The sequence below is a fragment of the Bradyrhizobium sp. UFLA05-108 genome, from assembly GCF_059803455.1.
Genome location: NZ_JBANAZ010000040.1, coordinates 1 through 57,671, shown reverse-complemented (window position 1 = coordinate 57,671; position 57,671 = coordinate 1). Strand labels below are relative to the sequence as shown.

44 protein-coding genes and 6 pseudogenes (1 of these 50 running past the window's edge) are annotated in these 57,671 nt (G+C 57.6%); 20 read left to right on the top strand and 30 right to left on the bottom strand.

What is annotated here, in order from left to right; all coding sequences use genetic code 11:
* Window positions 1-504, top strand: the 3' end of a protein-coding gene (gmd, locus tag SO140_RS26895) for a GDP-mannose 4,6-dehydratase (RefSeq protein ID WP_498543428.1). It extends 504 nt beyond the left edge of the window; 504 of the gene's 1,008 nt are visible here — the last part of the coding sequence; its start codon lies off the left edge, out of view; the stop codon is at window positions 502-504.
* Window positions 485-1,433: pseudogene (gene fcl, locus SO140_RS26890) on the top strand (GDP-L-fucose synthase). Before gmd ends, fcl begins: the two are co-directional and overlap by 20 nt.
* 33 nt (window positions 1,434-1,466) lie before the next feature.
* On the opposite strand, the gene SO140_RS26885 reads toward fcl, so the two are convergent.
* The 4 genes from SO140_RS26885 to SO140_RS26870 all read right to left on the bottom strand — a co-directional run bounded on the left by SO140_RS26885 (window position 1,467) and on the right by SO140_RS26870 (window position 5,699).
* Entirely contained in the window at window positions 1,467-2,855 is a 1,389-nt protein-coding gene (locus tag SO140_RS26885) for a methyl-accepting chemotaxis protein (protein ID WP_498543427.1), read from the bottom strand.
* A gap of 500 nt (window positions 2,856-3,355) precedes the next feature.
* The gene (locus SO140_RS26880; RefSeq protein WP_498541348.1) at window positions 3,356-4,003 is read right to left on the bottom strand and encodes a hypothetical protein; all 648 of its coding nucleotides are present in this window, start codon (window positions 4,001-4,003) and stop codon (window positions 3,356-3,358) included.
* Window positions 3,975-4,889 carry a DNA-processing protein DprA gene (locus tag SO140_RS26875; protein ID WP_498541349.1) on the bottom strand — a complete coding sequence of 305 codons (915 nt, stop codon included), beginning with the start codon at window positions 4,887-4,889 and terminating at the stop codon, window positions 3,975-3,977. The genes SO140_RS26880 and SO140_RS26875 overlap by 29 nt, the downstream gene beginning before the upstream one ends.
* A 432-nt stretch (window positions 4,890-5,321) precedes the next feature.
* Window positions 5,322-5,699 carry a hypothetical protein gene (locus tag SO140_RS26870; RefSeq protein WP_498541350.1) on the bottom strand — a complete coding sequence of 126 codons (378 nt, stop codon included), beginning with the start codon at window positions 5,697-5,699 and terminating at the stop codon, window positions 5,322-5,324.
* Between the two features lie 25 nt (window positions 5,700-5,724).
* Here SO140_RS26870 and SO140_RS26865 point away from each other — a divergent pair, with 25 nt between their 5' ends.
* Window positions 5,725-5,919 (top strand): hypothetical protein, encoded by a 195-nt coding sequence (locus tag SO140_RS26865; RefSeq protein ID WP_498543435.1) that lies wholly within the window; start codon window positions 5,725-5,727, stop codon window positions 5,917-5,919.
* Here the strand turns inward: SO140_RS26865 and SO140_RS26860 are convergent.
* From SO140_RS26860 to SO140_RS26850, 3 genes are all read right to left on the bottom strand, one after another.
* A complete protein-coding gene (locus SO140_RS26860) occupies window positions 5,852-6,409 on the bottom strand; it encodes a 4'-phosphopantetheinyl transferase family protein (RefSeq protein ID WP_498543434.1) in 558 nt (185 codons plus the stop codon). The genes SO140_RS26865 and SO140_RS26860 overlap by 68 nt on opposite strands.
* A gap of 456 nt (window positions 6,410-6,865) precedes the next feature.
* A complete protein-coding gene (locus SO140_RS26855; protein WP_498543426.1) occupies window positions 6,866-8,293 on the bottom strand; it encodes an MATE family efflux transporter in 1,428 nt (475 codons plus the stop codon).
* Window positions 8,286-14,747 carry an amino acid adenylation domain-containing protein gene (locus tag SO140_RS26850; RefSeq protein WP_498543425.1) on the bottom strand — a complete coding sequence of 2,154 codons (6,462 nt, stop codon included), beginning with the start codon at window positions 14,745-14,747 and terminating at the stop codon, window positions 8,286-8,288. The genes SO140_RS26855 and SO140_RS26850 overlap by 8 nt, the downstream gene beginning before the upstream one ends.
* A 1,257-nt stretch (window positions 14,748-16,004) precedes the next feature.
* Between SO140_RS26850 and SO140_RS26845 the strand changes: the two genes are divergently transcribed.
* The 5 genes from SO140_RS26845 (at window position 16,005) to SO140_RS26825 (ending at window position 19,632) form a co-directional block, all read left to right on the top strand.
* Window positions 16,005-16,859 (top strand): hypothetical protein, encoded by an 855-nt coding sequence (locus tag SO140_RS26845; protein WP_498543424.1) that lies wholly within the window; start codon window positions 16,005-16,007, stop codon window positions 16,857-16,859.
* Between the two features lie 213 nt (window positions 16,860-17,072).
* Window positions 17,073-17,465: an adenosylmethionine decarboxylase gene (gene speD, locus SO140_RS26840; RefSeq protein ID WP_498543423.1), complete on the top strand. Its 393-nt coding sequence runs from the start codon at window positions 17,073-17,075 to the stop codon at window positions 17,463-17,465.
* Between the two features lie 719 nt (window positions 17,466-18,184).
* The gene (locus tag SO140_RS26835; protein WP_449380742.1) at window positions 18,185-18,667 is read left to right on the top strand and encodes a MarR family winged helix-turn-helix transcriptional regulator; all 483 of its coding nucleotides are present in this window, start codon (window positions 18,185-18,187) and stop codon (window positions 18,665-18,667) included.
* A gap of 217 nt (window positions 18,668-18,884) precedes the next feature.
* On the top strand, window positions 18,885-19,184 hold the full coding sequence (locus SO140_RS26830; protein ID WP_498543422.1) for a hypothetical protein: 300 nt from the start codon (window positions 18,885-18,887) through the stop codon (window positions 19,182-19,184).
* A gap of 307 nt (window positions 19,185-19,491) precedes the next feature.
* Window positions 19,492-19,632, top strand: a complete 141-nt coding sequence (locus SO140_RS26825) for a hypothetical protein (protein ID WP_498541358.1) — start codon at window positions 19,492-19,494, stop codon at window positions 19,630-19,632.
* Window positions 19,633-19,870: 238 nt separating this feature from the next.
* Here the strand turns inward: SO140_RS26825 and SO140_RS26820 are convergent, their stop codons facing one another.
* Window positions 19,871-20,923, bottom strand: a complete 1,053-nt coding sequence (locus tag SO140_RS26820; protein WP_498543421.1) for an alpha/beta hydrolase family protein — start codon at window positions 20,921-20,923, stop codon at window positions 19,871-19,873.
* A gap of 500 nt (window positions 20,924-21,423) precedes the next feature.
* Here SO140_RS26820 and SO140_RS26815 point away from each other — a divergent pair.
* Window positions 21,424-21,588 (top strand): annotated as a pseudogene (locus tag SO140_RS26815) (hypothetical protein); the annotation flags it as partial.
* Between the two features lie 44 nt (window positions 21,589-21,632).
* Window positions 21,633-21,827 carry a hypothetical protein gene (locus tag SO140_RS26810; protein ID WP_449380774.1) on the top strand — a complete coding sequence of 65 codons (195 nt, stop codon included), beginning with the start codon at window positions 21,633-21,635 and terminating at the stop codon, window positions 21,825-21,827.
* Window positions 21,828-21,913: 86 nt separating this feature from the next.
* Here SO140_RS26810 and SO140_RS26805 read toward each other — a convergent pair whose 3' ends face one another.
* The 4 genes and pseudogenes from SO140_RS26805 to SO140_RS26790 all read right to left on the bottom strand — a co-directional run bounded on the left by SO140_RS26805 (window position 21,914) and on the right by SO140_RS26790 (window position 24,849).
* Window positions 21,914-22,240, bottom strand: coding sequence for a helix-turn-helix domain-containing protein (locus tag SO140_RS26805; protein WP_498543420.1), 327 nt, complete (start codon window positions 22,238-22,240; stop codon window positions 21,914-21,916).
* Window positions 22,241-22,245: 5 nt separating this feature from the next.
* Window positions 22,246-23,088: a HipA domain-containing protein gene (locus SO140_RS26800; protein ID WP_498543419.1), complete on the bottom strand. Its 843-nt coding sequence runs from the start codon at window positions 23,086-23,088 to the stop codon at window positions 22,246-22,248.
* A 401-nt stretch (window positions 23,089-23,489) separates the two neighbouring features.
* Window positions 23,490-23,942, bottom strand: a complete 453-nt coding sequence (locus tag SO140_RS26795) for a hypothetical protein (RefSeq protein WP_498543418.1) — start codon at window positions 23,940-23,942, stop codon at window positions 23,490-23,492.
* A 702-nt stretch (window positions 23,943-24,644) separates the two neighbouring features.
* Window positions 24,645-24,849 (bottom strand): annotated as a pseudogene (locus tag SO140_RS26790) (cold-shock protein).
* Window positions 24,850-25,841: 992 nt separating this feature from the next.
* Between SO140_RS26790 and SO140_RS26785 the strand changes: the two are divergent.
* Window positions 25,842-27,074 carry a diaminopropionate ammonia-lyase gene (locus SO140_RS26785; RefSeq protein ID WP_498543417.1) on the top strand — a complete coding sequence of 411 codons (1,233 nt, stop codon included), beginning with the start codon at window positions 25,842-25,844 and terminating at the stop codon, window positions 27,072-27,074.
* 268 nt (window positions 27,075-27,342) lie between these two features.
* Here the strand turns inward: SO140_RS26785 and SO140_RS26780 are convergent, their stop codons facing one another.
* The 8 genes and pseudogenes from SO140_RS26780 to sfnG form a co-directional block, all read right to left on the bottom strand.
* Window positions 27,343-28,584, bottom strand: a complete 1,242-nt coding sequence (locus tag SO140_RS26780) for an SfnB family sulfur acquisition oxidoreductase (protein WP_498543416.1) — start codon at window positions 28,582-28,584, stop codon at window positions 27,343-27,345.
* A gap of 123 nt (window positions 28,585-28,707) precedes the next feature.
* On the bottom strand, window positions 28,708-29,904 hold the full coding sequence (locus tag SO140_RS26775; RefSeq protein ID WP_449380734.1) for an acyl-CoA dehydrogenase family protein: 1,197 nt from the start codon (window positions 29,902-29,904) through the stop codon (window positions 28,708-28,710).
* Between the two features lie 28 nt (window positions 29,905-29,932).
* Entirely contained in the window at window positions 29,933-30,721 is a 789-nt protein-coding gene (locus SO140_RS26770) for an ABC transporter ATP-binding protein (RefSeq protein ID WP_498543415.1), read from the bottom strand.
* A gap of 75 nt (window positions 30,722-30,796) precedes the next feature.
* Window positions 30,797-32,103: pseudogene (locus SO140_RS26765) on the bottom strand (ABC transporter substrate-binding protein).
* Window positions 32,104-32,154: 51 nt separating this feature from the next.
* Window positions 32,155-33,156, bottom strand: coding sequence for a branched-chain amino acid ABC transporter permease (locus tag SO140_RS26760; protein WP_498543433.1), 1,002 nt, complete (start codon window positions 33,154-33,156; stop codon window positions 32,155-32,157).
* Window positions 33,157-33,201: 45 nt separating this feature from the next.
* The gene (locus SO140_RS26755) at window positions 33,202-34,092 is read right to left on the bottom strand and encodes a branched-chain amino acid ABC transporter permease (protein WP_449380732.1); all 891 of its coding nucleotides are present in this window, start codon (window positions 34,090-34,092) and stop codon (window positions 33,202-33,204) included.
* Entirely contained in the window at window positions 34,092-34,910 is an 819-nt protein-coding gene (locus SO140_RS26750) for an ABC transporter ATP-binding protein (RefSeq protein WP_498543414.1), read from the bottom strand. The genes SO140_RS26755 and SO140_RS26750 overlap by 1 nt, the downstream gene beginning before the upstream one ends.
* A gap of 125 nt (window positions 34,911-35,035) precedes the next feature.
* Window positions 35,036-36,142, bottom strand: coding sequence for a dimethylsulfone monooxygenase SfnG (gene sfnG, locus SO140_RS26745; protein ID WP_498543413.1), 1,107 nt, complete (start codon window positions 36,140-36,142; stop codon window positions 35,036-35,038).
* Between the two features lie 1,736 nt (window positions 36,143-37,878).
* On the opposite strand from sfnG, the gene SO140_RS26740 reads away from it, so the two are divergent.
* From SO140_RS26740 to SO140_RS26710, 7 genes are all read left to right on the top strand, one after another.
* Window positions 37,879-39,162 carry a type II toxin-antitoxin system HipA family toxin gene (locus tag SO140_RS26740; protein ID WP_498543412.1) on the top strand — a complete coding sequence of 428 codons (1,284 nt, stop codon included), beginning with the start codon at window positions 37,879-37,881 and terminating at the stop codon, window positions 39,160-39,162.
* Between the two features lie 2,060 nt (window positions 39,163-41,222).
* Window positions 41,223-41,897: a MerR family transcriptional regulator gene (locus SO140_RS26735; RefSeq protein ID WP_498543411.1), complete on the top strand. Its 675-nt coding sequence runs from the start codon at window positions 41,223-41,225 to the stop codon at window positions 41,895-41,897.
* 87 nt (window positions 41,898-41,984) lie between these two features.
* Window positions 41,985-42,497, top strand: coding sequence for a hypothetical protein (locus SO140_RS26730; protein ID WP_498543410.1), 513 nt, complete (start codon window positions 41,985-41,987; stop codon window positions 42,495-42,497).
* A 484-nt stretch (window positions 42,498-42,981) separates the two neighbouring features.
* Window positions 42,982-43,644, top strand: coding sequence for a hypothetical protein (locus SO140_RS26725; RefSeq protein ID WP_498543409.1), 663 nt, complete (start codon window positions 42,982-42,984; stop codon window positions 43,642-43,644).
* A complete protein-coding gene (locus SO140_RS26720) occupies window positions 43,578-44,405 on the top strand; it encodes a hypothetical protein (RefSeq protein WP_498543408.1) in 828 nt (275 codons plus the stop codon). The genes SO140_RS26725 and SO140_RS26720 overlap by 67 nt, the downstream gene beginning before the upstream one ends.
* Window positions 44,406-44,422: 17 nt before the next feature.
* Window positions 44,423-44,572, top strand: a complete 150-nt coding sequence (rpmD, locus tag SO140_RS26715; RefSeq protein WP_498543407.1) for a 50S ribosomal protein L30 — start codon at window positions 44,423-44,425, stop codon at window positions 44,570-44,572.
* Window positions 44,551-44,871: a hypothetical protein gene (locus SO140_RS26710; protein WP_498543406.1), complete on the top strand. Its 321-nt coding sequence runs from the start codon at window positions 44,551-44,553 to the stop codon at window positions 44,869-44,871. Before rpmD ends, SO140_RS26710 begins: the two co-directional genes overlap by 22 nt.
* Window positions 44,872-44,903: 32 nt before the next feature.
* On the opposite strand, the gene SO140_RS26705 is transcribed toward SO140_RS26710, so the two are convergent.
* Window positions 44,904-46,115, bottom strand: a complete 1,212-nt coding sequence (locus tag SO140_RS26705) for an IS256 family transposase (RefSeq protein WP_498543405.1) — start codon at window positions 46,113-46,115, stop codon at window positions 44,904-44,906.
* On the opposite strand from SO140_RS26705, the gene SO140_RS26700 reads away from it, so the two are divergent.
* Entirely contained in the window at window positions 46,114-46,710 is a 597-nt protein-coding gene (locus SO140_RS26700; protein WP_498543404.1) for a hypothetical protein, read from the top strand. The genes SO140_RS26705 and SO140_RS26700 overlap by 2 nt on opposite strands.
* Before the next feature lie 208 nt (window positions 46,711-46,918).
* Here SO140_RS26700 and SO140_RS26695 read toward each other — a convergent pair whose 3' ends face one another.
* The 7 genes and pseudogenes from SO140_RS26695 to SO140_RS26665 all read right to left on the bottom strand — a co-directional run bounded on the left by SO140_RS26695 (window position 46,919) and on the right by SO140_RS26665 (window position 55,465).
* Window positions 46,919-47,503, bottom strand: a complete 585-nt coding sequence (locus SO140_RS26695; RefSeq protein ID WP_498543403.1) for a hypothetical protein — start codon at window positions 47,501-47,503, stop codon at window positions 46,919-46,921.
* A 555-nt stretch (window positions 47,504-48,058) separates the two neighbouring features.
* Window positions 48,059-50,734, bottom strand: coding sequence for a CHAT domain-containing protein (locus SO140_RS26690; protein ID WP_498543402.1), 2,676 nt, complete (start codon window positions 50,732-50,734; stop codon window positions 48,059-48,061).
* 25 nt (window positions 50,735-50,759) lie between these two features.
* Window positions 50,760-51,989, bottom strand: coding sequence for a tetratricopeptide repeat protein (locus SO140_RS26685; protein ID WP_498543401.1), 1,230 nt, complete (start codon window positions 51,987-51,989; stop codon window positions 50,760-50,762).
* Between the two features lie 846 nt (window positions 51,990-52,835).
* Window positions 52,836-53,930, bottom strand: coding sequence for an alpha/beta hydrolase (locus tag SO140_RS26680; protein WP_498543400.1), 1,095 nt, complete (start codon window positions 53,928-53,930; stop codon window positions 52,836-52,838).
* The gene (locus SO140_RS26675; RefSeq protein ID WP_498543432.1) at window positions 53,903-54,433 is read right to left on the bottom strand and encodes a hypothetical protein; all 531 of its coding nucleotides are present in this window, start codon (window positions 54,431-54,433) and stop codon (window positions 53,903-53,905) included. The genes SO140_RS26680 and SO140_RS26675 overlap by 28 nt, the downstream gene beginning before the upstream one ends.
* An 18-nt stretch (window positions 54,434-54,451) precedes the next feature.
* Window positions 54,452-54,997 (bottom strand): annotated as a pseudogene (locus tag SO140_RS26670) (FAD-dependent monooxygenase); the annotation flags it as partial.
* A gap of 81 nt (window positions 54,998-55,078) precedes the next feature.
* Complete coding sequence (locus SO140_RS26665) at window positions 55,079-55,465, bottom strand: FAD-dependent monooxygenase (RefSeq protein WP_498543399.1); 387 nt, start codon at window positions 55,463-55,465, stop codon at window positions 55,079-55,081.
* Between the two features lie 98 nt (window positions 55,466-55,563).
* Here SO140_RS26665 and SO140_RS26660 point away from each other — a divergent pair, with 98 nt between their 5' ends.
* Window positions 55,564-56,472: a LysR family transcriptional regulator gene (locus SO140_RS26660; protein ID WP_498543398.1), complete on the top strand. Its 909-nt coding sequence runs from the start codon at window positions 55,564-55,566 to the stop codon at window positions 56,470-56,472.
* 327 nt (window positions 56,473-56,799) lie between these two features.
* On the opposite strand, the gene SO140_RS26655 is transcribed toward SO140_RS26660, so the two are convergent.
* Window positions 56,800-57,144 carry a hypothetical protein gene (locus tag SO140_RS26655; RefSeq protein WP_498543397.1) on the bottom strand — a complete coding sequence of 115 codons (345 nt, stop codon included), beginning with the start codon at window positions 57,142-57,144 and terminating at the stop codon, window positions 56,800-56,802.
* 41 nt (window positions 57,145-57,185) lie between these two features.
* Window positions 57,186-57,416 (bottom strand): annotated as a pseudogene (locus SO140_RS26650) (HipA domain-containing protein); the annotation flags it as partial.
* Window positions 57,417-57,671: the final 255 nt, after the last annotated feature.

Genomic DNA, 57,671 nt, shown 5'->3' with positions numbered 1-57,671 from the left:
AGCCCAATTCGCGGCGAGACTTTTGTCACCCGTAAGATCACCCGCGCCGTCGCCCGCATTGAGGTCGGTCTCGAGGAGACACTTTATCTCGGCAATCTCGAAGCCAAGCGCGACTGGGGGCATGCCCGCGACTACGTCGAAGGCATGCAGATGATCCTGCAGGCGGACAAGCCCGATGATTTCGTCCTCGCCACCGGCGAGACGCGGTCGGTGCGCGAGATGGTCGAGTTCGCATTCGCCGAGGTTGGGCGCAAGATCGCGTGGCACGGCAATGGTGTCGATGAGGTTGGCCTTGATGTAGCGAGTGGCAAGACGGTGGTCAGGATCGACCCGACCTATTTCCGCCCGACCGAGGTTGATCTTCTCATTGGCGATGCCACCAAGGCGCGCGAACAGCTCGGCTGGAAGCCGAAGCGCAGCTTTGCGCAGCTCGTGCAGGAGATGATGGCAACCGACCTAAACGACGCCAAGCGGGAGGCCGCCGGTGGCCGCCACACCGTTTGAGCCGAAGGGCAAGACGGTCTATGTCGCCGGCCATCGCGGCATGGTCGGGGCCGCGCTGATGCGCCGGCTTGCGCAGGAAGACGTGCGGCTCGTCACTTCGGAACGAAGCGAGGTCGATCTGCGCGACCAGGCCCAGGTGTTCGGCTGGTTCGCCAAGACGCGGCCCCAAGTTGTGTTCTTGGTTGCCGCCAAGGTCGGCGGCATCGTCGCAAATGATACACTGCGCGCCGAATTCATTTACGACAACATTGCCATTGCCGCGAATGTGATCCACGCGGCTCATCTCAATGAGGTCGAGAAGCTGATGTTCCTGGGGTCCTCCTGCATCTATCCAAAACTTGCTCCCCAGCCATTGCGCGAAGACATGGTGCTGTCCGGTCCGCTGGAGCCGACCAATGAGCCCTATGCGATCGCCAAGATCGCCGGCATCAAGATGGTGGAAGCCTATCGCAGTCAGTACGGAAGCGACTTCATCAGCGTGATGCCGAGCAACCTATACGGCGCCGGCGACAACTACCATCCCGAATATAGCCATGTTGTAGCAGCCCTGATCCGCCGCTTTCACGAGGCGAAGCTCTCAGGTGCAGCGAGCGTTGCCGTCTGGGGCACCGGCACGCCGCGGCGCGAGTTCCTCTATGTCGACGACATGGCGGATGCCTGCGTTCACCTCATGAAGACCTATTCGGCCGTAGAGCTGATCAATATCGGCACGGGCGAGGACGTCACCATCGCCGAGTTCGCCCGCGTCGTCGCCGACATCGTCGGGTATAGCGGCGCCATCACCTTCGACACTTCTCGCCCCGACGGTACGCCGCGCAAGTTGCTCGACGTCAGCAGGCTCGCAAAGCTGGGCTGGCGCGCGAAAAACGTCCCTGAGAGATGGCATCCAGCAGGCTTACCGCGCCTTCCTGACATCAGGCGAGGACTGACGAAGATACCAGGATTGAACTGAGCGCGCCCTACTACGCTCTTATTTTGATCAAGAAGTCACTGACCTGCCCCTGTAACGATGCGATATTTTTGCTCAGATCGGTTATCTTCCCAACCGCCTGGCCCGCCGATGAGCCAGAGGTGCGCGATGCATCATTCAGTTGGTCAATGTCTCGGGACGCATCGCGCATATCAGAACTGATGCTGGTGATACTTCTTGAGATGTCGTTCGTCACAATGGACTGCTCTTCTATGGCCGCCGATATGCTGCTCGAGATCTCCTGCACCTTGTCGACTATGTCAGCGATGTCCCCCATCGCCGCAGTTGCCAGTTCTGTCTTTTGTTGGATGGCGAGGATTTGAGTATCAACCTCGCTCGTCGCTTTTGCTGCCTGTGCGGCGAGATTCTTAACTTCCCCCGCCACGACTGCAAAACCTCGCCCCGCTTCGCCAGCGCGTGCTGCCTCGATGGTGGCGTTGAGGGCCAGCAAATTGGTTTGCGAGGCTATGCTCTCGATCATTTGGACGACGCTGCTGATCTTCGTCACCGACGCAACGAGCTCACTTAATGTAGCTTCAGCGCGCACGGTCTTATCGCGCGCAGTTTGCGAAATGCTCGCCGCGGTCGACACTTGTCGGCTGATTTCGGTAATCGAGGCCGAGAATTCCTGAGCAGCCGAAGACACGGCAGTGGAGTTTTCCTCCGTCTTTTTCACCATTCCTGTCATAGCTTCAGTGCGATGGTATACATCGTCCGTTGAAGCAGTAATTTCCGATGCAACCGCTTGCATGTCCTGCATTGAGCTCGCCACAACGTCGACGACCCGCGACACATCGCTATCAAATCTCCTTGCAAGACTCAGCCTCTCTTCGCGCATACGGACCAGGTCGGTTATGTCCTGCCAAACACACACGACTATCGGACGGCCGCTGAATTTCGATACGACAAGACTAATCCTGACCGGAACGGAGGTTTGATCTTTACGCCGAAGCCACCACTCGATTGCGACGTGGCCCGACCTCATCACAACCTCATTGGTCTCCTCGAACATCTGGGCAACCGTCTTGCCGTTCGGTTGAGGATCCAGAGAAAGCGTAGCGATATCCAATCCTCTCAGTTCTTCTGCATTGGAAAGCCCGAGCATGTGAGCTGCAGCATCATTGCCGAGCACGCAGCGGTCGGCGTCATAAATTGTAATACCATCTTTGATCGACTCGAACGCTTTGATCGCCATCGCTTCGTCCAAGGTCGCTGCTGCCGCCTCCCGTCTCGTCGACGTCATGAAGGAAAGGAGCAACATCAATCCGCCGAGAAGGAGTCCGGCCCAGAAGTGAAGTGAGAGCGCATCTGCATTAGCCGCAATTGTTGCTGCTGGGACGGATAATGCCAGGGCGAGATTTGATATCCGATTGTGCCACATAATTCCAACCGCCACTTGAATCCAACATAAGTGGGCGTATCGAATCTCAATTAAGATTTCCCTTGCGCACCATCCTATCGGTGGCGCACCTATACCTGCGTATAGCCGAGTATACCGGCGTATATGTGCAGTTGCTCGCGAGGAAAGCTTGGCGCGCAGTCCAAGATCTCGGCGACAGCATGCGAGCGCGATCTGGACCAGGCCGCTGTTGAGTGGTGATCAGTATCCAGTGCATGAAGAAATCCGCTGATCTGGACAATCTTCGATGGAGACCGGGGCACCAAGTCGAAGTCAGCCCCGGGACCGTACCTAAGTCTATGGCTTGACGCGCACCATGGGACGAAGCGAAGGGCCTGCAGCGGCCGCTTTCCGATGACGCCCTAAAGATTGTCGCACGCGGCGTTTCCAAGGAAAATCGGGCCGTGGCATGAAACATGTCCAGGCACGCCCCTACGCCGGCGGAGCCGGCTCTATCGCAGCGGCCTGTGGGTGACAATCGTTCACCTCAGTAGGTCTTCGATCGGCACTTCGTTAAATGGATCTGCGAGCGCGCGTCTGGCAACGAATAGTCCAATTACGCGCGTCTGCGGAGCGCGCTCAAGAATCATCTCCTTGACGGCTTTGAAATGGGAGCCTGTCGTGAGGACGTCGTCGACGATACCCACGATACCGCGCAGGTTCTGCAGTTGGTTTTCCGCGATCCTGTAGTTCTGCTTGAGCTCGGTCGGCGACATCCGGTTGCCGCCCTTGAAAGTGTTCGTCGAGGCGATCTGCTCGACTAACTCTCTGACGTCGGGAGGCGCCGGGGCGCGGACTCCTCGGCAGACCTGCACCATACGATCATCGTAGGCGGGATCGGCTTTCATCTTCGATGGCGGAACCGGAACAATCGTGGCTTGGGCCAACCATTCGGCGTTTAAAACCGCTGACAGATCGTTCGCGCATCTAGCGATTGCCGCGGCCTTATATTGGTACCCACCGTCGCCTCGCTTCTTCTGAAGATTGTGAACGAGCTGATTGGTCTCGCCGCCGCGCCAACCCAAACGGGCCGTATATTCGTAGAGGTAGTGACAATCGTCACCCTCGTCGAGGTACCAGTGGTCTCTACGGTTGGTCTCGTCAATTTGCTGGAGAAGGCGTGCAATCACCTAACGCGCCCCAGATATCGGCGAGATCGTGGACACGGATCGCGCCCCTCTTCTCGAAGTTCGCCGGCCAAGTGATGTCATCTCGCTTGAAGCAGGAATCGAGAATGAACAGCTTTCGGCCTTGCTGTAAGGCCGCGCGAGCCTGCGTGAGCGTCCCGCTTGTGTCGCTGGCCTCGACGATGATCGTCCCCTTGGTAAGAGCGCTCATCGTGACGTTGCGCTCAGGGAAAAACAGCTTGTTCTGCGGTACGTGCTGACTAGCGTACCGGAGCACTGGCACCTGAGAAATGAGTAGATGTTCCTCCGCGATCCTGCGCTGGAGCGCCTGATTCTCCTTCGGGTAATAGGTCCCGATCGGCGTGCCGATCACAGCGATTGTGTGGCCCTTCGCCTCGATCGCGGCTGTATGAGCTGCAGTGTCGATGCCGGTTGCCAGGCCCGACACAACCGTAAAGCCGCGCTCGACCAACGCGCGTGAGAGCCTCGCCGCACGCGATTTTCCATCTTCGCTAGGATTGCGGCTCCCCACGACGGCAACGCAACGCGTCTCGACGAACTCCCAAGCACCTTGGAAATAAAGCATTTCCACCGGATGTCTTGCATCCCGGAGCTTCGGAGGATAGTTGCCAGTGAGATTCAGCCGAGTTCCGAACCTAGATACGCCTGCCTTCTTGAGCGCAGCCAGAACTTCCGATGCGCGAACATCCGCCACAGCACCTGAAACGAAGTCGGAAGGGACAGCAGTCGGGTCCGATGCGAATTTCTCGGCGATCGTTTTGAAGGTAGCCCCCTTCTCAAGCCACAGCGCTTCGTAGGCACCCAACTCCCTACGCGGCGAGATTGACCGTACGGCCGGCCCGTCATTCATTCGTGCGAGAAGGTTCATCGTCCAACCCTAGCTACCCCCTGCGGCGGCGTCGAATCAAACAGAGTCGAAGTCCACCATTTTGAAAGCCGACGCTTTTCGGGGACAAAAGCGTCTGGAGGTGTAGCAACCCACAAAGAACAAATCAAGAACAATACAATATCTCCATACAGATCATTGGGTTAAATGGTTAACATTTCCTTGATTTGCCGGTGCTCTGTCCTCGGACAAGGCCGAGCACGTATCGGCCGCTTCGGGCGTCAACCCGACAGCGATGTAGCGAATTGCCACCCCCAAGACGCGCCGATCAGTCGGCCGCCGCCAAAATCGGGGAGACCTTTCCACCGAAAAGGAAGAGGTGTTGAAAAGTCGGCACTGTTCGCCCGTAACGCCCCGGCTCCACAACTGAAGCCAGCCATAATGTCTGCCAGGCAGTGGTCCGCGCGGCTCTGCCTATGGTCGCGGCCGAACAAGTCGGATGCCGCGAATGCAGAACCGATTTGTGAGGCCGGCACCCGGCTCACAATGCGGTTCGTACCGGTTATCTCTGTCGAACGACACGCCACCGGCACGATTTGTGAAGGCGTAAAATGCTGATGAGGCAGCGTAGCCCGACTGTCTGCCCTGCGTGTCCACATGGACGAATTGGGAATTGTGGCGGTCGCTGGCTTGGCGAGCACCGCCGAGCTGCTGGCGATTCTTCGCAACGAAAACCACGACAGAATCCCTGATGCCGCCCGCTTTGCCCTTATCCAAGTCGCTGAGCAGATTGAGCTGCTTAACGATATCGAGCGATTGGATACGTTCAGGCGCGAGAAACACCCGGTCCATGCTCCCCTCCTCTTCGATGTCTGACGTGAACGAAGGGACGATCATCATCGTCAGCAGCGGCTGGCTGCCGTACCAACTGTATAGCGCCTGCGAGATCGAAGATCATTTCATGCCAAGGCTCCGGGCAACGTTGACAAGTTTCGCAGCGCTACTTACGAGCCTCGAAATCGCACAGCCAATGCAAGAATACCTCCAAGAAACGGGAGATAAATTCCATTGATAGTCCGACTGCCGAGATTCATAGGTTTTTCCGGATTGATGATCTCCGCCTCGAAAAACCCACTCTGGTCGCCCGTTCTAACGCTGACATCTTGAAAATCTAGGAATTCACCGGTTTCTGGCGAATATGCTTTGTATACAGCCTCCTTGATTACGAAGATTAGTTTCGGGCCAAAGCGACTGCTGGACCATTCCCGACGTTGTAGTTCCGCGGAGGTGCATATGATTGGCATAAGGTCAGCTCCGAGCGGCTCTTCATCTTCGATGTCCAATCCCAGGGCGAGGACGTTTCTCGAGCATCCCGCAACGGCGCCACAATCAGACGAAGAGTGGGAAATGCTCCCAACGAAGCCTACGGGCCAAAGAGGAGCCCGATCACTTCTAGACAAAATCGGATCAGGAGTGAATCCGAGGCGGCGCAATGCCTCGCGAGCGTGATGACGTCCCCAAGCGAATTCACGCCGACGACGCAGGGACACGTTGCCTAACATTTTCGCTTCAGGGGGAAACGGAGGAGGAGCGGGATCGTACATTGGTCCGCCCGAAAAGCTGATATCATGCGCCAAAGCGGCAGAAATGGCAGCTCCTAACGTCGCGAGCGTTTTCATAGCTGGGACAAACCCTTTTTTTTCGAGGAGCGCGAAGCGGGACCTTTGAATTCCCGCGAGTGGTTAGCTTGCGACCACAAGAGCTTCAAGTCGCGGGAGTCCAGCTCATCATGCGAGCGGCACCCCGATCTCGACCGGCGGGAAACTCCAGCTCCGCGTCCGCTTCCGACTGCCGTTGCGGCGGCCTGCAACACGCGCTTTTGCTGCATTGCGAACGTCACCGCTCAAGACCACTACTGTAGCGCATGACTCTTGCACGCAACGCTCTTCATTCTCTTGGAGTGCAACACATCCGCGGGCGATGTAGGCCCAATGCTCCGGTGATATCCGTCGTCAGTTTCAACCCACAATCTGGGTTGCTCTTGAAGTGGGATGCCAGAGCGCTCGTCTAAGCTCAGCGAACTGTTGAAACATAACAAACAACGCGATCATGCCGGCGCCCAGCTCAGCGATTGCTTGACTGATCAACAGTCCGTTGAAACCCGATATGATCGGCAATAATAGTATGGCCGGTATGAAGAGATAGCCCTGCCTCGCGAAGGACACAACCGCACTGAGGCGCGCCCTCCCGAACGACTGAAGCATCGTCGTTACGAAACTCTCAAGACCAAAAAACCCAAAGAACAGATGGAAGACAATGGAGGTCGAGACAGCAATTTCCCTGACCTTATCGCTATTGCTGAACAGCCCAACCAAAGGCCGGGCAAAAATCACAACGGCCGCAGAATACGCAACGGAAAACGCGACCGTTATTGAGAGTATGAACTTCGCAGCCTTCAGTAGACGAGCAAAGTCCCGTGCACCCCAGCCAAAGCCAAGGACAGCCTGCGAGCCCATACAGAAGCCGGTGATAGGCAGTGCGCCGATCGTCAAGATCCGTACAGCTATTCCCAGGGCCGCGATAGACTCGTCCCCGAACGGCGCAGCAGCTCCGTACAAGAGCATAACGGCAATTGCCGATAAAATACTGGTCGCGGACGCTGGCGCCCCTATGAACGCGAGCTGCTTGATGCGATCAGCTCGCAACGAGACGTGAGATATCCTGACCAGGACTATCCCGCGGAGCCTCGCAAAATACGCGATATAGAGGCTAACAGCAGCTATCTGAGATACCAGCGTTGCGAGGGCCGCGCCTCGCACACCGAGGTCCAGCAGAAATATGAAGATGGGATCAAGCACAGCGTTCAGTATGAAGGCGGTAACCATCGTCCACATGCTGAACCGTGTATTGCCTTCGGCCCTGACGACGAATCCGTTGACAATGTTTAGAAGCATCAATGTGTACCCAAACAAAAGCGTCGTTGTGTAGTCGAGCGCCACGGGTATAATCGTTGGGGTCGCCCCGAGCGTTACGAAGATCTTTCGCAGGTTTATAAGCAGCGCGACCGTAACCGTGATACCGATCGGAACGGCGAGCGCGAGTGCCGTGCTCGCGCCTCGACTCGCTTCCAGGTACTCTCCAGCGCCAAGATGACGAGATATGACCGACGCTGCTCCAACACCGATCCCCTGTCCAGCTGCTGTGACCAGGACCACGATCGGGAAGGCCATGCTGACAGCTGCGATCGCCTGTGCGCCAAGCGCGCCAACAAAGATCGCGTTGACGACCTGCTGTAACGCGTTGATCGACAAGCCAACAACAGACGGAATCGCGAGCCGCAGAATGAGGCTCGACAGATTGGGGGCCGATAGGTCAATGTGCTGCATCTTCTTCGGAATCGCATCGCGATCGCTCTCGAAGGCGAATTCCGCATCTGGCTCATTCATGGGTGAACGTGTCGCGAGCTCTTCCGCATTCGCTAATCGTTTGCACCAACTCCCGTTGCAATGTTGTGCAAAGATTACGGGTCAGCTCATAACCGACTTGGCTTGAATCATACCTCGCTTCGATCTGAAGCTGGCCGGCTTCATATCCGACATCGAACCAGAACAGGTGAATCACGGACCCTTCATCCATGTCTTCGCCGATCCAGAGTCGAGAGGGTTCCCTGGCTAAGAGACGGCGTGGAAAATGGCGCTGCACACCCGCTCGATAATTCAATCCAATTCTTGGTAAGGGCAGGCGACCGACCCGGCTCCGCACGTCTACATCTCGGTTTAAGAATTTCATGGCCCGAAACCCGATTCCCCTGCGCGGCAGGGAATTGCGCTGGCGGTATATTGAACGCGCACGATCGGGGCGGTGCTCCGTTGCTGTCAGTCTCAAGGGGAGCGGAACAAGTTCGCTGATATGGGCGATGATCTGAGATGGATCGAGATCATCAAAAAGTCGCCCACGGATTGAGGTAAGGCTATCGATCCAGAGCGAGTAGTTGCCGAAAACGCGTCCAAAGGCGCCGGATATGGCCGCAAGAAAGACATCGACGTCCTGACAATGCGCCCACCTGGCTGCAATATTGAAGAGATCAGCTGTCGCTTGTTTGTCGATCTCAAGATGGTATTTGGCCTGATCTTCCCAGAGGGATCGGCAGTTCGCTTCATCCGTGCGCCCCTCAAGGCGTGCATAGTGAAGCTCTCTCGCCGTCACCTTCGAAAAGCTTGCGCCGCCAGATGAAGTGTCGCTGATGTGAAAATCGAACTGATGGTAGTCAATCCCCTCCCAGTATTCGAGTTCGGCTGGCGCTTCGCTGTTCGCGTAGTGTTCAAGGCGCTTCAACCATGGACAGAGCGCTTGTGTGTTCTCGGGACCGCTTAGAGCATGGCCCGAGGCAAGGGCGTTGTATGCCGTATCCAACGCTTCCAGGAATAGGCGATAGCCGATCCCGTCCGCTACAAAATGATGGATCAGGACCAGAAGATAGTAATCGCCGCTTTCCGCTGTGCGTAACGCTGTGACGCTGACAAGAGGCGTCTGGCCGTCAAACCGAAACATATGCTGACGCCTTGCCGAGATGCTCTCGATTATCTTACGCTGCTGAAGGACGCTTATTCCGACAAGATCGATCTCTTCCACGAGGCGTTCGGCCACGGAAGGTTCGATTGTCAGACGTAGGCCATCAGCAGTTCGAGCGATACGCAGTCTGAGGCCTTCGTGCCTATTCATGACATGGGCAAGGGCGCGCTCGAGCGTTCGGACGTTCAGGACGCCGGCGGGCAAGAAGAACAGATCGCCGATGTTGAAGTGCTCGTCGAAGGCGGCAAGACGGTTCCAAGATGAGATTGCGGGGGTGATTGCCAATGAACCATCCGCGGAATGGGGTGTAACCGCTTCGTCTGCCGCCAATTCCCTGATAGTCGGTGTTCGATGAAGTCGCTCGACAGTGAGATTCAGCCCGGCTTTGCGCGCCAGCGTGACGCAGCGCACGCTGAGAAGAGAATCTCCGCCGATATCAAAGAAGCTCTGATCGAGTCCGACCCACTTGGTGCCTAATAGATCCTGCCAGATCGCAGCAAGAATGCGCTCCTTCCGCGTGCGGGGCTCAGCACAGGGAGCTGGCTCCACCTCGCGGTAAGGAACGGACGACAGGCGAGAACGATCTATCTTCCCACTTGCCGTAAGGGGGATGCTGTCAACCAAACGGAAGGCGGCAGGAATCATGTAGGATGGCAATGTGTGGCGCAGGTGAGTGACAATATCTCCAGAACTTAGACTGTGGCGAGCCGGAACCACGCTGGCGATCAAGCGGCGATGACTATCCATGCCGTCTGCGACGACCACAGCTTTTGCGATTGCAGGATGAGACTCAAGAGCCGTTTCGACCTCCTCCAACTCAATTCGAAAGCCCCGTAGTTTGATCTGGTTGTCCGATCGGCCGCAAATCTCGAGCAGGCCGCCGGTTGAAATGCGTGCGATGTCGCCAGTTCGATAAAGAACGCTGAATCGGCCGTCATCATACGGATTCGGGATGAAACAGCGGTTGGTCCGATCTTGATCCCGCCAGTACCCAGCGCTCACGCATCGTCCGGCAATGCAGAGTTCGCCAGCAACTCCGACAGGGACTCTCCTTAACTGGGCATCGAGCACGTAGATTTTGACGTTATCGATTGGGTGCCCAACGGGGACAAGGGACGAGCCGTCGTCGGCATCCGATGTTTCGTAGACTGCTGCATTGGATGCACATTCCGTAGCACCATAGAAGTTCCACAACGGCGTTTCAGGAAAATTCGCACGCCAGCGCCCGGGAAGCGAGGGAGGCATCGATTCGGCGCTGCTTGTGACCAGCCGCAAGGACGTCGGTCGCGGGCGCCGTTCTTGCGAAGCGATGACGGCGGATAGGAGTGGCGGAGAGGCAAATAAATGTGTCGCACGACATCTTGCCAACGCGCATAATAGCAGATCCGGATCCAGCAACTGCTCCTGGGCTAGGATCAGCGCCGGTATACCCTTCAGAAGCCCCCCAAAGTACTCCCAAGCCGAAGCAACAAGTGATGCGGACTTCTGCACAACCATAACGTCGGTACCGTCGAACGGAAAGCGTCGCCACATCCAGTTCAGTCGATTGAGAATTGCCGATTCCGGTATAAGAACTCCTTTCGGCCTTCCTGTTGATGACGACGTGTAAATAAGGCTTGCAATTCCCCGATCTGATGGTTTGTCCCTGCGCCCAAAATCGTGCGCGGGCACGCTCGCCCCCTCTAGGGTCAATAGACAGACCGACGGCACGTCGAAACGAGGCTCGGCGGCATTTGCGTGAACTAAGAGCTTTGCCTGACTATCTCGCAGGATATGTTCGATCCGATCACGCGGATAATCCGGCGATATCGGGACAACAATGGACTGTAGGGCTCGTGCCGCAAGAATAACCGCGGCCACGTCGGACGACCGGTCGACAAGCATGGCAATCATATCGCCAGCTCCCACGTCCGAAGCCCGCAGTAGCGATCTGATAGCTGTTACGCGCTCGCGCAGGTGGCCGAATGTGATCTCACCGAATTGACCAAAATATGCCACTTGGCTCTGATTCGAGACGCAGATTTGCTCGAAGGCCTCGACAAGCGGACATTCAGTCTCATATGGCTGCAGCGAGCCAACCAGCGAATCCAGCATAGCGACGTCTGACGCGCTGAGGCAGCTCAGATTCTTAATGGGCGCAAGCGACTTCTCAATGCAAGCTGCGATCAGACAGCGCAGATTGTCGGCCATGTGAACAATCAGATCGCTCGAAAATATGTCTTCCGCATACGCTAGCTGGAGAGCAATTTCATCGCCCTGATCTTGTGCGTACAATGTCAGATCGAATTTTACATAGCCGGTCTCATATTCGCGGAATGTCAGATCCAACTCATGTTGGCCGGATGGCTCGGCGGCCTCGGAGTACATGTTGAACATGACCTGGAAGATCGGTGAGCGGCCGGCTTCGCGAACGCGAAATAGACGGGCATCCCTCACCATCCAGCCGAATGGATATGCCGAATTTGCGATGGCAGTGCTAACTAGATCCTGGACGCGCAACGCATGAACCACAAAGGACTGGTCGACATCGATCGCGGTCCGGATCGGCAGCATATTCAGGAAAAAGCCGATAATTACGTCGCTGCCTGGTTGATCCCGTACGACGTGAGGTATGCCAACAATAATGTCGTCCTGACCGCTATACATCCGCAGCAGCAGCTTGAAACATGAAAGGAGTGTTGTCGACGTGGTGCATCTATGGCGGCGCGCAAACTCCCGGACCTGATTGGAGAGCTCGCTGCCAAGCAGCACCGCATGCGAAGCGCCGCGATAGGAATTTGTCTGCGGCCGCGCTCGTCCCGTTCCGAGCGAAAGAACCGGCGGATCATCGCCAATCTGATTACGCCAATAACTCCGTTGCTTGGCTAGCGCCTCCGGCGTCGTGTGTTGGATTTCCCAGAGGGCATAGGTCGAGAGTGACGCCCGGTTTTCTGGCAAGAACGCCGCAGCATCTACGTACCTTTGTCGAAGGTCCCTGAGCAGAACGGAGATCGACCAGGCATCGATGATGATTTCGTGAGCGGTGATCAGTATCAGATGGTTGTCAGCGCTAAAACGGATCATACGCGCGCGAAATAAGTGGCCTTGGCCGAGATCAAAATTGGCGTTAAGCTCTGTTCGTCGCAGCTCTGCGATCAGCTCCTCTGCTTCCTGCGCCGTGAGATGAGATGCATCAGCCAGTTCAAGGCTTGCGCATTGAGGAACATCGAAACATTGAAGCGGACCTTTCTCGTCGATGAAGCGTGCAGAAAATGCCTGATGGGAGTGAACGACATCGGTCCAGGCGCGATTGAATGCTGCCAAATCGATGCTGCCCTTTATTCGCAGGCCGCCCTGAATGATGTAGTTCCTGGCAGACGGATCAAGCTGTGAGAGAAACCATAGGTGCTCCTGAACTCGCGTTAGGGGCGCGCGCGTTAGCCTACCGTGCGTCGGGGCTGTGCACGGTTTCGATTCGACTGGAGCCGAGATCGACGCCGCAAGAGATCGGATCGTTCCATTCAGAACGCGCCTGAAATCCGCTCTCATTCCGAGCAAGGTCTGCACCTGGGCCAATATAAGCATCGCCCGAAGCGAGTCTCCGCCGAGGCTTATGAACTCGTCATTCACGCCAATGTTCTTAATGCGCAGAACGCCGGACCAAATTTCACACAGCTGAGCTTCGAGCTCTGTTTGCGGCTCCTCAAATCGAGTCGGCAAGAAAGGGCGCACACTGGCCGGGTCCGGCAAGGCTCCAAAATCGACTTTTCCGTTTCTGGTCAGTGGAATACTGCCGACGTGGATGATTCTTTCTGGAAGCATGTAGGTGGGAAGGGCTTCGGCAAGAAAGTTCTGAAGCTCGCCTTCGCCCACCTCAGCCGGGGCCGACACGTATGCGATAAGTCGCCGCGATCCAGTTTCCCCCTCAGCCCTGGCTATGTTTCTCGCCGTAAGCTTTACGCCTGTGCAGGCGGAGGCGACCACGACGGCGCCACGTACCGAATGATGAGCGCAAAGGCGGGCCTCGATTTCTCCCAGCTCAATTCTGTGCCCGCGAATTTTGACCTGACGGTCTCGTCGACCGAGACATTCCAAGAGGCCGTCGGAACGAGTGCGCCCGAGATCACCTGTCCGGTATAGGCGCTGGAACGAAGGATCGTTCGAGAACGGGTTTGGCCCAAAGGCATCCTTGGTGCGGTCGTCGTCATTGACGTAACCAGCAGCGACACCAACGCCGCTAACACAGATCTCGCCGACCTCTCCCGGGTTGCACAGCCGCGGTCCGTCCGCGACATAAACCTCGAGGTTAGAAATCGCTTTGCCGATCGGCACATAGAGGTCAGTCAGCGCAGGGGGGACGGAAAGCAGATGATGCGCAACGCCGTCCGCGCACTCGGTCGGCCCATAGTGGTTGAGAATGGGGACCAGAGGATATAAGGCAAACCACGCGCGCGCCAGTCCCGGCGTGAGAGGTTCTCCGACCGTAGAAATAACCCGCAAACCGTTCAGAGCTCGCTCAGCGGCCGCAAGCGATTGCAAATATTCAACAAACACCGCAAGCATCGACGGAACGAATTGAACAACCGTCACGCCACATTGTTGAATTGATTGGAGAAGACCAACTGGCGATTTCAGGGTCGCATCATCGATGATAGCGCTACAGCCGCCGACGCAAAGCCCCGCCAGAAGCTGCCACAGCGAGATGTCAAAGCAGTGCGACGCTGTCTGCGCGACGCAATCCGTCCGGCTTAGGATTAAAGCGTCAATTTTTGCCGCCAAATGATTATTCAGCGCTGCGCGCTCGATCATTGCGCCCTTGGGGCGGCCCGTCGAACCAGACGTAAACAGAATGTAGGCAAGTCCATTCCCGTTCGATGATGGCGCAAGAGACGACGCTTGGCCTTCGCGCAGCGCCGCCTCAATCGTCACGAATTGCGTGGTGGCTTTGCTGTTCGCCTGGAGTTGGCTAAGCGACTCCAGCCGGTCTGGACCAATAATCAGAGCGCAGCGGCTCTGCTCGATCATGAATGATGTACGGGAAGCGGGTAACGACGGATCGAGCGGCAAGTAGGTTGATCCAGCCTTCAAAATTGCGACGACAGTCGTCGCCCAATCGAGGTCCCGCTCACCCAAATAGGCGACCACCGCGCCGTGAGTCCCCCTCTCTCGTAACGTCCTCGCGAGAGCATCCGATCTTAAGCGCAGCGCCTTGTAGGTGAGTGCGTCTGCGCCGTACCTCAGGGCAACCCTCTCGGGATCGGAAGATGCAAGCCGATCGATCTGCATGATCGGATCGACCGGTTGACGTTCCTCGACAGGATTTTTGTCCGATCGATTTTCCTTACGCATACGCCTTCCGCCATTCGTCGCCCTGTGTGGCCCTTAAATCAGAACACCGAGGGTCCTGAATGGCGGGTACATTTCTCCACCCTGGTTCTGCCAGTCATAATATGCCGTTTTGACTAATTGTTAGCCTGTCGTCCTTTGCGCTCACTGTTTCCTCGATAATCGGCAGGGGAATACGACCGAACGCTAGGGCCTCAAGTTGGCGGTCGCATCTACCTGATCTGGTAGTAGACACGCAATCGTCTGCATGCCACCCGCAATCAACGCGCCCAGAGACTCGGTTTTGGCTTGTGAATTCTTGCATGTGCTCTCCTGATGAAAGAAGACCTGACGCTCGCCGGGTTACATGTTGCCTACGGTCCCCAAGCGATGACGTCGACATCAAGACGGATGCGTGTTTGTTTTTCCACGAGGCGGTTGCGTAGCCGCTGAGGGGCAGTTGTAGGTGCTCGAACATTTTGACGCTTTTGGCTTTGTAGGGTTCTGCTGTAGGTCGGGAAGACTGAAACTTGCTTTGACGCGAAAAGGATTGTCGAGCATGCATCTCGCGGCGGCCAAGCGGCACTACACAAGCTTCAATTACCGTTCGGAACGCGTACCGGAGCGCCCTTTCGGGTACTCTAGAGGTTGCCCTCCGCGACCAGAGATGACGTTTCCGAGTGCGGGGCAGCGTAACGAGTCTTAGGCGTGCAGAACCAGCCACCGCGAGGTCCTTAATCTGCCGATGTTCGCAGCCGCTTAGCACCACAGCGAAGCCGGAGCCGGCGTGTTACAGGCATTCGTGGCAAGCTGGAAGACACTGACGGCGAGCCTTTCCCGCCGTGCCGCGTTGCGTGACCGATCGCTCGTGACGACTTCCCGCGAGCCGGACTTCGATAACCCCAGCGTAGCTCGTGCGCTGTGCGGGCAGATGGGTCCAGCGTCCAGGCCGGCTCCGCTCGTCGGTAAGAACCAGTGGATTATACCGGTTCGCATCAGCCTCGATAGGTGAGATCGAAATTCTGTCGAAACCAACGAAAGGCTCCTTCTACTCTGCAGCGAGGGAGGCGGCTTCCTCTCGCGCAAAATATTGTCGGTACGTGCAGAGCGATTGTCAGCTCTAGGACAATTGTCCACAACTTGACGCATGCACCCGGTACGATGCAACTCGAGACTCCTCAATTTCCAAGCGGCACGCTGCTTGCTTCGTTCACGGCGCCATCACCGATGCAAGCTCGAAAGTGCTCGGTTGTCGATAGAAGCAGCGCCGCGGAGTGTTTGATGCGATCTGGAGTTCGTTCTGGGGGAGCGACAACGATTGCGCTGGTCGCAAGCGGCGTAGCCCATTCGGCGGATCTTGAGCCAACAGTATGTCTGTCATCGACTCCGTGGAGCTTGGTCGGAGGATATGTTGGTGGGCAGGTCCGCGGTGATTGCGGCCAAAAATGCTTCACTAATCCCGACATTCCGTCTGTCTATGATGGTGGCATCGCTACCCATGTGTTCCTTGCAGACGACAAGGCAGACTACAACTCCCAGAAAAGCAGTTCGGTGTTCGGCCTCAAACGTGAGGCCCGGGGCGCTGTCTCTAACTGTACAAATACCTGCCTCGTCCCGTCCCGCATGGCGCTGAGCGCAAATAAGGCGAGTGCCAGCGTCTCTGGCACCGGGGCCGGTCGCTTCGGTTACGCTTTCGGCACGCACAGCCACACCCCCTACCTCAGCGGAGGCTTGGCTTGGCAAAGCAATAGAGACGAGGTCATAATCACAACGAGCGCCAATGTCGGCGACGGCGCGCTCGACTGTTACAAGACGCTCGAAGAGGTCTTTCCAGGCATAAGGCACTACGATGCTGGGTGCAAAAGACCGCGAACCTCCAGTGCCACCGTCGTTCAGGCCACCACGAAGAGGGATTTGCGCGAGGCATATTGGCCGCGAATCGAGCGTCCGCGCGAAGCAGCGACCGAACTGTTTGCCGACAAGGTTTGCGCCAAGTACAGCCGGGCATTGAATGCCGGCGCACCGCTGGCCTTCGACCATTTCCTTGCCGAACAGAGATCTCTTGCGGACCACCAGTTCAATCGAGAGCGTGTTCGCCAGGGCAAGACTGGACCACGCAGACGAAGGGCTCCTTGATGCCAACCGCCCCCAGGGCAATGGTGTTCGAGCTGGTGATCGCAAAATAAAGGTCTGGCGGTGGCTTAAGGCACAAAGAGGTGCCGAAGGTCGCAGTTGTCAGATTCAATGACGGTATTCACGCAATCAAGGTGCCGAGCGGGCCTGATCACCCCGTCACCTAATCCCGAATAGCTCAGCTTAATGGGCCCACAATTCAATGGAGATTTCTGAGTGACTATTGATAGCGAGAAAGAAACCACGCCGTCTCTGTCCTCCGGTGCGACGCATGTGCTCATCGACCTATGGGGAGCGAGGAACCTTGACGATCCAGTCATTGCCGAAGACGCAATCCGAAAAGCCGTCCGGGCGGCGAGTGCGACATTACTCCATCTTCATGTTCATAAGTTTTGTCCGGGTCACGGCGTCTCCGCAATAGCCTTGTTGGCCGAATCGCATATCGCCTTACACACCTGGCCAGAGAGGTCCTACGCGGCCGCCGATGTTTTCGTATGTGGCAACTGCGATCCTGCGAGCGCCGTGCCAATTCTAGTTGAGGCCTTTCAGCCCGAACACTCTGACGTTCGCCGCTTCCGCAGAGGCGAGTCAATCAAGCCAACGCGTTGAAGCAGATGTCGATCTCCTTGGATTGGTCGCGGAGGCTGCTTCGCTCGCGCATGCGTCGCGCCAGCAGTATTGCGAAAGCCGATTTGGGGCCCGCCCTTCGCAACCTTGCAACCGATGGCGCCGATGACAACGTCCGCAGCGGCTTGGGTGCTGGATATCTTCACCTGAGCGTCGTCGACGAATGAGGCATCATTCAGTTTTTATCATCTTGAAGCCGTGTCATGTCGCAACTATGACGACCTAGCGCGCGGCGCTGTTGCAATGCGTGTCTCCTCAAAGAACTGAAGAAAGTTCTATCGAATAGAGTTCTTCCATTTTGCTCGCGGTCGCTAGCCAGTGCAGATATAGCCGCTTTGCATACGGCTTGCCGAGTGGCATCTCGCGGCTTCGATAAAGCGTCGGATCGTAAGCACGCTTTGCTTGAGCAGGTTTATTCTATCGTAAGACGTTTTCGTGGACAAAGTCAGTTGGGTTCAGAACGCAGACGAGCTCTACTTGGATTAAAAGTAGACGCAAAAGTGACATATCCCCGACATCAAACTCGGTAGCTGCGACGTCGATGCGCACTCAGATCAATTGTGCTTCTCAATTGTTTTTGATAGCACTGTGTCGCCCGTGCACTTTTTTAGGTCGCACGAGAAGCGTACGTAGGTTTTCGCCGAAGTGGACATCAACCTGTGCGCGTATCGGCGACACCTTGAACTGCCGGGAACAGCAACATGCAAGTGAAAGAACAACTCGATAGAGCCGTTAGCGACTTCATCTGGAACATCGTTGAGGTCCATTCCCAACTCGAGGAAATACACAAGAGTTGGGCTCAGCTACTAGGCATAACCGAAGCGCAGTGGTTGATCCTCATGGCCATCGACGAACTCGATGAAGGTCGAGGCGTCTCGGGAACAGCGGTTGCGAACAAGCTGCGAATCCATCCTGCTTTTGTTACCAACCAAACAAAGAAACTCGAACAAATGGATTTCCTGGCCCGTGTGACCTCGCCTGATGATGCGAGATACCTACAGATCTCACTGACGCAAAAGGCGCGGGCGGAAATCAGGAAGCTGTCAATCAAACGACAAGCTCTCAACGCCGCGATGCTTGACGGGCTCGACGAGGAGTCTCTTCACTACGTCAATAAACGGCTACTCTTAATTGCTAAGAACAGCCGATTGGCATCTCAAAAGCTGAGTATCGGAATATTGTAGATCTAAATGACGCGGTGCTGAGCTAGCATCAGAGCCTGCTCGCTCGGCACCACGACTTGAACCGCGGCGCCTAGGCCTACTGAGCCCGCAACTTGACGAATACACGATGATGCGTCGAAAGTTGTGATCTACCGCTGAGAGGACGATGTCCATCGCGTCGCCGGCGCGCTTTTCGATTTAGCAGTTGGTGGGATGATCTTTGCGCGAAATTCCACCCTTGGCCGCAGCGAAACGCGAGCTGCAGAGCCTTTGGGCGCGCGTCTTCGCTTGGTTGCGCTTGCTTTTTCGACCGGCGGCAACGATGGCCCGTATGCTGGTGGATATCGTGATCGCGTCGCAGATGATTTTCGTAATGATCATCGTGATCGGCGCCATGCTGACGATCGCGTTGACGTTGTTCGGTCAGCACAAGGTGCTGGCTGCGCGCAATGCGTGTCGACCATGGAGGGGGCGCCTTGAGACCCGAGAGATCCGGTCCGCTTCACGCTGGCGCGCGAGGATAGGTCGCGGGCCGTGAACCGCTGGCTCCGCCCAAAGAACGCCGGTCCGGCCCCGTGTCCGAGCATGTCGGTCTCCACAAGGGGGAGGCTAGAGGGGGAAGCTAGGTTCCAGGTTCCAAAGAGTGGGTTGGAACATTTTTTTAATAAGCCATTGATTTTGCTTTTGTTACCATTTTGCCGAAATGGACCCAAAGACTTGCAGAGGCTATTGAGCGTGCCCATTTCATCGAGCCTCTGATCAAGGCCGGCGCGACTGCAGCAGCCGAGGATGAATCATTGCTGCAAGCCCTCGATGCATACGCGCGCCGCACTGAGCGGGAGGATATGAGCCAACCCAATGGCTCGCGCTATTCGCACTCCGCTTGGGCGCCGGCGCTCTGGACCAATCTGGGCCTCTCCTATCGTCACGACGGTTACTTCTCGCGCGCCCTCAACGCCTCGCAAAGGGCCTGGGCCGAAGGCTGACTAGTTGCTCAGATTGGACTTCTACAGAGCAACCTCCCTGGGATTGTTCGGGCGTCATATCGCCCATGTATGTCGACGCGAGCTTGTCCGCCGTACATTCGTTTGCAAGTAATGCCTCATGGCCACGCTTATGGCGTCTCCTGATGTGAGGCTGAGGTGTGAGAAGTTATACTGACGGTATCGCCTGTGGCAACGGAATACAGCAGCGCGAGCGGCGAGGTTTCCGCGACTGTCCAACTCAACAATGAATAGAGAGCGAGCTCAGCACAAGCTTGTGCTCTAGCCATCCGAAGATTCGATCGTCGGAGGTCACGAAATTTTCGACCTCTCCTCCGTCGGTCGTGATCGTCCGTGGTATGGCCAACTGCAGATCAATGGGTGCGGCCGCGCCGTTACGCAGCAGCTTCATCGCTTCCGACGCGCTGACGATGCCGCGGCCACCTGCTACCACGAGAACAGGGCATCTCAACCGCCGGAGCAACCGCAAGCGACGGGCCGAGATCACTTCCTCGTCCGGCACATCTGTGGTTCCGGTAACCCAGTCGACAGACGCCAGCATCCGAGCCAAATTCCAGAGGCCACCGTCACAGACCGCTGCGGCAACGCGGCTGTCGGATGCAGCGAAATCGGATGCCATGGCAGCGGATAACCCGTCTCCATAGATGCCTATACGAGCAGCATCAATGTCTGACCGGGCTGCTAAATAATCCGCACAGCAAGACAAGTACATGTCCGACTGACCGCGCCGGGTATTTGAGACGTCCTCGTGAGCGACAACAAGGACGGACATGCCTCGATCCGTCACAACGGGCAAGAGCCTTCCAAGCAGCGTCGTTGCCGGCTCCTCTTCCGTGCTGATGCAAATAATTGCTGGGGCGCTAGAGCTGCGACCGTCTGCGGGCAAGTAGTGCGCGACAATCTCACCTTGATCGCAGCACTCGATTTGCACTCGCTCGATCTTCTGTTCCAAGGCTCCGAATTTTTGAATGACAGCGTTGATTTTGGCCGGAATGCCTGCGCTGTCTGAAGCGTCTTCACATGCCAAACGCCTTGCAACTTCAAAGGCGGTTAGCGCGCATAGCCAATCTTGTGCCGCCTCATCAAGGTATCCCTTTTCCCGATTCGTATCACCAAGGACCCGATGGGCATCTCCGATGTTTATCCATCTAATGACCCATTCAGCTCGGCTAATACCTGTGCAGGCGGCTTCGAGATTGTTGAGGAACGCCGCAGCGCCCCATCGCGTGGATCTAAGATCGCCCCTTACCTGGGGCCACGCAGCGTCGTCCATCCCATTTGCCCCTTAGTGCGGATCTGAAGAGATAGCCGGTTCTATAGCGCCAGCTTAGCTCCACGTGTCACGGAGACAGTAGCTGACATCGCTGGAGAAACTTCGCAGTATTAAGCCATGTAGCGCTGCAATTCTGCCTTTGGTCGCGAGCGCGCGCAGTTTTTCATCCACCTGCATTCCGCGGCACCAGACGATCCGCGACTCAGTAAACTTGGCGCGAACCGCAAAGCCCTTGGAATAAAAGCCTATAAACTGCCAGCAGTGCCGAGCTCTACGACGCCTCTATTGGCGCCGAGGCTAGGAGACCAGCGCCGCGATGAAAGCGGCTTGGTTCGCACTTCAAATCCTTATCACGCAAGGGGTAAGGTAAATCATCACGCTAGGAGATTGACGGAGCTTTCAGCCCTTTGCACAATGTTAGCACAAGAGCCGGTTTAGCACGTTTCGCGTGAGCCAACGAAAGACATGCGTTAGTCACGCTGCAGGGGCGGACACCCGCGTTGCGCGCTTCCGCTCGCGATCGCTTTGCGTCAATCGGTGCTCGAGGTCAGCAGTTCGCGACTGGTCCAGCAGGGCAAAAGACTAAAGTCGAGCAGATCTATCAGTACCTGACTGCAACAAGATTTCGTCAGCGCGTTGAGGCCGTCGTCGAAAAGTTCAACGACATGCGCGACGACCTGGACAAGGAACGCAAGTTCATGAGCCGGCAGTGGGCCCAAGCGCGAGACGGATCGTCGCCGTCATCGAGTCCACCGTCGGCGTGGTGGAGGACTTGCAGGCGATCGCCGGAAAGGCGATGCCGGAGATTGCCTTGCTGGAAGTGCCCGATTTGGAGACTCGTGACGGGCCGCCAGAAATCCTGGGGCGGGACATAGCGTTCGGTGCGATAGATCGGGCGGGCTGATGAGTTGGAGACTATCTGGAGCACCCTATCAGCAGACCGGTGCCATCCTTCGAAACGTTCGCACGACCATGGACAGCTCCGAGCGCTCAGGAAGTCGGTTCGGAATCAGAGGATGGCACTGCGCCCTCTGTTCTTGAAGACGTGATCGGCACGAAGCCGATCTGAAAGCCGAACGCACGTCCGATCTTTTGAAGGGTTTCGGAAGTCGGGTTCGCCACCCCGCGCTCGATTTCGGCGACCTGACGTGTCGTAAGTTTGAACAGTTTCGCGAACTCGAGTTGCGAAAGCCCGAGCGCGTGACGCATCTCCGAGACAGCATTTGGAAGCCGTAGCTCGGCTGCCCGCGCCTTCGCCGCAACGGCGGCGCGGCGCTCTCGAATCTCGACTTTGGTCGGTTTGCGCCATCTCGGCATGTCGATCACCTGTTAGGAGGAACGTTCCGCAATTTCGCGACGCCGTCCGCCATTTCCTTGTTCCTGATGATTGCATTCTGCACGACGGCGTCGGGTATCTCGTGCTGGCGCGCGAGGTCAGGCAAAGCGCGCAACAGATTCTCCTTCGCGGCCAAGCGCTCCATCAGACGATCGGCAGGAACTCCGGGAGCGGCGACGGCTTCGCAGACTTCGCGCCAATCGGGGTTCGTATCCCGGTTCTGTAGTCGCATGCATTCCCAGGTCGTAGACCTAGGAATGGCCGAAGCATCGAGCTTCATCGGACAGAAGTCGAAGAGTGGAGACAGCCGGATTGTTTCATCGGGAAATTTCCGAAAGGCGGAGTTGCGGCCATGATTGTCCGGATTTCCCATCGCCAAATTGAGGATGTCCCTCAGCAGATATTCGACGGTGTCTTCGAAAGGATCCGCCGATACCTCTTGGATGAGCTTGAGGTACGCCTCATGGTGCCTCCTTGCGCCGAATTCTGCGACGCCAAGCGCGGATATGAGACTCTCCTGGCCGTAGCGCACCAGTCCTTTGTCGGTGACCAGGCGGTCGAAGCGAGGGATGACGAGCACCCCGTCGCCATAGGTATTTTCACCTTCGACGTTCAGGCCAAAATCCTTGGCTACTTTCAGGTAGCCGGCTTCGGCCTCGAGAATGCGTTTGTCGATCGCTTCGCCGCTGCGTAGAAGCTTGGCGATGACGTGAGCGCGCGCGTCCTGGTCTTCCACCATCGACGCAGGGTACCAGAGCTCGTCCTTCGCTTGCGTGAGCGCGACTTTGGGCCAGTCGCCTTGAAGACCTGTCGATCCGGAGGCGAGCATCGAGAAGTGATCCGCCACCTCGAGGAAGGTAGCGTCGCGCTTCAGGATGTTCGTGCCGGCCCTGCGGAATGAGATCCAGAATGAAGGCCGGCCATGTCGGGGCGTACCGATCGTCGAGATCGACGGGGGCGGCGATCGAGTAAGCGCGCAAATCGCGCACGATTCTGCCTTCCGCCAAGGCGACGGCAGCATGGTCCGCGAAGTAGGCGATCTCGTAGATGGTCTTCGAAGAGGCCTTGTGCCCAAGTGCCGGTTTTCGGAATTTCCACAACCGCGGCGTCGTGCCACTCGCCGTTGAAAAACGTCTGAATCTCATGATACACCCATTATAGGGGTTCATATATCCCGACTGCGTGGATATTCAACCCTTATAGTGGGTTGAATCCCATAAACATCGGAAACTATCTGGTCAATATGATGGGTTGATTGACGGATCGTAACCGCGCGGAATTGCAGAGTGGAAAGGTGTGCTCGGCCGGCGACCCCAGTTTGCCCCACCGTGGGATCAGGAAAGACCCTGCCCTTCCCGCCTCCCTCGGCTTCGGAAGGAATAGCTTGCGGATCGACAGATGATCTCTCGGCGTGATGCCGCGCTGACGACCGTTCCCGTGGGTAGCCTCTTCACCTCCGTCAAGGAACCGGCTGTTCCTGAAGTTCGGGGACTTTCCAATGATGGCGGACGCCAAACAGTCGGTGATGTAGTCCTCTCCGCCCACACTGTCGACGTGGTGCGGACCGCTTTGCGCGCGTTCGACGTGCTCGGGCAGATCGCTGACTTGGAGAACGTTCGCGATGATCTGGTTGCGCTTGGCGTGCGTATGCTCCGAAATCGAGGCCGCCTGTGCCGCGAGCAACCAGATGTCGCGTGGCGTCGATTTGTTACCCTGTCGCGGACGACATGTTCGAATTCGTTGGCGCCCCATTCCAGCGCTGTACCTCGGACCTTCAGGTAATAGAGCCAAGGGCTATCCCGGAAGCCCTCGCCCGATGCATGTTGAGCTTCAGTCAATGGCCCGAGATTCGGTGGCATATCTCCCGTGAAGCCACTCAAGAGCCTGCAGATGTTGACTGCGGTCTTTCGTCCCTCGCGGTGCTTGCCAAAGAATGGCGCAGGAATTTCGAGACTTCCGGCGTTGCGAACTCCACGGTATTTAGGAGTCCCTTTGCTCCACTGCCGCCCGACGTGGAGTAGGCGGTCCGAAACAAATGCTCGGCAGCCAGAAACTCTTGGATCGAGCGATGGCCGAAATAGACGTGTCCGCCGTATTTTTTCGACGAGGCAGCCGGCCATCAGTTCGCCCCTAGGGGCGTCATCATCAAACTCGTGAAAGATGCCTTCGACCGCGTTGCGGCAGATGGACATCGGGATATTGTCGATCGATGCTCCGATCGCAGATTGCTTCGTCAGCGGCCACTACGATACGGCTGCATTGAACTTCGCGTGGACTTAAGGAAACGGCCTCAGCGGCTCCGGGGGATATGCTGAGGCCGCACCTACGCCTCCGCGGAAAGGCCGGAGGCGAAGCCAGAATTCTCTTCTGTTCGCGCGAGCATGATTATCCAAGTCGGAGATTTTCGGCGAACATTATGCCAGAACGTCCGACCCTTATCTCGTAGCTGATCTTTGCACCCTCTGCAACTCAGCGTAGCCGGCCTTTTCAACGGCACGAATGTGGACAATACATCGGGGCCGCCATCATCCGGCTCGATGAAGCCGTACTCCTTGGTCGAGCTAAACCATTTCACCGTACCGATTGCCACCACAGTAACTTCAAATTGAACCCGCAGGATTTTAGCCAGAGTACCTATTGAGCATCAAGACCATCTGCGGTCTGCGACATACATGCTGCTAGGCCGAGCGGACGTCGCGAATTCTCGATCGCCTCGCATGGCGTCCCCCTTGACTTGTCAATCGGCGTTGCGGCCCAGGCACCAAAGGTAGCCGTCCGTTGGCAAAAGCCGCATCGAGCGGAAGACACGAAGCCACAGCCCAATACTCCAATATCGATGCACCATGTTGATCCACCCGGTTGCAGGGCTTGCGCGCGCTTGAGGCCGTCGAGCGTCGTTTCGCCATCGGTGGAGGTTTTCAGAAACCCGGGGGCGACATGAGCTTGGACGCCAGTCTCCTGCTTGGGATGTTCTCGCAAACCTCATTCAGGATCGCTCGCTAAGCGACCGCATACGAAGGTTTGCGCAATGGACGGGCGGTAAGTCCGCTTGGTTGCGGCCGTGACAAAGATTTCTTTGCCACCTCTGATCAGCTCGATTCAGCTGAGGACGGTTTCGGTTGCATTGTGTCCATGCCGGACTGGCTGGTCCGCCAAGCCGGATCGGTGCTTGGCTCGCGCGAGTTCGTTCCCTGGCCGCATCAGGTTGTACTGCAGTCAAAGCCTTTGCTCCGGGTCGCGCTGACTACGCCGAAACAACGTCTCGGCATATCTGCCCATACGGAGCGGTAGAAATGGTTAGCCATGTCCTGCTCCTATGGTGCTGCGCCGAATTGGTGTGGGCCCAACCGGCGCTTGTCCCTTATTGCCTCCAAAACAACGTGCGTAGTCCTGCAAGGTATGGCTTTATCGATATTGATTAACGCAATGATTCACCAATCGACGCACAAATTCGGCGCCTTAACAGTCTTTTTGACGGATTTCACCACTCGATTGTCGGCGCTGCTAGCGAAGCCAACCACTTTGCCATCGCGAATGAAATGCTTCATACAGCCGCGCCAACGAGGCAAGAGAGCTCAAATCATGTTTCTCCTCAACTCGCACCCCGATCACCGCGCTCTCCTTGACGCTTCGGACGCCGACACGCTGAGCGTCGATGCCGCCCGCGAGGTCGAGCGTTTTCTCAGGGATCGCGATGGGCACAAGGAAACTCCTCTTATTTCTTTAGCGGGCCTTGCCCGTGAGATCGGAGTTGGCTCGATCCATCTAAAGGATGAAGGCGATCGCCTCGGCCTTGGTAGTTTCAAAGCGCTGGGCGGTTCTTATGCTGTGATCCGCCTGGTGCTCGAGGAAGCCGCTCGGCAGCTCGGTCGCGATGTTGAGCTGAGCGAATTGCACACATCTGAAGTTCAGTCCGTCGCACGAGGCATGACGCTCTCCTGCGCAACGGATGGCAACCACGGCAGATCAGTTGCTTATGGGGCCCAGCTTGTTGGGGCGAAATGCGCCATTTTTGTTCATTCGGGCGTCAGCAACGAGCGCATGTTCGCCATTGCTCGCTTTGGCGCGCAGATGATCCGCGTCGATGGCAACTATGACGATGCAGTTGCCGAGGCATCCCGCGTTGCGGCCCAAAACGGCTGGATCACGGTATCTGATACGTCTTGGCCTGGTTATGAGCGGATCCCAGGACTGGTGATGCAAGGATACACCGCGCTACTGAGTGAGGCTCTGCGTCAATTGCGCGAACCCCCGACTCATGTGTTCATTCAGGCGGGCGTGGGTGGGCTCGCCGCCGCGATTTCCGGACATTTCTCGGTCCTGTTCGGCAACGACCGCCCGTTCTTCACTGTTGTCGATCCCTCGCGAGCGGCGTGCCTCCTTGAAAGCGCGCGGGCCGGGCGTCCTGTGAAAGTCAATCACCTGCATTCCACCGTGATGGCAATGCTCGAATGCTACGAGCCCTCGCTTATCGCGTGGCGCATCCTTTCGCGCGCAGCGGACGCTTTTATGACGGTCGACGAGGAGGACGCAATCAGCGTGATGAAGCGCCTGGCAAATCCGAGGGATGGCGATCCGGCAGTCGTTGCTGGCGAAAGCGGTGGTGTTGGCCTCGCAGCGTTACTGAAAGCTGCTTCTGAGCCGACCTTGCGTGCCAAGCTTGGTCTTGGACCGAATGCACGGGTTTTCCTGGTCAACACCGAAGGTGCGACTGATCCTTCCCTCTATGAAGAGCTGGTCGGCACGACGCCTTCTCACGTGACCGCGAAAAACGATAAGGCCGGCAAAAACATGTCAACGGATGCTGCGAGCTAGCCTTTTGGGATCTGAACACCTTCTTGAGCATTCAAGCTGGGCGATCTTGATTGCGGCGAATGTGGCCGCTTTCTTCATCTCGAATCGTCCCAAGTTGTCTCTTTGCAGAGTGCACCACCTGTGCAAGCGGCTCGCAAAGACGTTGCCCAAGCCGTCAGGTCGGCTCAACGCATAAACTCCCCATCGATCAAACAGCAGACACTCTTAGAACGGCTCGACCAATAATCAAGATCTATTCGAATCGATTGCCGTGATCACAACGGACACCTCAATTCCAGGGATGTCGCGGCGGACGTACTCCGTTCAGCACGTAGTTCCCGATATGAAAGTACTTCCAGCGCACCGGGTCGTGCAGCGTGTGGGTACGCGCATTGCGCCAATGTCGATCAAGGTTGTACTGTGCAAGCGTCGATCGCGTTCCGCCAAGCTCGTGCAGTTTGTTCGCTGCCAAAATCGCGATCTCCGTCGTCGCCACCTTGGCGATTGCAACGGCGATTGATGCCTCGTCGACCGTTTTATCGTTTGGCTCCGCAACGGCAAAATCCAAGGCGTGCCCCGCTCGCTCGAGCAGGGCTTCAGCCGCGTGCAGTTTGATGCTGAGATCTCCAATTTGGGCGATAGTGAACTGGTCCTCATAACCATGGTTCTGACCGCTATCGATCCATGGCCGTACATACTGGCGCACGAAAGCAACCGTGTCGGCAAGAGCGCCTTTGGCGATGCCCGCGTCGATCGCGGCATGGACGAGCTGGGCAAACGGTCCGTTCGCAGTCGGGGCGTCATATACCGCATGCGCCGGCAATACTGCCAATTCGGGTACCCGAAGATTGCGTATAACGACGCTGCCGCTGGCAGTCGTCCTCTGGCCGAAGCTGGACCAATCATCAATGACGCTCAATCCGTCCGCATCGCGAGGCGCGATCGCGATATGCGCTCTTCCGTTGTCGTCAGTTGCTGCAATGGCGATATAATGAGCAAAGAGCGCCCCGGTCGCATAGAATTTCTGACCGTTGATCAGAAAGTTATCTCCATCAGGGGTTATCGTCGTCTCGAAAATGCCGGTATGCTTGCTTTTGGCTTCGGAGACCGCATTGCCAAAGCGATGGCCTTGCAGGACCTTACCAAACCAGAAGCGCTTCTGCTGGTCCGAGCCGGTCAGTCGCAACAGGTCCAGGACTCTCAGATGACTTTGTGGAATTTGCCCAAGTGAGGGATCGGCGGCCGAGATGATCTTGACCACTTCTGCGACCGTCGCGAAGGAGACGCCGGCTCCGCCATAAGCCTTCGGTACGGTGATGCCCCAAAGACCGCTTGACGAAAAGCGATCAAGCTCGGCTGCCGGCAGACGCCGTTCGCGATCGCGCGCTGGCGCATCGATCGCAAGTTCGGCGGCCATTTTGTGCGCGATGTCGATGGCCTCCGCGTCAGAACTGAGGACCTGCGCCTTTGGTACGACGTTGAACTCCGATCCAGCCTTGGGTCGGCCAGCACGTTCGATTATTGTGGTCATGAAAAACTCCGAAAGGCCTGGCGGCCGCCCCGGCTGGCTGGCACCATGAGGTGCCGTTCGCTACCTTGAGCCCAATCGCCGCATCTTTCGCGGCATAGACTCGTTTCCGATACGGCGCTCGAACTACTCTCCACCTTCGTAGAAGAGCTCAAGCGGCAAGCCCACCAGAGATTTGCCGATCCAGTCCCGAGCGATGATGTTCGATGGGCCCATTGCGATGGCGGCACGCGCGTCGCGGAAGGATCGTTCAATCGGCCCCCGGTGATAGCCGTAACCTCCGGTGACTGTTAGCGCAGCGGCGGCGACCTTGTTTGCGACCTCGGCCGCATGCACCTTGAACTCGGTCAGCGGGATCAGGATTTCGCTCTGCGGCTTGCCGGCGCGCCAGAGTTCGTCCAGCCTTGCTGCAAGCTCGAGGCGCCAGGGTCGCAACGATTCAACGAGCACCTTGGCCGCACCGAGTTCCTGCCGGACCGCCTGATAGTCCGCAACTCTCTTGTTCCGATCCTTGTGTACGAAACTTGCGGTGTGCTTGACGGCCGCATTCAGCACGCCCCGGGCGAGACCTTCCCAGACGGCTCCGAGCCCAATCAGATAGACGGGCGAGACGCCATTGTAGATGATTTCCTTCCCCTGTCCCTCAGCACCGAGCCGGTCCCGTTGCGGTACCCGCACGCTGGTGTAATGGATTGGCCCCGAGTGATTGGCGCGCACGCCGAGGGCGTTCCAAGGTTTTGATTCAATTCCGGCAGACTTGCCGTCCACGATGAAGAACACAATGTCGGTCTGGTCCTTGGCGCCCGGCGTGCGTGTCTGCACCACATAGAAGTCGGCCTGACCGGAGCTCGTTGTGAATGATTTCTTGGCATCAAGCAGATAGTTGTCGCCATCGCGCGATGCCTCCGACAGATTATACCACCAGTGCCCGCCAGTGGCGCGCTCGCTGGTCGAATATGTACCCAGCAAGGCACCGTTGTTCGCCTTGAGCCAGCGCTCCTTCTGGTCGTCGCTACCATATAGATTGATGGTCTGAGCCGCGCCGACATGCATGACGTAAACAAGGCCCGTCGATGCATCAACCTGGCCAATACGATAGGCAGCTTCGGCAAAATCGACATGGGCAAGGCCAAGGCCGCCAAACCGGGTTTCGTTCAGGACGCCGGTCCAGCCGGCTTCCGCCAACGCTGTCAAATTCTCTCTCGGAAAGCGGCTTTCGAGATCATTGCGATCGGCATTGATCCTTACGGTCGCATCGATGGCAGCATCCAGCCGGGAATAGGGGGGTTGGCTGAAGTTGTGTGCCAGTTTGGCTGAAGCCATTCTCAGTCTCTCCTTTTTTCTTGCGAATTCAAGCAACGGCGTGCGTCAGCACTTTCTGTGTGGAGTCGGTTGGGGGTGAGCCGCCGAGGTAAAGCGCTTTGATCTCGTCGCGATTGCGCAAAGCGACCGATGTACCGGAAAGGACGCTATGGCCGTTCTCGAGGACGACCGCGTGGTCGGAAAAGCGTAACGCGACCGTCGAATTTTGTTCAGCTACCAGGATGGAGAGGCCCTGCTCTCTGTTGAGCTGCTTCAGCGCCCCGAAAATGCTCTCAATGACAAGCGGAGCGAGCCCCATCGAAGGTTCGTCGAGCACCAACAACCGCGGCCGCGACATCAGTGCGCGGCCGATCGCAGTCATCTGCTGCTCGCCGCCCGACGTTAGTCCCGAGATGGACCTGCGATGATGTTTCAGCCGTGGGAAAAGCTCGTAGATCTCCTCAAGGCCAGCGCGGATCACGCGAGACTTGGCGTCTCGGCCTATGGCGCCCGTAATAAGATTCTCTTCCACTGTCAGCGAGCGGAAGCAATGCCGGCCCTCAAGCACGGGAACGATCCCGGAGCGAACCAATTTGGCGGGCGACGCCGACACGATGTCGCGACCGTCAAAATTGATCCGTCCGGCGGTCACCTGGCCGCGCCGCGCCGGCAGGAGCCCTGAGATCGCCTGAAGCGTTGTGGACTTGCCAGCACCGTTGGCACCCAGCACGGCGACAATCTCGCCCCGCCGGACCGCGAATGACACCTCGTTCACGGCCCGGACGGCATGATTGTAGGTCGCCGCCACCCCCTCGAGCGAAAGCAGAATGTCACTCATGCCCGGATTCATCCTTCCTCAGGCGAGACCTTTCGGGAGCTGACGCTTTCCGAAAGATACCGCGCAACGCTTGCACTACTGGCTCACCGGATCATCAGCGGAGGTACGGGTCTTGATGCCATGCTCCTTGGCATAGGCCGTCGACGACTTCTCTATGATCGGCCGGAGGAACGCCCAATCAGGCGCGATCCAATCCGAGACGACCTTCCACTTGTTGCCGTCCCATTGCTGAAACGTGACACGGCCGTCGCCCTCGTGATTGTCCCAGGTGACGTTGATCGAATGGAATAACCCTTTTGCGCCCAGCGCTTCGACCCGCGCCGGATCGAGCTGGAGGTGCTCAAAGCCCCAGCGAGCCTCGTCGCCCGTCAAGGTGCGCTTGCCGAACTTGGCCTGCGCGATCCGGACAGCTTCGACATTGAGGATACCGTTTACAATCCCGAGATTGTGATAGACGCTACCGATCCGCTTCTTGTCGTCGAGATTGCCCTTGTTCGCGCCGTAGACGGTCTTGATCACCTCTTGCAGCACCGGATATTCGGCGCCGGACGCCTGGGTCGTAATTGCGATATAGCCCTTGGCCGCCTCTCCCGCCGGAATGACGTCTTCCTCGGAATTGGACCAGACATTGCCGATAATGTGGTCCGCTGGGAAGCCGACCTTTTGTGCGCTCTTCAAGGCCACTGGATTCATCACGCCCCAGCCGCGCAGGACCACATAGTCCGGCTTTGCCCGGCGGATCGATAGCCACTGTGATTGCTGCTCATTGCCCGGATGCGGGACCTCGATCTGCTCAAGGTCAAAGCCGTACTTGTCTGCGAGCAGCTTATAGATCGGGATCGTCTCCTTGCCGTAGGGCGAGCCATGATAGAGCACGACGATCTTCTTGCCCTTCAGCTTGTCCGGGCCCCCCTCTCTCGAGGCGATGTAGTTTACAATTCCGGAGGTCTCGCTGTAGGGATTGAGCAGCAGCGGAAAGACGTAAGGAAACACCCGGCCATCGGTCGAATCGGTACGACCATGGTTGATCGTGATCAGCGGTACTCTATCCTTTGTGATGCGGTCGATCATGGCATAGGCGATCCCGACCGACAGCGGATTCCAGGCAGCGATGCCGGGACGATTCTTCAGCCGCTCATAGACCTCTACGCCACCTCGACCTCGTACTGGGTCTCGCCCTCATCCCAGGTCAATTTTACGCCATTGACGCCGCCATCGCGGATATTGATCAGATTGAGGTAATCGATGAATCCACCAAAAAAGCCGGTGCCGCCGGCGGCATAAGGACCAACGCGATAGCTTTGCAATGGAAAGAACTGTTCGTCGGCGTGGGCTACCAGCGTACTGGCAAGGCCGGCAACGAGTACCGCCCCCAGGGTCATTTTCAGGCGTGTCAGCATGCTCATTGCAAGCTCCTTTGAGTTGTTAAGAGATCAAATTGGCGCTGCCGTGCGCCTTCCAGACCGAAGGGTAGACCAGGTGCTATCCCACAAGGCGATCAGACCGCGTGGTTCGGCGATGACAAATACGATGATGAGCGCACCGATCACGATACGTTGGCTCATCTCCAGGACGCCGGAATCAAACACGCTGCCGAGCAGGGCCGCGCCGACGCGTGACAGCAGAAGCGGGAAGACGACGATGAAGGCCGCCCCGATGAAGGAGCCGCGCAGCGAGCCGAGACCGCCGATGATGATCATGAACAGGATCTGAAATGAGCGGTCGAGATTGAAGCCGGCCGGCTCGACCGTGCGCAAATAGGCAAAGGCCCAGAGAACGCCGGCAACGCCGATGAGGAAAGACGAGATGCCGAAGGCGAGCAGCTTAGTTCGAAGCAGCGGCACGCCGATCACTTTGGCCGCGATCTCATGGTCGCGCACTGCGATGAAGTTGCGGCCCGACTGGGATCGTAGCAATCGCAGTGTCAGCAAGGTTGAGATGACGACGATCGTTAGAGAAAAGACATACCGCTCGGCAGCGTTCGTGAACGAAATGCCCGCAACGCTCAGAACGGGTGCATCGATCACACCGGATGGATTGTCGTTACAGAACCAGCCGAATTTGGTGAGCGCCCATTGTACGAAGAATTGTGCGGCGAGCGTCGATACCGCCAGATAGAACCCTCGCAACCGTAGGCTGGGCAATCCGAACACGATCCCAACGGCAGCAGCGATGCCGCCTGCCAGCACCAGATCAACCAGCAGCGGCAAGCTCGGGATGCGAAGATGAAGGTTGTAGGCCGCATACGCGCCGACCGCGAGAAAGGCGGCCGAGCCGAGCGAGACCTGTCCAGTGTATCCGGTGAGAACATTGAGCCCCACGGCGGCCAGCGCCAGCGCCAGGAACGGCGTCAGCACCGCATCGAGCAGATAATCCGATCCGACGAACGGAACAACGCCGTAGGCGAGTGCGACGATGATCCCGCCCCACAGGATCTCGGCCGACGGACAGCTCGATTTGCTGAAGGGAATCGCCACTGCCTATACCCTCTCCACGAACTTCTGTCCGAACAGGCCAGATGGCCGGATCAAGAGCAGCGCAAGTGCCGCGACATAGGCGACCCAGGTCTCGATGCCGCCGCCAAAGGAGGGCCCGACATAGACTTCGGACAATTTCTCGATTGCCCCAACCAGAAGCCCGCCGACGATCGCGCCTAGGACGGAATCGAAACCGCCGAGCACCAGCACCGGCAGTGCCTTCAACACGACGAGCGAGAGCGAGAACTGCACACCGAGCCGCGCGCCCCACAACAGCCCACCGACCAGGGCGACGATCCCGGCCACTGTCCAAACTGCGGCCCAAACACGCGGCAGCCGCAGGCCGATTGCAAGCGCTGCAAACTGATCGTCGGCGACCGCACGGAACGAAAGTCCAGTGCGGGTGTAGCGGAAGAACAGCGCAAACACCGCCACCAGGCTGCCTGCAACCGCGGCCGCGAACAGATCGAACCCGCTGATCAGCACGCCGGCGACTTCGAATGGGGTATCACTGATCCCGATGTCAAGCCCATGGACTTGCGTGCCCCAGAGGAGCTGTGCGGCGCCTTCGATCACATAGGAGAGCCCGAGCGTCGCCATGAACAATGTGATCGGAGGCTGGTTGACGAGCGGCCGCAGCACCGTGCGCTCAACGGCGATGCCCAGTGCGATCATGATGGCCAGTGTTGCCACGAGCGCCGCGGGAAACGGCGCCCCACGCTCGACCAGGCTGACAAAGGTCAGCGCAGCGAAAAGCAGCATCGCGCCTTGGGCGAAGTTGAGTACGCCGGAGGTCTTGTAGATCAGCACAAAGCCGATCGCGACCAGGGAGTACATCACTCCTGACAGGAGGCCTCCGATCAGCACCTCAATGAAGAACTGATAGTCGAACATCAAATCACCAGCTCCGCATACTTCTCGTGGTCGACGCCGAGATAGGCATCGATCACGGCAGGATCGGTTCGGACTTCCTCAGGCGTGCCGTCGGCTATCTTCCGCCCGTGGTCGAGCACGGACACGCGATCGGACAGCCCCATGACGAGGCCGATGTCATGCTCGATCAGGACAACCGTGGCGCCGAAGTTGTCGCGGGCGTTGCGCACGTGGTGCGACAACTCCTGCTTTTCGGTCATGGTCACACCAGCGAATGGCTCGTCTAGGAGCAGGACCCTTGGCCGGCCCGCCAGCGCCCGCGCAAGCTCGACGCGCTTCTGCACGCCATAAGGCAGCGTTCCGGCAATACGGTCCTGAACGTGGTCAAGATGCAGGAAGCCGATGATCTCCTTTGCCGCCGCCCGGTTCTCCGCCTCGATGCGCCGCGCCAGCGGCGAGCCGACGATCTGCCGCAGAAAGCCGGGCCGCAAGCGGTGCGCAAGCCCCATGAGTACGTTGTCGAAGACCGAAAGTCCCTTGAAAAGGGCGAGATTCTGAAATGTCCGCGCCACGCCATGGGCGGCAAGCTTCGAAGTCGGCACATCACGGAACGAATGCTCGCCGAACCATACTTCGCCTTGATCAGGCCGGTAGAGTCCGCTGACAACGTTGAGCAGCGAGCTCTTGCCGGCCCCGTTAGGCCCAATGACTGCCCGGATTTCACCCCGCGCGACCTGTAAATCAACATCGCGCAGTGCTACGACACCGCCGAAGCTCAGCGAGATGTTCGCAAGTCCGAGAACCGGACGTGCGAGCGTAATAGGCTCTGCGCGGCTCACAATCGGCTCGCCGCGCTTTCGCCTCGCGTGACCGACATGTTTGTCGGAAGAACCATCCTCCAGACAAAGCGCAGCCCCTCCTGTCGCAATCCCCGCCACTTGGCCCCCTCCCCCAACAAACTCGATTATTCGGCAGCCTGCGCCTGCACGGGCGCGCTTGCCTCGAGCTTTCGAACGAGCGGGATCACATGCTTGCCGAAATATTCGACCTCTTCCTGGAAATGGAGGAAACCGAGCAGAATGAGATCGGCACCAGCGCCCTTGAGCTCGATAATGCGTTCGGCGACCTGTTGCGGCGTTCCGATCAAATTCGAGCGGAAGCCATCATTGTATTGAACGAGGTCCTGGAAGGTGGATTTGGCCCAATTGCCCTCGCGCTCGGGGCTGGCATTGCCTGCATTCTGGACCTCGTGGTGGAATCCACGAACCGCATCGGGGATCGCCTTATCGATGATCTCCTGCAAGACCCCCTTAGCTTCGTCTTCTGTTTGCCGGACGATACCGAAGGCATTGATTCCGATCTTGGTGCGCCAGCTCTTGCCAAAAGCCTTTTCCTTGGTCCTGATGTCCTCGACCTGGGCCTTCAGGCCGTCCGGCGTATTGCCATTGGTGAAGTACCAGTCGGACACACGGGCAGCCATGTCGCGGGCTGCCCGCGAGGAGCCGCCCTGAAAGATCTCTGGCAGCGGGTCGAGCGGCTTTGGCTTGAGCGAATAGTCGTTGAATCGATAGAAATCGCCCTTGAGCGTGAAATTTTCCTCGGTCCAGATCCCGCGCAGCGCGTTGATGAATTCCTCCGAGCGGCGGTATCGCTCGTCATGGTCCAGCCAAGGCTCGCCGATTGCATGGAATTCGCCGCGGAACCAGCCCGAGACGATATTGACCGCAACGCGTGCATTGGTGAGCTGGTTGATCGTCGCAATCTGCTTTGCGGCCAGCGCCGGATTCCAAGGCCCGGGAAGGAGAGCGGCGATCACCTTGAGTTTTTCGGTCGCGGCAAGGAGCGCGTGAGAGAAGCTGACGGACTCGTGCTGCTTGTCGGCGCCATAACCTGCAGTGAATCTGATCTGACTTAAAGCATAGTCGAAGCCAGACTTCTCGGCGATCTGGGCAAGCTTGCGATTGTAATCGATATCCCAGCTGGTGCGCTGTTCAATCGAAGAAATCACGAGGCCACCGGATACGTTTGGCACCCAGTAAGCGAATTTGATCGGATTGTTGCTCACAGTCATCCTGTTTGTCCCTCAAGAATTAAGCTTTGCGTGAAGAAGAGCGACGATCTCAGGCAGGCAGCATCGCGCCGTCGCACCCGTCGAGACCGGCGCGGCTCACGTGCTGTTCGTCGTCGTTTAAGCTATTGATTCAGAAGCGCTACAGTCGTCTCTGACACGGTCCGAGCATGTGCATTTCAGCCGCACCAACACACGTTCGCACAAAAGCATCGACAAGCCGTGGGTTTGGTCAAATCACTCACCCCGTCGACGTTGTTGTTGCGCATCATGAGCGTCCCTGGCTGGCACCGTTGCATGATCCATCGTCTCAAAGAACTCTCGACGGCGCGAGTCGAAGACGAACTATTTTTCCTGCACTTAAGATAATCAATTTTTGTAATTTTTCATCAGACGCGATTTCTATTGCGCGAATGGGAACGATCACTGAATGAATGCGTACAAACTTGTCGCAAAGCTCACGATCCTCAGCCGACGTCGGTCTTATTCGTCGAAAGGTTTTCAGCTGTTTTTCAACAGTCAGGCTCAGTCTTTCTTATCGTCCCATAAACTCTTCTAAAATCCTCGCCATGCCGCCCCTCGAGGCAACACGAGTGCTTTCGATTTCGTCTGCACGCTGGAACGGTCTTTTTTGCTGGCTGCCGAGATCCGCCTACTGCTCAACAACCCAAACACTGAAGTCACAAGGAGCATTCAAATAGTGTGACTAGCTGTCGCAAACAAAAGAGACCTCTGGGAGCGCGACGAGGCGCGCGATGCCTTCGTACCGGCGTGGCTGGACGTCAACTGATGCCATGTCTCATGATGACAGGCGGACGCCTCGCGACTTCGCACCTTGAGACCTTCATGCCCACAGAACGCTTTTTCATGGGTGATCGCCATCGAACACTGTGGGAGGATAGCGGACGAACGATGTCCGTCGCCGACTGCGAGCGAGCCATGCTCCTGCGGACCACGGAGGCGTCTAGCGCGGTCGTTTGCTTTTGGAGCCGCCGAGCGCCGCGCGTTGAGATCAGCGAGGTTGAACCTACAGTTCGGAGGCAAAGAATTCGGAGCTGGCGTCGGAAAAGCCATCACGAAGGCGGGACTTCGGACAACATCGACAAGGTCGTTCATGAGTTGCAGAGCGGATGAACCGGATGCCGCTCACAGCGACGCCACGCATCGGATTTGATTCCACTGAAGGCCTTTTTCGGCGCTTCGATCGCTACAATGAGTCCAAAACATCCCGCGTCTTTGCACCTAATACGATGCGTTCGGCTAAATTTGGGCTCATGCGGTCTCCCAAAAAAACCAGCATCGGCGCTCTTGTCCATGACCGGCGCAAGCGCCTCAACGCTAGCCAAACGCATCGGCACCACCCGAATTTGCGCTATAAATGGTCCAGTTGGGCCGATGTGGCCTATTAATGGATCAGCAATGTCGAAGAAAACGAGACCTTATTCTCGCTACGCGAAGGAGGCCGCGGTTCTTTTAGGTCAGCTCATCCGTAAGGCGCGCATCGACCGGAAGATGACGACCGAAGAACTCGCTGACCGCCGTCCTTTCGCGTGGACTCCTGCGGCGAATCGAGAACGGAGATCTCGGCTGCACGCTGGGCGCCGTCTTCGAAGCCGCCGCTATCGTTGGCGTGCCGCTGTTTGCTGCCGATGAACGCGCCCTGACCAGCGCTCTCGCGTCGAATACAGCCGTCATGACGCTGATGCCGAAAGCCGTCCACACACCGCGCGTGAAACCCGATGACAACTTCTGACAAGAAGCCGATTGAAGCCTATGTGTGGGTGTGGCTGCCCGGTGAGACGGCGCCGGTCGTAGCCGGCCGCTTGTTCGCCTCGGGCAATCAGTTCCTCTTCAACTACGGGCAAAGCTATCTCGCGCGCAACAACGCGATTGCACTCTACGATCCGGAATTGTCTTTACGCCGCGGCACGATTCCGCTGACGCCGGGGCTGATGATGCCGTATTGCATCCGCGACGCCGCCCCTGATGCGTGGGGACGCCGCGTCATCATCAATCGCAAATTCGGGAAGAGCGACAAGGAGATTAATGCAGCGGAGATCGACGAACTTACCTATCTGCTCGAATCAGGCTCGGACCGCATTGGAGCCCTCGATTTTCAGTCCTCCCCCGAAAAGTACGTCCCGCGGGAAGCCTCAGCGGCCTCGCTCGAAGAGCTTCAGGCCGCAACGGCAATCGTCGAAAAAGGAGAGCCGCTGACGCAGGACCTCGATCGCGCGCTCATACATGGAAGCTCGATCGGTGGCGCCCGGCCCAAGACAGTGATCACCTCAGATAGCACGAAGTACATCGCCAAGTTCTCCTCGCAGAACGACCTTTACAATGTCGTGAAAGCCGAGTTCGTAGCCATGCGACTGGCCACCAAAGCGGGGCTTGCCGCGGCTTCCGTCAGCCTTGAGCGCGCCGGTGGCAAAGATGTGCTGCTGATCGAACGCTTTGATCGGCAACAGGCCAATGGCGGGTGGGAGCGCCGCGCCATGGTGTCAGCACTGACCCTGCTTGGGCTCGACGAAATGATGGGGCGCTACGCAAGCTATGAAGATCTTGCCACCATCATCCGCCACCTGTTCACTTCGCCCAAGGAGACGCTACGTGAGTTGTACGGCCGGATGGTGTTCAACATCCTTTGCGGCAACACGGACGATTATGCCCGCAATCACGCGGCGTTCTGTAACGGAAAAGATCTTATGCTGACGCCTGCCTACGACATCTGTCCACAAATCAGGACGGTCGGAGAAACAACGCAGGCGATGCTTATTGTTGGCAATCACCGCACGAGCCAAATTTCCGTTTGCCTTGAAGCGGCTCCCCTGTTTCTGCTCAACAAGAATGATGCCGTCGAACTGATCGCTCGCCAAATCAAGACAATCAAGAGATCCTGGAACGAGGTATGCGAAGCCGCATCGCTTACGGAGGTCGACCTCAATTTCCTCTGGGGACGCCAATTCCTTAATGCGTTCGCGTTCGTCAATGCTCCAGCGGTTCTCGCCGAACTTTCCAACTGAAGCCCGTCTGCATCGCCGAGGGCGCGACAGCATCCCATGCGCGCGCCGGAGCCCACAGCGGCGGCACGGCCGCATCGCGACGTTTGTCGAGCATAATTTGGCCGCCGAGCCAGCTCGTTAGCAATCAAGCCGTCGAAAAAATACAGAAAGGTATTTCCAGAGCCTTTCTGCGCAGTTGGCACGGACTCTTGAGTTTCTCTCTTTGTACGACAGCGGGATACGGCGCTTGTGCTGAGGCACGAAACTCTTTCGGCTGCGCGGCGCGTGGCGGTTGCCGATTCGTCGATGGACGGCCAGGAACTTTGGGCCCTCACCGGAATGGGTTTCGCCGTCGGCTTGGTTGTGGGCTTCGGCTACAGAAGGGCCATCGGGCAGGCAGTTTGCTCCCCTGACTGTGGCTTGCCGCCGAGGCTTGGAGATTCTCTGGATAATGCTATTCAGCGCGGGACTTCGACCCCGGGCTTTGCGACATCAATTCAGGAGGGTGGCTAGGATTTTGGGAGCTTCGGCCGTAACTGCTTGAGCCGCCGAGCGACAGCGTTTTCGCTTCTCTCGAGAAGGATGGAAATCCGTTTCGGTACCTCATTGTTTGAGGCGAGTTCGAGCAGACGTTTGTCCTCTTCCTTGCTCCATCGCCGAGACCCATTCCTAGGCATGCTTCACTCTGGCTATCTGTTTCACGAGTGGCGGCTCTTAGGATGAAACTCTCTGGATCACGACCACGTCGTACATTCTTACACCGAAGCTTGTATCCTTGTGGGGCATCACCCTGTATTCGTCATTAGCGTATGCGATCGCAAATAGAGCGACACGTTGAAATCGGCCTGCTGCGTCCACGCTCTTGTCGATGGGCATAATGCTGAACGACTCGGTACCGTTGTTCCGAACGTTATGAAGAGGCGACCCTTTCCTCAGCTCACAAAAGAAGTCCATAGACGGCTCGCGTTGCGCTTCGAGATTTAGTTCTAGACAAGGTCCCGAGCCGAAGATGTCGCGCAGCTCGGCCTTTTCGGCGAGTTCTGAATCTGTCGCTGGTGTCGAACTGTCACGGTTCCAGATTTCTATCGCCTTATGTGGCGAACTGCACGGTCTGGTCGCGACTATCATTCCGTACGGCTCGCACGCCTCGCAGTGAAGGCGCCAAGTGCCGGCGTCGTTCTGGACGAGAAATGGACGACCACAACAGACTGGGCAATCGAGCACGTCTGGGTCAAGAACCTCGACTTTGATCGACCTCGCGCCGATACAATCAACCATCATTCACTCACCTTCGCTGTGGCGGCTCCATCGGATGAGCGGCGACGCCAGTAGGACCGTTGTCTAAGCACCCCAGTCTGCGCCGTGAAGGCAAGTCATCTTGCGATGCGCCCATTTGATGAAAACGCGCTCGACGCAAAAGCCAGCACTGAATGAAGCGACAAGCGCAAGGGTGCAAGCGAGATAGGTATTTGCAAACTCCCAAGTGACTTGTGCGGCGACGACTGCTACGAACGTTCCTACCATGGTGGCATTGCGAATACTCTTCATCAATCTGGTTCCCAGCCAACCGGTGCAAGTCTATATCATGCAACCATGGCGATAATGAGCATAGTTGAACGCCATGCGCCGTCTTTCTGCTCGATAGACCTTGGGCTAAGTTTCCCGCGATCATCTGGCATGCTCAGACTTGGTTCTGGACTGCTGCGCGCTTATTTTGTCACGTCGTGCTGCCGACGCGCAGCGCGCCGGCGGCTTTCCACGATCGCCCGTTCCCTAGGCCGCTATCGCAGGGGATCGGGTCCGTAATTTCGGGATCGGCAGCGAGCCCCTCGCATGGTCTCCGCCTTCATGCGAGCTTCGGGCTAGAGATCACCGTGCCTGGCCAACGACCATCGGACGCGGACGACAGTTCATCGCCGCAACAACTATCCCGCCGAGCCGGCCAACGGAGACCCTTCACCAGATATTGCGTTGATATAACAATGACTTACAGAGACAATGAGGCGCCGATCAAAAGATCGAGTACAGGTTGAAAAACGAACCATTTTCAGTTATTTCAGTTGAGCGAATGGAGGCTCGCTATGGCGCCTGCACAAACGAAAGTCGAAAGGATTGGCCAGGCGGCTCGACGAGACGCTGAGGTCGTGGCGCGGCAGCTTGGCAAATTTGCTCGCAAGCAATCCGCTGATCTGAAGGTCGACGGCGTGATGCTCAAACTGCTGCGCCAGCTTACCGAGCTGACCTTGAAGCATTCTGGAGTTGCCATAGTTCCGATCGACAGAGAGCTCTCGCCAGCGGACGCGGGTAAGATTTTGGGCATTTCGCGCCCCATGGTGGTCCGTAAGATGGAGGCCGGAGAGCTTCCCTTCCGCTACGAGGGTAAGCATCGCCGATGCAAGCTCGAAGACGTGCTCAAGATAAAAGCGTCCAAAGAAGTGGGCCATTCGGTGCGACAATCGATTTCTGACCGAGAGGTGGACGAGTTGGTTCTAAGCACTACCAATGCACCTTACAAGAAAGTCATATCGGCGGCTCAACTCGCAAAGCACCTTGCGTTGAGCGGCACCGGGTCATGGCATGTCCATATAGCGACGTTCTTTACGGACGTTCGACCCGAGCTTATTTTGAAATTTGCCGCGATACACGGTGTTTCCAAGTCGGACCTTGTGACGACCTATCGAGCAGTGAAGGCTGCGACTGGAGAGGCAAGCCCACGTCTGGAGGCGGTTCTTAAGCAACTGGCGTCAGCTGCGTAGTCGGACCATCGCCTGGATGCCGGACAAACTCCTGACATTTATGTCTTCCGGACAGGAATCCGTTGGGCGGCAGAGTGCAAGCGCCTGGTGCCCTCAACCTATGCCGCGCGCGAGAAGTCTCGGGGCACAGTACTCGCGCAGCCCGTCCATCAGCTGTGGCTGGAGCTTGGCGAATCCCTCATTGTCGAGGTGAAGTATCAAGTCGAACTGGACGAGGTCGAGGACGACTATCTCTTGCGACATGTGAGATCGGCTATTGAACGGCGATCGCTGACGCCCTGGAAGGATGAGGTGGCGACCGGACGAGTGCGCCCCATCGACTGGACGCTGCTCCGGCGAATTCTCGCCAAAGACTACGCCTATTTCGATGGAAGTCGGATGATCGAACTCCTGGCCGGACGATACATTCATACGGCCGATCACAGCATGGCGGCCTCAGGCCCACATATGCCGACGCTGTCTACCAGGCAGCGTGGTCAGCTGGGTCATCGAATCCGAAGCCGCTGTGCGTCAAAAGGCGCGTCACTTCCGCAGCACCATCGCGAACGCAATGCGGCAGCTTCCAAGCGATCGTCCTGGGGGGATCCACGTCGGCATTGAAACCGCGGCGGGCTCCGAGGTTGATTTCACTCGCCACTTCTTCAACACGATGCAAGCCAGAACATTTACGCCTGCTACCTCACGACTCAGGTGGGTCTACGCAAATTATTTTGTTCCCGAAGCAACCGAGAGAACGAGACGTGGACGATTACCGAGACGATGGTGCCCTACAAGATCGGCACCATCGAACGCGCTGGCCACTGCCCGGCCACATGCTGGTCTCGCCGGAGGATGGAAGTGAAAGCGGGGTCCATTGGCATCCTAAACGCGGCGCGAGTTCGAACGAAGGGTAATCGCAGCGCCAGGTCTGGGACCTGATGAAAACAACGGTAATTGTAGCTTGATAGCAAACTCGTCAGACGGTCCACATCATCCGATCCGAATGACGACGACAAGTTTCTGTCCAATATTTCAATGGGATGGCGCGTTCAGCCCACCGATGATACGGCCGTCGCTTACCCAAAACCACAAAGGAGCCAAGTCAGTGAGCCTCGTATCCTCGAAGAACAATCTCGCTCGTGAGCTCTTTGTGCGAACGGCGGACCAAAATTACGTAACGGTGCGTTGGTGTGCCAACAACGGCCTCAACACCGACTTTCTTTGGCTGGCGGTGCACGCGCTTGAAAAATATTACAAGGCCGCGCTGCTTGTGAATGGTCATGGCACAAGAGGTTACAGCCACAATGTGGTTCGCCTGCACCAAGACGTGAAGGCCTTCGCCGGCGATTTGTTGCCCGACCGGCTTGCCAGGCCAGGTCAGCTCGACCTCGTTCTCTGGCGGGAGAGGACCGCTGAGGAGTTCATGGCTCACCTACGCGACAATGGAAACGCCGACAACCGTTATGCCATCTATGGTTATGTGACCGGTACGCAGGATCTCCATATGCTCGATACCATGGTATTCGCTGTCCGACGACTGGCATGCGAGCTCGATGTTGGCGTATTTGCCGGAGACAACGAACCGGGTATACCCAACTTCACGCATCGCGATATCCTCACGCGGCAGCCCGCCGATTACTTTCCGACGGCGATGCCGTTGGATGACCTGATCGGGACACGCGCATCGGGAAGAAGGATCGCATGCTGGCGGTCTATGCATTCGATGGCCAGAGCAAGGGCATTAATCTCTTCGGCGCCGACAGCTTGATCTTTAACGAAATGCCGAGCTGCTTTGGACTTCGGGCCAACGACACGCCGCTCTTGAACGTCTCGGCCGACTTCTTTTGCTCGAAAGGGTGCGGGCTTCCGTTCCCTGACACCATGACGCTACAGATCGGAGGACCGGACGACGGGCGCCTGATGCTGCAGGACTTCAAGTACCCAACGGCAGTCAGCAGTCCCGTGACCAGGCTTAAATTGTACAAGCCCGTGGTCTGGCTTTACCAACCCATCAAGTTGCCGTCCTTGGATCCAATTTTTCAGGGAGGCTTCGTGGGCCATACCAACGCCTTCGATTCCCGCACGGCCGCTTTGACCCTCGAAGGAAGCGATCGGCTGGGCGCCCTCTTTCGCCAAGACCCGGAGGGGGTGCGAGTTTACCGCAAACCGTCAGAAATGATCGAATTCAATGAAGTAACCGGCGACGATTGCGCCATGCAGAAAGACATCGCGGCGAGCGTCTACGATTGCCAGATTCACCTAAGGCGGTCAATCGCCGATGGATTGATCGCAGTCGCAAGAACAGGTTGGAAAACGCGCTCCGCCAGATCAAGTTGGACAACGCCGCGGAAATGGCGCGACTTTTCCGGAATGGTACTCTCGGCCGCTCGCGCCCGAACGAGGAAGTTGCCGGGAAGTAAAACGATGCGGCCCGTTCTACAGAGCATCGGTCTTCACGACGTGGCTGGTTTGCCGTTCGAAGGGCTCTCGCTATATTTGCGTGACCGTCCCGCTTTGTCAGCTCCATAGCATACAAGAGGCATGGCATGGCCCAAGGCCTAATCAAGGTCGTGCAGACGGGTAGTCCGATCCGACGGCCAGCGTGCCAGCGGCGCACGCTCAGAGGTCTAGGGCTCAACAAAATTGGACGTGTGCGAACTCTAGAGCACACCCCTTGCGTTCGCGGGATGATCTGATCGACAAGGTCAAGCACATGCTAAGGATCCTTGTCGAAATCAAGGAGCTCTCCTCCCGCCGCTTCAACGCGCTCGCAGGCTATGCGCGCAATCCAGCGACGGTTACCGTTTTCGAAGAAGCGGAATGGTACGCCACCGGCGATGAACGGATCATCGGAATCGTCGTGCGAGACCTCGAAGATGACGACTGGGGCTGGATCTTTCTAGGTCGTGATGAACGGCTTCGCTTTCGCGCAATAGATGCGAACAGCTCCTTGCATTCCATCGAGGAAACGCGGAGATGTCCCGATCGCTGTTGAACTACGTCGGGCCGACGTTGCCGGAACGAATGTTACGCGGCCCTCGTGACGTGGGCAACGGGCTTGATCGTCATGCGAGCGTGGTGAGCTTGAAGGGCCGCACGCAGAACCGACAATTGCTTATGCGCCTTCAATCGTCGGAAGCCCTTGTTGGCCTCGATCATGCCGGCCGCCACCCATCCCAAGGCCATAGCGGCATCTCGCCAGCGTTTGACGTTGCGCGTGACGCGGCGAATGGTGCCCATCATGTTCTCGGCGATGTTGGTACAGGCGAGTGATCGACGAAGCTCCTTCGGCAGCTTCAACCGGACGACAGTCAGGATCTCGTCGAGGCCTTCGAGGATGCTGGCCGCTACGCCGGGCCATTGCTGGTCGAGTCGGCGCGCGAGATTGCGGATCAATTTTTCAGCCTTGTCGGCGTCATCGAGCTCCCAGGCCTGGCGTAGCACCCGACGGGTGGCAGCATGGTGCTCTTTCGGCAGGCGTTCCATGATGTTGCGCGCCTTGTGGATCTGGCAGCGCTGGATCGCGGCGGCCGAACCGAAGGTGCGGCGGATCGCCTTCGACAACGCTTTCGCGCCGTCGACGATGAACAGTCTTGGCACCGTCGGGTCGAGCCCGCGCGAGATCAGGTTGTCCAGCAGGGCCTGAACCGTTGCGGCGTTCTCGGTCGCCCCTTCCACTAGCGCCAGCGGATGCTTTTTGCCATCGCCGTCAACCCCGATCGCGGCGACCAGCACGAGATCGTCGCCGAGATGCAGCCCGTCGATTTGGACCACCAGAAGGTCGAGCGCGGACAGATCGGTAGCCATGAAGTCCGCCAGCGGTGCCGGCACGTCACCCTCGGGCAGCCGGACAGCGCGGCCGAACCGGCGCGTCGACACATTGATCAGCATCAGGTTCATCGCCCAGCGACCGAGCCAGTCCTCCTGCGCTGCCGTTTCCCAGCTCGGGATCGTGACCTCGCGGCCGTCCACGCCCCGGACCCGCGGGCGCTCGACCTCGATCTTGCCGCCGTGGAAGCCGATCCGTCCCCACGTTCGGCCCCAACGGTGCGCCCGCCGCGCCGCGTCGCGACCGTGGCGCGGCCCGCAGGCCGCCGTGACATCCGCCTCCATCATCGTGCCGAGCGCCTCGATCCCTGCCGCAAGGCAGAACCGATCGAAGCTCGCCCGCACTTCTGCAAACGCTTCGTCCACAGCCCCGGTCGCCGGCGAACCAGCCGGTGTGATATCTCTCGTCATGGCGTTGCTCTCCTTTGTGGAATCAGCACCCCGAGCCTACCGGCTCAAGGTGGGCAACGCCGACCTCTTCAGAAATTCAACAGAACCCGGGACATCCCCGGAAACGCGGCGCGACCTTCTGGAAGAAATGGAACTTCATAATGGTGAGCCGGACGAGGCCTTTTTCGAGGGTGACGCGCCGGGCGCGGCCTTGGATTTCCTCACACCTAGCGTTCCACTGGAGGGACTAAACCCAGGCTTCCGTATCCTGCGTTCAGAGGCGCGCTATTCGCCGGCCCGCGAGATCATCGAAGCTATGATGCGATTCTACGAGGACATGGATGGCAATTTTGTCGAGCAATTCCAGACGACGGCATTCGACGCGCGACTGTGGGAACTATATCGGTTTGCGACCTTTGCAGAGCTCGGTTACGCACCTGCGCCGGAACCTTGCGATCCCCGACTTTATCTTTCGGGGCCTGGATGGCGCGATCGGAGTCGAAGCAACGTCCGTCAACCCGGGCGCAGTCGTTCCTCCACCCACCCGTCTCCAGGAGTTTTGGCCTATATTGAAAACTACGTGCCGATCCGCCTTGGCCGGGTTTTGCGGCGATAGCCGGCCGAAGGAGACGTCATAAAGGTTAGATCAATTGGTCCGACAGTTCCCGCCCCCTTCTCTTAGGCCTTTTCAAGCTCTTAACCTGGCACGACCGCAATACGGTCACTTTGGACGACTGCGGAAACATTAGGTGGATTGGGGAGAGCGCGCCCTCGGCCTCCGCCGCCGTGCACGGAGCAGACAACGACGGCTCATGCACTTGCCGCTATCCCTTCTGCAATTCCGCTCTTTTCTCAATCAGGTCTTTGAGCCGCTGTTCGTCACCCAACGATTGATAGATCGCGATTGCGCGATCGAGATGAGTCAATCCCAACTTGGCGTTGCCAAGCGCCGTTCCATAGAGTTTCGCCAATTGATCGTTAGCGATAGCTTCGCTCTCCAAATCTCCCCGGCTAACGGCCACATCAGCTACCCTCTTGTAAAGCTCAATCGCCTCGCTTGCTCGTTTGACGGCGACCAGCAAGTCTGCCAATGCGAGTAAAAGCGCGGGCTCATTCGCGCCAGGCGCCTCACCGAGTAACCCGATCGCTTCGGCTTTTAGATCCTTACCCGAATACAAAGCAGCAAGCAGCAATTGAGTCGACTCGCTCGGCAGCTTCAACGCACGAATTTTGCTCTCGGAAGCGCGCACCTTTTCTGCTTCGTTCGGCGAAATGAGCACAAATCCGAGGTTGGGGGTCGTCTCTTCATCCGAGCTACGACCGCCGCCGTTAACTGAGACTTTGTACGTGACATTAGGAGAGAGCGGCGCGGCCGTCTTTGGGTAGATCAATTCGGTCTTCCCGCGCACGTCCGTCTGCCATCGCCATCCGCCAGGACCTCGCACCACGACGCTATAGTCTGCGATTCCGGCCAGCGGAGTCCACCTTATCGCCGGTTGCGCATTCAGGATTGATGTGCTGCGCGGGGACAGAACCAGGATTGAACCCGCTCCGGCGTTTCGGGCCGGAGCCACCCGACTTTCCTTGTAAATGAGATCGGGCAAAACCGCTCCGCAGGGACTCCCTGAAGGAAAGTCGCTAACAGTATGCAAAGAGAGATCCGCGCAGACGACAACCGCAGTAGCGACTTTGCTATCCGTAAAGAGCTCGTCACCCGACGCAATTCTCGCGCCGAAGAAAGCTCGGATCGGTTTATTCCACCCCGCTCTCTTCAGAGAAATATTGCCCTCCGTGGCGATCAGATAGTTGAGCGACCGAGGGGTAGCCGCCTGCTGTGCATGTGACGGAAGGGCAGAGAACCCGAAGAGACATAAACAAAACAGGTCGATCGCCCTCTTAGTCATCGAATCTGAAGCGCACCTCATCAACTCTCTCCATCCGGATGCCTCAGTATCATCAAAGTGCTACTCGGCCCTTGCGATTGAGCCTTTAATGGGGAGCTTCAATCCCTGCCCGGGATTTCCGTTCAAGATGAAGCCAGCCCAATAATATGGATGCGGATATCTCTTCCGCACAACGTCTTGCGCCTCCCGGAGAGCTTCTGCCATCGAATTCCCTTTGACCAGACCGCCGTGAAACGTCTCCATCAGGAGAGCACTCGCTTCGTCGTCGACGCTCCAAAGGCTTGCGACAATCGCTCTCGCTTTCGCCAGAAGAAACGCGCGATTAAGGCCTATGAGCTCGTCGCCAGAGCTCTGACGACCCAGTTGCGTTTCGCACGCGCTCAGGACCACCAATCCGACACGACTAAGGTCCAGCCCATAGAGCTCGTAAACGTTCAGATTTCCATCGTTTTCTGGATCGCTTGCCAGAAGGATTCGTGAGAATCCCGGCCGTTTCGAGTTCAGCTGTCCATGGGCCGCGATATGAATCACTGTGCTGCCCGGACCCGCTTTGCGAAGCGCCGTCTCGCTAGCACTCTGGTCGGTCAACGGAAGGACGCCATAGGCACTGCCCACGCCCTCTGCTTCTCGTTTGGCGTACACAAGCAACGGCATACCAGCCCGGCTGTGCGCGAACACTGTGACGTTCGGATGAGCCGACGCTGAGGCTGGCGGCATGAAGCGCATGAAATCCACGCTTGGAAGATAGAACAGCTTTCGCTTTTCACCCAAGAACTTCTGGCCATCCGTGAGCGCTGAGAACGGCAAATAGTGCAGAGGTCCGTGAGGAACGATGCCCACGAGGCTGGCAAGCATCGGCTCGATAGGCTTGATGAGCAGGACGTACAGCTCTGCAAGGCCACCATCCGATCGAGCAGAGTCATCCGTCTGTGCAAATTCACGAAACCATTCGACGGCGTCTGCAATCTTCGATCTTGAAACTGGCAAGATCAGAGCGTCAAAGGAGGAGCTCTTGATGACGAAGACAATCGTCGCATCCGAGGTTGTCACATAGGAGACTAAACTTGTTTCCGGGGTGAGCCCACGCTGAATTTGATCAAGCAGCACGGGATCGAGATCGAGAAGCGCGGTTTGCGGCCCCCCCTTCAACTTCAATCGTGTCGTCAGGGTCTCGTACTGGGCTCGCTTCCGATCCAGTTGGCTTCCCAGCGCGGCCAACATGGCTGACCTGCCCTCACTAAGGCTTTGCCGAGCAGAGTCGATATCGCGCTCGAGGGCCGTCAGCTCTCCGGCCAATTCCTGTTGCTGCCGCGCCAGCTCGGAGGTCTGCTGGTCGGCCAAGACAAGCCTCTGCTGGGACATCGACTCTATGAACGTTCGCGCACGACCTCTCTCCGAGTATGAGAACGCCTCTTCGCGACGGCCTAATTTCACAAGCAACAAAGTGATCCGCCCGTAGAGGTCCGAGATTTGCTCGGCGAAGCCGGCTCGCAGCTCATCAACTCCAACGCTCGAGCGCATGCCTTCACGAACTCGGATCGCTCGGCGATAGTGGTCGAGCGCCTCTTCCATCATACCTTTCTGCTCGAGCAACATGCCTATTGCTTGCAATGCGGTCGCTTCGCTGACACGCGCCGTCGGACTAATTCCAGCCTCCGGCGCCCGTTGCGTGGTCGCAAGGCTACGCTCGAAATAGTCAAGCGCTTTAGAGAGGTCACCTTTGCGCCGCAAGATAAGTCCGTAGTCGCCCAGCAGACTAGCCACGTTGGTTTGATCGAAGTCGCCGTTCGCCAATGCCAATGCCAATGCCTGCTGCCCATCGGCCAGCGCCTCGTCAATTCGACCCGAACTTGCCTTCGCAAGGGCTAAATTCATTAGAGCGGTAGCTTTGTCCCTTGGCTGCCTCGAATAGCTCAGCATTCGCTCGAAGGCCTCGAGCGCGCCTTCGGAATCGCCTGCACCGTGCAAAGTCTGCCCGATATTGAGTGCCGCGGCTCGAGCGCCGAGAAGATCGTTGCTCTCGAGGTGAAACCTCTCTGCGCGCCGGAATTCGGACAACGCATCATCGTTGCGCGCAACGTCCTTATAGAGAAGACCGAGAGTATTCCGCAGCCCACCCTCCGCTTCTTCGACTTGAAGATCGAATGCGTCGTAGATTGCCTTAAATGCGTCTTCGAATTTCCCCATGCGCCTGTAGGCAAGCGCAATGTTTACGAGCGTCCTGGCTTGACCAGCACGGTCCTGAACGTTTTGTCTTATCGCGAGCGCGTCATGCAGCGCATTCAGCGCTTCGCCTTCGCGACCCAGGACTCCCAACGTCACCGCGATATTATTCAGCGATTGCGACAGGGAGCGGCATTCACCATTGACCCTGCGGAGAGCAAGGGCTTCGCGATGCCTCGACAGAGATTCCGAATATCTTCCCAATCGGCGAAGCAGAACGCCGATATTGCTGATGGTTTGCGCCTCACCTTCCTTATCTCCTGCCTTTTTGAATTTTGGAAGCAGCTCCTGATAGCGACGCAGTGCGCCCTCGGGATCCTGCACGGCCGTCTCGGAGATTTGCTGCTCTTTGAGATGCGCTTCGTCCGAAAGCCCTTTCTTCGCCGGCGGCAAAACCTTGTCGATCTGACATGCGGGCACCGTCGGCTGAGCAACGGTTGAGCCGGCCCACAGAAGCCCCAGGAAGAAGAAAACGACGCGACAATCACGTCGTCGAGCCGCAAGCAGCCCCACGGCTGCAAGATTTGATCGAGGCGAGCTACTTGAGTTGAACTTTGCGCCTTGCTTCGACCAGCCAGGCAGCTTCGATAGACGGATCCTCGCTGGCATACTTTAAGCAGGCCTCCCAATTGGATCGGTTCTGCGCCTTGGCGTCGTCCGTTATTGCCGAACCTTCCGTGATCTTGGCCAGCAAGCAGTAAGCAGACGCCCCGTTCGCCTTGACATTCAGGGCTTTGCGGACATCCGCCTCTGCCGCAGCCGGCTCATTCAGAAGAATTTTGGCCCAAGCCCGATTCTTGTAGGCGGAATACCGTTCATCGTCCGGCGAGGCAGGGATCTCGAATCGAGAAATCAGTTTATCGAGCACGCTTAACGCTACACCCGGATACTTGCCTTCGATCAGGATGACGTGAGCCAAGTTATTATGGGCCCGGCGAAAGCCCGGATCCAACGCGACCGCGGACCGGTATTCACCTATCGCTTTATCGATTTGAAGAAGGTCTTCGTATACTGTCGCGAGATTGTAATGCGCTTGCGCGTAGTCCGGCTGCAGAGCTATGGCTCGCTTGAATGCGTCCGACGCTTCCAGGAGCGATCCGGCCCTGTGTCGCGCGTCCCCGTGATCGTTGTAAAGGCGTGCCCACCACGGCAACGACGCATAAAGGGCGATGGCCACAAGCAGCGTAGCTACCGTGACACTGACCGTGAGAGCGGCTTGCCCGACCAGCGGCAGTTTCAGGTCATCGAAGAGTCTAGAAATACGGAGCCGACCGCTTTCCGTTAGGGCGCTTGCTGACAGCAAAGCAAGTAGGGCTTGGACGATTACGCTTAACGCGCCGAACAAGTCCGGGCCATCCTTCAGAAATCGCGAGGCCGCTTCAGTCATTAAACCGACAGAAATCGTCAGAACGATTCCGGCGATCGCTATCCAATACCACGTCGCTTTGACGTGGCCGCTGAGAATGCTTTCATCAAGGTTCCACCACCATTGAAGCGGGCTTGCGCCGACCGAGGCGCGCCACTGGCTCGCCTCGTCGGTAAATTTGCCGAGCCTCTTTGTCTCGAAAAGTGCCCGCAGGCTTGCGTCTGCCAGGCAAAGGCTTTCTAACTGGGGCGCGTCGAGCACAGCTTGACTTAAGACTCGCGCGAGATTTTCGCGCAAGGTCAGCACCGCCAGGACGTCGGTTGCGCAGGGATCCTGGAGCAAAGCGAGCCTTTCGACCGCTGCTGCAAATTCGAGAATTTGCGGCTCGGTCGATGTCGACATGACAAAATTAGCTCGCTGTTTTGGTCCAGATTGAACCTATGACTGCTCGCCCAAATCGAGCCGATCCGATCGGCGAGATTAAGGCATCCCTAAATAAATTAAGTGTACGGCTCCATTTCTACAACCCTGTCGAGGGACAGTCTAGGCTGTGCACGATCACTGTCGTCAAGCGAATGGGTCTGCGCAGATCACCATTAACCTCGGGACCCTGCCCCGACGTTGCAATCCCACTGATGCATGAGCGTCCCCAGCCCGACCACGAATGTGGTGAATGCAATGAAATCGGTCCGGCGTAACGTGCAGCGGCTCCGTATGCTTTCCCACATGCTAGATGGACCTTGTCGAGTACTTGTGGGCGGCCGCCACGATCATATCGGCTCTTAAGCCACTTTGTGCGGGATAGCTGATGGCGCGCCCAAGGATTCGAATGCCGCTGAGCCCGCCATCCCTGCGAGAAGGACTCGATAACAGGGACGAAGGATAGATGCTTGGTTGTACGGTGGGTGTCTGAAAATCGAGAAGGAGCGACAAAACTCGTCCACAACGAGGACGTAAGCGCCTGTTTTCAATAGGGAAAGAGCTTTGGAGCGGGTGAAGGGAATCGAACCCTCGTATTCAGCTTGGAAGACGACTGCCGCTTTCTGCCACGGCCCGAAACGCATTGCCGCCCTGCCCTGACTGCATTCGGGTACGTGACAAAGGCCTCGCCTCCAAAGCCGGCAGAATAGCCGGCGTCGATATCGCCGAGCAGGACCAGAACTTTCGTCACATCGTTGGCCGAGCCGTTCGTGGTCCCGACGCTCGACTGGCTTGGCCCGGCGCGTGTCCCGATCCAGCGGCCTGCGGCTACGATCTGAGCACCCCGCTAAACCAGTCCGCTACCAGCGTGTTTCGCTCGTCCCGATAGTTGTAGATCGTGTGCTCGCCGTCTGGCCAGGACTTGAGGCGCGATCGGGGATCGGCGTTGCCTTCGAGAAACGCACTCTGAGATCCCGGCTTGACCAGGGCATCGGCGCCGCCCTCAAGCACCAGCGTCGCACAGGGGATAGGAGTGCGGCGGCCGTCGAAGATAAGCGCGGAAACACGCTCGGCCAGCAAATCCGGATCGTGGCAGCCGAACATCGCGGCGAGCTGTTCTTGCGCGGTGCGGAACGGCGGCACCTCCGTGCGCAACGGAGCACCATTGATACAGCAGGCGTGCACACGGCTGTCGCGGATGGCAGTTAATGCCGCGAGGAGCCCGCCATAGCTGTTGCCCCACAGCCCGATCCTCTGACCAGGCGCGCGCATTAGGGCAAGATCGACGAAGCGGCTCAAGCCGCTTGCGACGTCGTCATCGGCGAGGATGCCTCCCTCAAGCCTGCTCTCGCCCTGCCCTGGACCATCTACCAGGAAACAGTCGATTCCTTGCAGACAGAGCGCTTCGGCCATCGACCGATAGGCCGTGGACCAGCCGCTCATACCCCCGAACACAATCACGCTTGCAGGGGTTCGCTCCTCAACCGCTTGAAAATGCCATCCAAACAGCATCCCGTGCCGGTATGGCCCTTCTACCTTCGTCGCCGGATAATGCGACAGCGCAGCAAAGCGCGCGAAGCACTTGGTCATCCGGCGATAGAGCTCCCGCTTTCGCTCGCCATCCGCATTGAAGGCCATTTGAGCAAAGATCAGACTCACAGCAGCGGCGTGCCAGCCTTCGCGGGCAAGCGCTACATCACTGGCGGCCTCAGCAAGGCGTTGCTCCTCGTGCGCCATCTCTTCAAGCACGAGGTCCCAGGGCCTCCCCTCGCGCACCCGTTGATGTGCGAGCTGTGCCTTCTGGAGCGTCATGCCATAGTCGACCATTCGCGTGAGCGACATCGCTCGGCACAGGGCCTCGATTTCTTTGGCCTGTTGTTCGGATATAGTCATGTTCACGCTGCCAATGCCGCCGTGCGCCACGATAGTTTCTGCTGGAGATTTTCTACAAGGTCGGTGACGTCCTTCAGCCCGGCGGCAAAGCCAAACAGATTGGTGTCCGGACGGATGATCATCGCGGCAGTGTTCTTTTCGGCGAGATAGGACGAATAGGTTCCATCGATATCGAGCAAGCGTTCGACGCCGGCGCCGGCATCGTCGGCGAGCGTCAATGCGCGGCAGCCGAGACTCCTAAGAAAGCCCATGCGCGATGGGCCAAGAATAGCCGCTGGATTGCGTTCAGCAATCAGCGCGAAACTGTAACCGACGAGGTCGTCGAGCCTTGCAACTCGATCGCCGATCCTGACTCGCCCCTGTGGCGGTATCGAGCCCACCGCCTTTCCCCAGGCGCCGCGACGGTCATCCTGAATGATGCCGGCGGAGAGGGAAGGAAATGGCGGCGGCGGCGGGACCAGGTTGAACCGGAAAGCCAGGTCACGGAAGAACGCGACCGTGCGGCTATGTGTATTGGCGATTTTCCCCAACATCACCGCCGTACGCATGATGTGCGCGACATGCGGACGGCGCTCGGGCTCGTAGCTCTCAAGGATTTCCGGTGATGCGACGTTCCGGAGCACGAGATCGAGTTTCCAGGCAAAATTCGCGGCGTCCCTGATACCGGAGCAAGCGCCCTGCCCGAGATAGGGCGGCATGGTATGTGCGGCGTCACCTCCCAAAAACACCGGCCCGCGGCGCCAGCTTCGCGCCATCCGGCATTCGAAGGTGTCGACGATCTGCCTGATGATCCGAGGGTCGTCCGGGCCGACATCGTGATATTGCTTCAAGATTCTCCAGGCGCTCTCCGCGCGCTCCATCTCGTCGGTGTCCTCGTCCGGCAGCAGCGCAAATTCAAACCGCTGACGATTTGTGCCGATCGGCAGGAACATGTGGCCTCGTGCCGGATCGCAATACTGCTTTGTTTCCTCGAAGCTTGGAGGAAGCGGCCGCGTGCGCTCCCCGTCGATATTGAGCCAGCGCTCGTTGAAGCCGGAATCGCCGCGTTCGATCCCGAGCGCGGACCTGACGAAGCTCTTGGCGCCATCGACTGCAAAGACGTAGCGCGGTTTCCGCGACGTCGCCTGCTTTTAGCGAGAGTTCGACGTTTCCGGCTGATATTTTCAAGCCGGTGAGCTTCACCCCCTGGCGTACCTTGACGTTCGGCAAGCTGCGCACCGGTCGATCGCCGCCTCGATATCGGGTTGATGAATCGAGATATGCGCCGGAAATCCCATCGGCAGGCTGGGGATGTCGACGACATCGACCAGCCGCTTTCCTTTTGCATTATAGAAAATGTAGGATTCGATCGGCGATGAATCCCTGAGCGCCTCCTCGATGTCGCATGCGAAGCCGAGCAGCCTCGCGGTCTCTCCATCGATATGCGTCAATCGCGGAAGACCATAAAGAGACGGCCATCGTTCGACGACCAGGACGCGGTGGCCGAGCTGCCCCAGGAGCGATGCCGCGGTCAGGCCCGTCGGTCCATAGCCGATAACGGCCACATCGAAGTCGGTCTGAGCCATGAATGTCCTCCCCGTATTTTTTGCAGCTTGTGATACCGTGAGGCATGGGTACAATCGATTGTGTTTATAAGCCGTATCTATAGCGTGGATGCCTCATCATGCGCTTCAAAGGTCTCGACCTGAACCTCCTTGTCGCGCTCAACGCGCTGATGACCGAGCGCAGCCTCACTGCGGCGGCGCGAAGCATCCATTTGAGCCAACCGGCGATGAGCGCGGCGGTCGCCAGATTGCGTGCCTATTTCCGCGATGATCTCTTCACGATGCGCGGCCGCGAACTGGTTCCGACGCCGCTTGCCGAAACGCTGGCTGCGCCGACCCGCGAAGCGTTGCTGCACATCCAGCTTTCCGTGACCGAGGGTGATACGTTCGACCCGGCCAAATCGAACCGCCGCTTCCGGATCATTCTGTCTGATTTCATGACGTTGTTGTTCTTTCGGACGGTGATCGCGCGTGTTGCGCGCGAGGCCCCCGGCATCACGTTCGAGCTGATTCCGTTTGACGACCAACCGGACGAGCCACTTCAGCGCGGCGAGGTTGATTTCCTGATCTTTCCAGAAATGTACATGTCAGACGTGCACCCCAAGGCAAAGCTGTTTGACGAGACGCTGGTGTGCGTTGGCTGTCACACGAACAAGCAGCTTTCACGCAAGCTCACCGTCGAGCGATACATGTCGATGGGACACGTTGCGGCGCAGTTCGGACGAACGCTCAAGCCTTCGATCGAGGCATGGCTCCTGCTCGAGCATGATCACAAGCGGCGTATCGAGGTTTCGGTGCCGAGCTTCAGCATGATCCCTCCGCTGCTGCTGGGCACCGAACGGATCGCGACCATGCATTCACGGCTGGCGCGACATTTCGGGGCGACGATGCGGCTGCGGATCGTTGATCTTCCACTGCCGCTTCCAGCCTTCACCGAAGCCGTGCAATGGCCGGCGCTTCACAACAATGATCAGGCAAGCATCTGGATGCGCGAGATCATGTTACAGGAGGCGTCCCGCATCGCATGAGGCCACACGACATCGCAAGCATAGCTAAACTTTGATTGGAGAGCCGAACATTTCGTCTCCAATCTTCGCGCCAATCCATCCGAAAAGGTTACCAAAACAATGTCAGCTTTCTACGATCGGCTTTGATTTGTCGCATCAAGCAACCTGGGCGACTTTCGCAATCGGCCTGAGGCTGCGATCATCGGCCGTTTGTGAAAAAGGACTAATACTTAAAGCGTGCAGTCCAAGTTCCTGGCTTGATTCTATTGGACAACTTCCAAGGTGGGAAGCGGGAGCGCCGGCATTTTGAGACCTAGCACCAAAACGTCTGAGGACGACCGGGCTTCATTAGTTATCGGCCGTTACTTCTTCATGTCCATCTGGAAGAGATTGATCGAGTTTCGATAGTTGGTTGCGAATTCGCTTGACCCGTTTCTTCACTTCGAACGCGATCCGATCGAGCATTTGGTGCGACCCTACAGGCGATAATGCGATTGCATCTTTTGCCGCGTCGGCATTCGCGTTGACCAGTTCGCAAAGTTCTTCGACTCGTTTGAGGGTTCGAGCTGGGCTCAGCGATACCTGTCTTGCCAGTTGCTGCCAATCGGAGCCGTGAACGTGGATACCTTCCCTTCGACCGTTGAGGGCCTGCGCCAGCCGCTTCGTGATCTTAGGATAGACTTCGCCGCACATAAGTTATAGAGCGGCGCGAGTTTCGCCGACCCACTCGCACCTATCAGGATAGAATAGTTCTTGGCGTGAGCGTCGACGTTGCAGATCAAGATGTTGTAGATGACGGCATCCATAAGCGCCAGTCTGGCACCTGGCTGAATGAAACGAGCGGCACCGTCGAACAACGCCTTGAGACCCGGACCGCTCCTGACGGAAGGAGAGGTAAATTCGTATTTTGAGCTTGGGAAGTACCCAAGCAATTGACAGAAATCCTCTTGGTGCACGCGTACGATCTGGCCTTCCGACGTCTTGAGACGATCGTAGCGCTCGACCAGAAGGTAGAGCCTTTTTCCCGCTCGGCCGGTATTACCGATCGGGAATATTTAGGCTTTTGGTCTTTGAAATTTACCGATCGGGAAGATGGCCTCAATCACAAGCCGCAGCGTTCGGCGAGCTCGTCTTGAGTCAGCCCTAGCAGGCTGTTGAAGAACTCAGCCGCGTTCGCAAACGAAGGCTGAATCGTCGCCATTATGGATGTAGAAGTGGCC

What these genes read in the sequence shown, in the direction of transcription:
- SO140_RS26885 (WP_498543427.1), bottom strand. Translation starts at nt 2,855, where the DNA reads ATGTGGCACAATCGGATATCAAATCTCGCCCTGGCATTATCCGTCCCA.
- SO140_RS26875 (WP_498541349.1), bottom strand. Translation starts at nt 4,889, where the DNA reads ATGAACCTTCTCGCACGAATGAATGACGGGCCGGCCGTACGGTCAATC.
- SO140_RS26870 (WP_498541350.1), bottom strand. Translation starts at nt 5,699, where the DNA reads ATGGACCGGGTGTTTCTCGCGCCTGAACGTATCCAATCGCTCGATATC.
- SO140_RS26860 (WP_498543434.1), bottom strand. Translation starts at nt 6,409, where the DNA reads ATGTTAGGCAACGTGTCCCTGCGTCGTCGGCGTGAATTCGCTTGGGGA.
- SO140_RS26855 (WP_498543426.1), bottom strand. Translation starts at nt 8,293, where the DNA reads ATGAATGAGCCAGATGCGGAATTCGCCTTCGAGAGCGATCGCGATGCG.
- SO140_RS26850 (WP_498543425.1), bottom strand. Translation starts at nt 14,747, where the DNA reads ATGCGTAAGGAAAATCGATCGGACAAAAATCCTGTCGAGGAACGTCAA.
- SO140_RS26845 (WP_498543424.1), top strand. Translation starts at nt 16,005, where the DNA reads ATGCGATCTGGAGTTCGTTCTGGGGGAGCGACAACGATTGCGCTGGTC.
- SO140_RS26835 (WP_449380742.1), top strand. Translation starts at nt 18,185, where the DNA reads ATGCAAGTGAAAGAACAACTCGATAGAGCCGTTAGCGACTTCATCTGG.
- SO140_RS26825 (WP_498541358.1), top strand. Translation starts at nt 19,492, where the DNA reads ATGAGCCAACCCAATGGCTCGCGCTATTCGCACTCCGCTTGGGCGCCG.
- SO140_RS26820 (WP_498543421.1), bottom strand. Translation starts at nt 20,923, where the DNA reads ATGGACGACGCTGCGTGGCCCCAGGTAAGGGGCGATCTTAGATCCACG.
- SO140_RS26805 (WP_498543420.1), bottom strand. Translation starts at nt 22,240, where the DNA reads ATGCCGAGATGGCGCAAACCGACCAAAGTCGAGATTCGAGAGCGCCGC.
- SO140_RS26800 (WP_498543419.1), bottom strand. Translation starts at nt 23,088, where the DNA reads ATGCTCGCCTCCGGATCGACAGGTCTTCAAGGCGACTGGCCCAAAGTC.
- SO140_RS26785 (WP_498543417.1), top strand. Translation starts at nt 25,842, where the DNA reads ATGTTTCTCCTCAACTCGCACCCCGATCACCGCGCTCTCCTTGACGCT.
- SO140_RS26780 (WP_498543416.1), bottom strand. Translation starts at nt 28,584, where the DNA reads ATGACCACAATAATCGAACGTGCTGGCCGACCCAAGGCTGGATCGGAG.
- SO140_RS26775 (WP_449380734.1), bottom strand. Translation starts at nt 29,904, where the DNA reads ATGGCTTCAGCCAAACTGGCACACAACTTCAGCCAACCCCCCTATTCC.
- SO140_RS26770 (WP_498543415.1), bottom strand. Translation starts at nt 30,721, where the DNA reads ATGAGTGACATTCTGCTTTCGCTCGAGGGGGTGGCGGCGACCTACAAT.
- SO140_RS26755 (WP_449380732.1), bottom strand. Translation starts at nt 34,092, where the DNA reads ATGTTCGACTATCAGTTCTTCATTGAGGTGCTGATCGGAGGCCTCCTG.
- sfnG (WP_498543413.1), bottom strand. Translation starts at nt 36,142, where the DNA reads ATGACTGTGAGCAACAATCCGATCAAATTCGCTTACTGGGTGCCAAAC.
- SO140_RS26740 (WP_498543412.1), top strand. Translation starts at nt 37,879, where the DNA reads ATGACAACTTCTGACAAGAAGCCGATTGAAGCCTATGTGTGGGTGTGG.
- SO140_RS26735 (WP_498543411.1), top strand. Translation starts at nt 41,223, where the DNA reads ATGGCGCCTGCACAAACGAAAGTCGAAAGGATTGGCCAGGCGGCTCGA.
- SO140_RS26720 (WP_498543408.1), top strand. Translation starts at nt 43,578, where the DNA reads ATGCTGGCGGTCTATGCATTCGATGGCCAGAGCAAGGGCATTAATCTC.
- rpmD (WP_498543407.1), top strand. Translation starts at nt 44,423, where the DNA reads ATGGCCCAAGGCCTAATCAAGGTCGTGCAGACGGGTAGTCCGATCCGA.
- SO140_RS26700 (WP_498543404.1), top strand. Translation starts at nt 46,114, where the DNA reads ATGGCGTTGCTCTCCTTTGTGGAATCAGCACCCCGAGCCTACCGGCTC.
- SO140_RS26705 (WP_498543405.1), bottom strand. Translation starts at nt 46,115, where the DNA reads ATGACGAGAGATATCACACCGGCTGGTTCGCCGGCGACCGGGGCTGTG.
- SO140_RS26685 (WP_498543401.1), bottom strand. Translation starts at nt 51,989, where the DNA reads ATGTCGACATCGACCGAGCCGCAAATTCTCGAATTTGCAGCAGCGGTC.
- SO140_RS26675 (WP_498543432.1), bottom strand. Translation starts at nt 54,433, where the DNA reads ATGTTGGGGAAAATCGCCAATACACATAGCCGCACGGTCGCGTTCTTC.
- SO140_RS26665 (WP_498543399.1), bottom strand. Translation starts at nt 55,465, where the DNA reads ATGGCTCAGACCGACTTCGATGTGGCCGTTATCGGCTATGGACCGACG.
- SO140_RS26660 (WP_498543398.1), top strand. Translation starts at nt 55,564, where the DNA reads ATGCGCTTCAAAGGTCTCGACCTGAACCTCCTTGTCGCGCTCAACGCG.
- SO140_RS26655 (WP_498543397.1), bottom strand. Translation starts at nt 57,144, where the DNA reads ATGTGCGGCGAAGTCTATCCTAAGATCACGAAGCGGCTGGCGCAGGCC.